At 64.4% G+C, this 54566-nt stretch carries 56 protein-coding genes and 1 pseudogene (1 of these 57 running past the window's edge); 29 read left to right on the top strand and 28 right to left on the bottom strand.

Annotated features, from left to right (window positions below; genetic code table 11):
- The 7 genes from glpD to YU9_RS0126705 all read left to right on the top strand — a co-directional run.
- On the top strand, positions 1-470 hold the 3' portion of the coding sequence (glpD, locus tag YU9_RS0126735) for a glycerol-3-phosphate dehydrogenase (protein WP_027575560.1). The gene continues 1081 nt to the left of window position 1, outside the view; the window shows 470 of its 1551 coding nt (coding positions 1082-1551); its start codon lies beyond the left edge, outside the window; it ends in the stop codon at positions 468-470.
- Positions 467-1543, top strand: coding sequence for an ABC transporter ATP-binding protein (locus YU9_RS0126730; RefSeq protein WP_027575559.1), 1077 nt, complete (start codon positions 467-469; stop codon positions 1541-1543). The genes glpD and YU9_RS0126730 overlap by 4 nt, the downstream gene beginning before the upstream one ends.
- 14 nt (positions 1544-1557) lie before the next feature.
- Positions 1558-2643 (top strand): ABC transporter ATP-binding protein, encoded by a 1086-nt coding sequence (locus YU9_RS0126725; protein WP_027575558.1) that lies wholly within the window; start codon positions 1558-1560, stop codon positions 2641-2643.
- Positions 2643-3617 (top strand): carbohydrate ABC transporter permease, encoded by a 975-nt coding sequence (locus tag YU9_RS0126720; protein ID WP_027575557.1) that lies wholly within the window; start codon positions 2643-2645, stop codon positions 3615-3617. Before YU9_RS0126725 ends, YU9_RS0126720 begins: the two co-directional genes overlap by 1 nt.
- Positions 3617-4423 carry a carbohydrate ABC transporter permease gene (locus YU9_RS0126715; RefSeq protein ID WP_027575556.1) on the top strand — a complete coding sequence of 269 codons (807 nt, stop codon included), beginning with the start codon at positions 3617-3619 and terminating at the stop codon, positions 4421-4423. Before YU9_RS0126720 ends, YU9_RS0126715 begins: the two co-directional genes overlap by 1 nt.
- Positions 4424-4433: 10 nt before the next feature.
- Entirely contained in the window at positions 4434-4763 is a 330-nt protein-coding gene (locus YU9_RS0126710) for a DUF2160 domain-containing protein (protein ID WP_027575555.1), read from the top strand.
- Positions 4764-4895: 132 nt separating this feature from the next.
- Positions 4896-6638 (top strand): ABC transporter substrate-binding protein, encoded by a 1743-nt coding sequence (locus tag YU9_RS0126705; protein WP_036018164.1) that lies wholly within the window; start codon positions 4896-4898, stop codon positions 6636-6638.
- Positions 6639-6788: 150 nt separating this feature from the next.
- Here YU9_RS0126705 and YU9_RS0126700 read toward each other — a convergent pair whose 3' ends face one another.
- Positions 6789-7496, bottom strand: a complete 708-nt coding sequence (locus YU9_RS0126700) for a TetR/AcrR family transcriptional regulator (RefSeq protein WP_084299062.1) — start codon at positions 7494-7496, stop codon at positions 6789-6791.
- A 159-nt stretch (positions 7497-7655) separates the two neighbouring features.
- Between YU9_RS0126700 and YU9_RS0126695 the strand changes: the two genes are divergently transcribed.
- Together YU9_RS0126695 and YU9_RS0126690 are read left to right on the top strand one after the other, a co-directional pair.
- A complete protein-coding gene (locus YU9_RS0126695; protein ID WP_027575552.1) occupies positions 7656-8852 on the top strand; it encodes an ABC transporter substrate-binding protein in 1197 nt (398 codons plus the stop codon).
- Positions 8853-8861: 9 nt separating this feature from the next.
- On the top strand, positions 8862-9905 hold the full coding sequence (locus tag YU9_RS0126690; protein ID WP_027575551.1) for an aromatic ring-hydroxylating dioxygenase subunit alpha: 1044 nt from the start codon (positions 8862-8864) through the stop codon (positions 9903-9905).
- A 194-nt stretch (positions 9906-10099) separates the two neighbouring features.
- Here the strand turns inward: YU9_RS0126690 and YU9_RS0126685 are convergent, their stop codons facing one another.
- From YU9_RS0126685 to YU9_RS0126675, 3 genes are all read right to left on the bottom strand, one after another.
- Positions 10100-11200, bottom strand: coding sequence for an alkene reductase (locus YU9_RS0126685; RefSeq protein WP_027575550.1), 1101 nt, complete (start codon positions 11198-11200; stop codon positions 10100-10102).
- 179 nt (positions 11201-11379) lie between these two features.
- On the bottom strand, positions 11380-11883 hold the full coding sequence (locus YU9_RS0126680) for a DUF1993 family protein (RefSeq protein ID WP_027575549.1): 504 nt from the start codon (positions 11881-11883) through the stop codon (positions 11380-11382).
- 290 nt (positions 11884-12173) lie between these two features.
- On the bottom strand, positions 12174-13475 hold the full coding sequence (locus YU9_RS0126675) for a lytic murein transglycosylase (protein ID WP_027575548.1): 1302 nt from the start codon (positions 13473-13475) through the stop codon (positions 12174-12176).
- Between the two features lie 275 nt (positions 13476-13750).
- Between YU9_RS0126675 and htpX the strand changes: the two genes are divergently transcribed.
- On the top strand, positions 13751-14698 hold the full coding sequence (htpX, locus tag YU9_RS0126670; RefSeq protein WP_027575547.1) for a zinc metalloprotease HtpX: 948 nt from the start codon (positions 13751-13753) through the stop codon (positions 14696-14698).
- Between the two features lie 134 nt (positions 14699-14832).
- Positions 14833-15474, top strand: coding sequence for a tetratricopeptide repeat protein (locus tag YU9_RS0126665; protein WP_027575546.1), 642 nt, complete (start codon positions 14833-14835; stop codon positions 15472-15474).
- A 238-nt stretch (positions 15475-15712) separates the two neighbouring features.
- On the opposite strand, the gene YU9_RS0126660 is transcribed toward YU9_RS0126665, so the two are convergent.
- Both YU9_RS0126660 and YU9_RS0126655 read right to left on the bottom strand, forming a co-directional pair.
- On the bottom strand, positions 15713-16072 hold the full coding sequence (locus YU9_RS0126660; protein ID WP_027575545.1) for a hypothetical protein: 360 nt from the start codon (positions 16070-16072) through the stop codon (positions 15713-15715).
- Between the two features lie 176 nt (positions 16073-16248).
- The gene (locus YU9_RS0126655) at positions 16249-17049 is read right to left on the bottom strand and encodes a hypothetical protein (protein WP_027575544.1); all 801 of its coding nucleotides are present in this window, start codon (positions 17047-17049) and stop codon (positions 16249-16251) included.
- A 346-nt stretch (positions 17050-17395) separates the two neighbouring features.
- Here YU9_RS0126655 and YU9_RS49210 point away from each other — a divergent pair, with 346 nt between their 5' ends.
- A complete protein-coding gene (locus YU9_RS49210; RefSeq protein ID WP_027575542.1) occupies positions 17396-17689 on the top strand; it encodes an antibiotic biosynthesis monooxygenase in 294 nt (97 codons plus the stop codon).
- Positions 17690-17883: 194 nt separating this feature from the next.
- Here YU9_RS49210 and YU9_RS0126640 read toward each other — a convergent pair whose 3' ends face one another.
- Entirely contained in the window at positions 17884-19329 is a 1446-nt protein-coding gene (locus YU9_RS0126640) for a short-chain fatty acyl-CoA regulator family protein (RefSeq protein WP_027575541.1), read from the bottom strand.
- A gap of 223 nt (positions 19330-19552) precedes the next feature.
- Between YU9_RS0126640 and YU9_RS0126635 the strand changes: the two genes are divergently transcribed.
- From YU9_RS0126635 to YU9_RS0126625, 3 genes are all read left to right on the top strand, one after another.
- A complete protein-coding gene (locus YU9_RS0126635) occupies positions 19553-21184 on the top strand; it encodes an isocitrate lyase (protein WP_027575540.1) in 1632 nt (543 codons plus the stop codon).
- Between the two features lie 32 nt (positions 21185-21216).
- The gene (locus YU9_RS0126630; protein WP_027575539.1) at positions 21217-21429 is read left to right on the top strand and encodes a hypothetical protein; all 213 of its coding nucleotides are present in this window, start codon (positions 21217-21219) and stop codon (positions 21427-21429) included.
- A 197-nt stretch (positions 21430-21626) separates the two neighbouring features.
- On the top strand, positions 21627-22181 hold the full coding sequence (locus YU9_RS0126625) for a hypothetical protein (protein WP_027575538.1): 555 nt from the start codon (positions 21627-21629) through the stop codon (positions 22179-22181).
- A 121-nt stretch (positions 22182-22302) separates the two neighbouring features.
- Here the strand turns inward: YU9_RS0126625 and YU9_RS0126620 are convergent, their stop codons facing one another.
- Positions 22303-23187 (bottom strand): metallophosphoesterase, encoded by an 885-nt coding sequence (locus tag YU9_RS0126620; protein WP_027575537.1) that lies wholly within the window; start codon positions 23185-23187, stop codon positions 22303-22305.
- 93 nt (positions 23188-23280) lie between these two features.
- On the opposite strand from YU9_RS0126620, the gene YU9_RS0126615 reads away from it, so the two are divergent.
- The 3 genes and pseudogenes from YU9_RS0126615 to YU9_RS0126605 all read left to right on the top strand — a co-directional run bounded on the left by YU9_RS0126615 (position 23281) and on the right by YU9_RS0126605 (position 24624).
- Positions 23281-23772 (top strand): NUDIX domain-containing protein, encoded by a 492-nt coding sequence (locus tag YU9_RS0126615; RefSeq protein ID WP_027575536.1) that lies wholly within the window; start codon positions 23281-23283, stop codon positions 23770-23772.
- Between the two features lie 134 nt (positions 23773-23906).
- Positions 23907-24053 (top strand): annotated as a pseudogene (locus YU9_RS48140) (glycosyl transferase); the annotation flags it as partial.
- A gap of 55 nt (positions 24054-24108) precedes the next feature.
- Complete coding sequence (locus YU9_RS0126605; RefSeq protein ID WP_027575534.1) at positions 24109-24624, top strand: GNAT family N-acetyltransferase; 516 nt, start codon at positions 24109-24111, stop codon at positions 24622-24624.
- 228 nt (positions 24625-24852) lie between these two features.
- Here YU9_RS0126605 and YU9_RS0126600 read toward each other — a convergent pair whose 3' ends face one another.
- The 6 genes from YU9_RS0126600 to YU9_RS0126575 form a co-directional block, all read right to left on the bottom strand.
- Positions 24853-27222 carry a TonB-dependent receptor gene (locus tag YU9_RS0126600; RefSeq protein ID WP_027575533.1) on the bottom strand — a complete coding sequence of 790 codons (2370 nt, stop codon included), beginning with the start codon at positions 27220-27222 and terminating at the stop codon, positions 24853-24855.
- 145 nt (positions 27223-27367) lie between these two features.
- Complete coding sequence (locus YU9_RS0126595; protein WP_027575532.1) at positions 27368-27784, bottom strand: DUF2946 family protein; 417 nt, start codon at positions 27782-27784, stop codon at positions 27368-27370.
- Between the two features lie 418 nt (positions 27785-28202).
- Positions 28203-30266: a membrane protein gene (locus YU9_RS0126590; protein WP_027575531.1), complete on the bottom strand. Its 2064-nt coding sequence runs from the start codon at positions 30264-30266 to the stop codon at positions 28203-28205.
- 151 nt (positions 30267-30417) lie between these two features.
- On the bottom strand, positions 30418-33228 hold the full coding sequence (locus YU9_RS0126585) for a DUF4159 domain-containing protein (RefSeq protein ID WP_027575530.1): 2811 nt from the start codon (positions 33226-33228) through the stop codon (positions 30418-30420).
- The gene (locus YU9_RS0126580; RefSeq protein ID WP_027575529.1) at positions 33225-34169 is read right to left on the bottom strand and encodes a DUF58 domain-containing protein; all 945 of its coding nucleotides are present in this window, start codon (positions 34167-34169) and stop codon (positions 33225-33227) included. The genes YU9_RS0126585 and YU9_RS0126580 overlap by 4 nt, the downstream gene beginning before the upstream one ends.
- A complete protein-coding gene (locus YU9_RS0126575; RefSeq protein ID WP_027575528.1) occupies positions 34169-35167 on the bottom strand; it encodes a MoxR family ATPase in 999 nt (332 codons plus the stop codon). Before YU9_RS0126575 ends, YU9_RS0126580 begins: the two co-directional genes overlap by 1 nt.
- 271 nt (positions 35168-35438) lie before the next feature.
- Between YU9_RS0126575 and YU9_RS0126570 the strand changes: the two genes are divergently transcribed.
- From YU9_RS0126570 to YU9_RS0126550, 5 genes are read left to right on the top strand one after another with little or no spacing between them, the layout of a single operon-like run.
- Complete coding sequence (locus YU9_RS0126570; protein WP_027575527.1) at positions 35439-36050, top strand: DUF1285 domain-containing protein; 612 nt, start codon at positions 35439-35441, stop codon at positions 36048-36050.
- The gene (locus tag YU9_RS0126565; protein ID WP_027575526.1) at positions 36047-36730 is read left to right on the top strand and encodes a CoA pyrophosphatase; all 684 of its coding nucleotides are present in this window, start codon (positions 36047-36049) and stop codon (positions 36728-36730) included. Before YU9_RS0126570 ends, YU9_RS0126565 begins: the two co-directional genes overlap by 4 nt.
- The gene (locus YU9_RS0126560) at positions 36727-36990 is read left to right on the top strand and encodes a DUF6111 family protein (RefSeq protein WP_027575525.1); all 264 of its coding nucleotides are present in this window, start codon (positions 36727-36729) and stop codon (positions 36988-36990) included. Before YU9_RS0126565 ends, YU9_RS0126560 begins: the two co-directional genes overlap by 4 nt.
- Positions 36991-37000: 10 nt before the next feature.
- Complete coding sequence (locus YU9_RS0126555; RefSeq protein ID WP_027575524.1) at positions 37001-38257, top strand: CCA tRNA nucleotidyltransferase; 1257 nt, start codon at positions 37001-37003, stop codon at positions 38255-38257.
- Positions 38254-39021 (top strand): sulfite exporter TauE/SafE family protein, encoded by a 768-nt coding sequence (locus YU9_RS0126550; RefSeq protein ID WP_027575523.1) that lies wholly within the window; start codon positions 38254-38256, stop codon positions 39019-39021. Before YU9_RS0126555 ends, YU9_RS0126550 begins: the two co-directional genes overlap by 4 nt.
- 448 nt (positions 39022-39469) lie before the next feature.
- Here the strand turns inward: YU9_RS0126550 and YU9_RS0126540 are convergent, their stop codons facing one another.
- The 4 genes from YU9_RS0126540 to YU9_RS0126525 form a co-directional block, all read right to left on the bottom strand.
- Positions 39470-39799 carry a GcrA family cell cycle regulator gene (locus tag YU9_RS0126540; RefSeq protein WP_027575521.1) on the bottom strand — a complete coding sequence of 110 codons (330 nt, stop codon included), beginning with the start codon at positions 39797-39799 and terminating at the stop codon, positions 39470-39472.
- A 39-nt stretch (positions 39800-39838) separates the two neighbouring features.
- On the bottom strand, positions 39839-40018 hold the full coding sequence (locus YU9_RS0126535; protein ID WP_027575520.1) for a hypothetical protein: 180 nt from the start codon (positions 40016-40018) through the stop codon (positions 39839-39841).
- 151 nt (positions 40019-40169) lie between these two features.
- The gene (locus YU9_RS0126530; RefSeq protein ID WP_027575519.1) at positions 40170-40481 is read right to left on the bottom strand and encodes a hypothetical protein; all 312 of its coding nucleotides are present in this window, start codon (positions 40479-40481) and stop codon (positions 40170-40172) included.
- A 165-nt stretch (positions 40482-40646) separates the two neighbouring features.
- Positions 40647-40862: a dodecin family protein gene (locus tag YU9_RS0126525; protein ID WP_027575518.1), complete on the bottom strand. Its 216-nt coding sequence runs from the start codon at positions 40860-40862 to the stop codon at positions 40647-40649.
- Between the two features lie 406 nt (positions 40863-41268).
- On the opposite strand from YU9_RS0126525, the gene YU9_RS0126520 reads away from it, so the two are divergent.
- Entirely contained in the window at positions 41269-42063 is a 795-nt protein-coding gene (locus YU9_RS0126520) for a dienelactone hydrolase family protein (protein WP_027575517.1), read from the top strand.
- Between the two features lie 192 nt (positions 42064-42255).
- Positions 42256-43260 carry an ABC transporter substrate-binding protein gene (locus YU9_RS42540; RefSeq protein ID WP_051380521.1) on the top strand — a complete coding sequence of 335 codons (1005 nt, stop codon included), beginning with the start codon at positions 42256-42258 and terminating at the stop codon, positions 43258-43260.
- Between the two features lie 305 nt (positions 43261-43565).
- Here the strand turns inward: YU9_RS42540 and YU9_RS0126510 are convergent, their stop codons facing one another.
- From YU9_RS0126510 to YU9_RS0126500, 4 genes are all read right to left on the bottom strand, one after another.
- Positions 43566-44210, bottom strand: coding sequence for a cation transporter (locus YU9_RS0126510; protein ID WP_027575516.1), 645 nt, complete (start codon positions 44208-44210; stop codon positions 43566-43568).
- Between the two features lie 204 nt (positions 44211-44414).
- Positions 44415-44681, bottom strand: a complete 267-nt coding sequence (locus YU9_RS51155) for a hypothetical protein (protein WP_371259200.1) — start codon at positions 44679-44681, stop codon at positions 44415-44417.
- The gene (locus YU9_RS51150) at positions 44663-44812 is read right to left on the bottom strand and encodes a hypothetical protein (RefSeq protein WP_371259199.1); all 150 of its coding nucleotides are present in this window, start codon (positions 44810-44812) and stop codon (positions 44663-44665) included. Before YU9_RS51150 ends, YU9_RS51155 begins: the two co-directional genes overlap by 19 nt.
- Before the next feature lie 27 nt (positions 44813-44839).
- Positions 44840-45208 carry an antibiotic biosynthesis monooxygenase gene (locus YU9_RS0126500; RefSeq protein WP_027575515.1) on the bottom strand — a complete coding sequence of 123 codons (369 nt, stop codon included), beginning with the start codon at positions 45206-45208 and terminating at the stop codon, positions 44840-44842.
- A gap of 95 nt (positions 45209-45303) precedes the next feature.
- On the opposite strand from YU9_RS0126500, the gene YU9_RS46190 reads away from it, so the two are divergent.
- Entirely contained in the window at positions 45304-45777 is a 474-nt protein-coding gene (locus YU9_RS46190; protein ID WP_084299061.1) for a MarR family winged helix-turn-helix transcriptional regulator, read from the top strand.
- A gap of 47 nt (positions 45778-45824) precedes the next feature.
- Here the strand turns inward: YU9_RS46190 and YU9_RS0126490 are convergent, their stop codons facing one another.
- The gene (locus YU9_RS0126490; protein ID WP_198028303.1) at positions 45825-46730 is read right to left on the bottom strand and encodes a LysR substrate-binding domain-containing protein; all 906 of its coding nucleotides are present in this window, start codon (positions 46728-46730) and stop codon (positions 45825-45827) included.
- Positions 46731-46924: 194 nt separating this feature from the next.
- On the opposite strand from YU9_RS0126490, the gene YU9_RS42530 reads away from it, so the two are divergent.
- Positions 46925-47803 carry a tripartite tricarboxylate transporter substrate binding protein gene (locus tag YU9_RS42530; RefSeq protein WP_051380518.1) on the top strand — a complete coding sequence of 293 codons (879 nt, stop codon included), beginning with the start codon at positions 46925-46927 and terminating at the stop codon, positions 47801-47803.
- A 107-nt stretch (positions 47804-47910) separates the two neighbouring features.
- Here YU9_RS42530 and YU9_RS0126480 read toward each other — a convergent pair whose 3' ends face one another.
- The 5 genes from YU9_RS0126480 to YU9_RS0126460 all read right to left on the bottom strand — a co-directional run bounded on the left by YU9_RS0126480 (position 47911) and on the right by YU9_RS0126460 (position 51297).
- On the bottom strand, positions 47911-48114 hold the full coding sequence (locus YU9_RS0126480; protein ID WP_027575512.1) for a YodC family protein: 204 nt from the start codon (positions 48112-48114) through the stop codon (positions 47911-47913).
- Positions 48115-48522: 408 nt separating this feature from the next.
- Positions 48523-49266: an HAD family hydrolase gene (locus YU9_RS0126475; protein WP_198028304.1), complete on the bottom strand. Its 744-nt coding sequence runs from the start codon at positions 49264-49266 to the stop codon at positions 48523-48525.
- Between the two features lie 5 nt (positions 49267-49271).
- Entirely contained in the window at positions 49272-50159 is an 888-nt protein-coding gene (gene hemF / locus YU9_RS0126470; protein ID WP_027575510.1) for an oxygen-dependent coproporphyrinogen oxidase, read from the bottom strand.
- 15 nt (positions 50160-50174) lie between these two features.
- Entirely contained in the window at positions 50175-50807 is a 633-nt protein-coding gene (queE, locus tag YU9_RS0126465) for a 7-carboxy-7-deazaguanine synthase (protein ID WP_027575509.1), read from the bottom strand.
- A gap of 22 nt (positions 50808-50829) precedes the next feature.
- Entirely contained in the window at positions 50830-51297 is a 468-nt protein-coding gene (locus YU9_RS0126460; protein ID WP_027575508.1) for a tRNA (cytidine(34)-2'-O)-methyltransferase, read from the bottom strand.
- A gap of 279 nt (positions 51298-51576) precedes the next feature.
- On the opposite strand from YU9_RS0126460, the gene petA reads away from it, so the two are divergent.
- Together petA and fbcH are read left to right on the top strand one after the other, a co-directional pair.
- Positions 51577-52107 carry a ubiquinol-cytochrome c reductase iron-sulfur subunit gene (gene petA / locus YU9_RS0126455; protein ID WP_027575507.1) on the top strand — a complete coding sequence of 177 codons (531 nt, stop codon included), beginning with the start codon at positions 51577-51579 and terminating at the stop codon, positions 52105-52107.
- Positions 52108-52169: 62 nt separating this feature from the next.
- Positions 52170-54242, top strand: coding sequence for a cytochrome b/c1 (fbcH, locus tag YU9_RS0126450; RefSeq protein WP_027575506.1), 2073 nt, complete (start codon positions 52170-52172; stop codon positions 54240-54242).
- Positions 54243-54566 lie beyond the last annotated feature (324 nt).

Below are 54566 nucleotides of genomic sequence, written 5' to 3'. Positions count from 1 at the left end.
AGATCACGACCTATCGGAGGCTCGCCGAGGAGGTGCTGGAACGCCTTGCGCCCTATCTTCGCAGCGCGAAAGCGCGCGAGGGCTGGACCGGCAAATGGCCGCTACCCGGCGGCGACATGGATGTGTCCGACATCGACGGCCTGATCGCCGAGCTCCAGCGCGGCTATCCCTTCCTCGGCCATGAGCATGCAAGGCGGCTCGCGCGCGCCTATGGCACGCGGGCGATCAAGCTGCTCGGCGATGCCAAATCGGCGGCGGATCTCGGCCAGGCCTTCGGTGCGACCCTGACCGAGCGCGAGGTCCGCTATCTCATGGCCAACGAATGGGCCGTCACCGCCGAGGACATCGTCTGGCGCCGTTCCAAGCTTGGCCTGCGACTATCTGCCGACGAGATCGCGGCGCTTGACGACTGGATCAGGACCCACGCCGTGCCGCAAAGTCCTCTGCTGGAAGCGGGAGGACGCTCATGACCGTGACACTCGATCACGTGACCCGGACCGTCGAGGGCGTCGAGCACATCCGCGACGTCTCGCTGACGCTCGAGAGCGGAACGCTCAACGTGCTGCTCGGGCCGACGCTGTCGGGCAAGACCTCGATCATGCGATTGCTCGCCGGCCTCGACAAGCCGACCACGGGCAAGGTGCTGGTCAATGGCAAGGACGTCACCGGCGCCGACGTGCGCCAGCGCTCGGTCGCCATGGTCTATCAGCAGTTCATCAACTACCCCTCGCTGACGGTCTATGAGAACATCGCCTCACCTCTGCGCGTGCAGGGCAAGCCGCGCGACGAGATCGAGGCGCGCGTGGCGGAGGCGGCAAAGCTGCTGCGGCTCGAGCCGTTCCTGAAACGCACGCCGCTCCAGCTCTCCGGCGGCCAGCAGCAGCGCACCGCGATCGCACGCGCGCTGGTCAAGGGCGCCGATCTCGTGCTGCTCGACGAGCCGCTCGCCAATCTCGACTACAAGCTGCGCGAGGAGCTGCGCGCCGAGCTGCCGCGCATCTTCGAGGCCTCCGGCGCAATCTTCGTCTATGCCACCACTGAGCCGACCGAGGCGCTGCTGCTCGGCGGCAACACGGTGTGCATGTGGGAGGGGGAGGCGCTGCAAATGGGCGAGACGTCAAACGTCTATCGCCGCCCGCAGACCCTGCGTGTCGCCCAGGTCTTCTCCGATCCGCCGCTCAACTTGGTGGGCCTCGAGAAGGGGGATGGCATGGTTCAATATGCTGGCGGCAGCGCTGCACCGGCATCCGGACTTTATGCGGGACTTCCCGACGGATTCTATCGCGTCGGCTTCCGTGCCCACCAGCTTGGCCTTGCCAACGGCCAGGCAGACCGCCACGCCTTCCATGCCACTGTCACGGTGACCGAGATCACCGGTTCGGAGAGTTTCGTGCATCTGACTCGCGACGGATCGAACTGGGTGGCGGTGCTGCACGGCGTGCACGAGTTCGAGCCCGGCCAGACCATCGATGCCGTGCTCGATCCGAATGATGTCTTCGTCTTCGACGCGGCCGACCGCCTGGTCGCCGCTCCGGGCTCGTAAGGGGGAGATGCGACATGGCCCGCATTGATCTCGTCGATCTCGCCCACTCCTACGCCGGCAACAATGCGCCGCAGGAAAGCTTTGCACTGAAGCCCGTCACCATGACCTGGCGGCAGGGCGGTGCCTATGCGCTGCTCGGCCCAAGCGGCTGTGGCAAGACAACGCTGCTCAACGTCATCTCCGGCATCATCACGCCGTCGCGCGGAAAGATCCTGTTCGACGACAAGGACATCACACCGCTGTCAACCCAGAAGCGGAACATCGCCCAGGTGTTCCAGTTTCCGGTGATCTACGACACCATGACGGTGGGGCAGAACCTGGCGTTTCCGCTGAAGAACCGCGGCGTGCCGAAGGCCGATATCGACAGGCGCGTCGCCGAGATCGGCCGCCTGCTCGACCTCGAGCCTTATCTGAATCGCAAGGCGACGCGGCTCACGGCCGATGCCAAGCAAAAGATCTCGCTCGGCCGCGGCCTCGTGCGCAACGACGTCGCTGCCGTGCTGTTCGACGAGCCGCTCACGGTGATCGATCCCGAGCTGAAATGGCAGCTTCGCTCCAAGCTGAAGGCGCTGCATCGCGAGCTCGACCTCACGATGATCTATGTCACCCACGACCAGACCGAGGCGCTGACCTTCGCCGACACCGTGGTCGTCATGCACGACGGCCGCGTGGTGCAGAGCGGTACGCCGGCCGAGCTGTTCGACAAGCCGGCACACACTTTCGTCGGCTATTTCATCGGCTCGCCCGGCATGAACATCCTGCCGGCGGAGGTGCGGGGACGCGAGGCCAAGGTCGGCGGCCACGTCATCGCGCTCAACCGCGCTTACGACAATCTGCCTTCCGGCGCCAAGATCGAGATCGGCGTCCGTCCCGAGTTCGTGGAAGTCGTTGCGCCCGCGCCCGGCCTGCTCACGGCCAGGATCGAGCGCATCGACGATCTCGGCCGCATCCGCTTCGCGCGTGTGCGCGTCGGCGACGCCAAGCTCGCGGCGCGCGCGCCTGGCGGCTTCACCAGTCCGGACGGCAGCGCCGGGCTGAAATTCGATCCGTCGCACGTGCACGTCTATGCCGACAGCCTTCTGGTGGAGGGAGCCGCCTGATGGACAAGACCGTCAACCAAAAAGCCTGGTTCCTGGTGCTGCCGGTGTTCCTGGTCGTCGCCTTCTCGGCGGTGCTGCCGCTGATGACGGTGGTGAACTATTCGATGCAGGATACGTTCGGCAACAACCAGTTCTTCTGGAACGGCGTCGGCTGGTTCAAGGAGCTGCTCGATCCCTCGACCGATCTCGGCGGCCGCTTCCTCGCCTCGCTCGGGCGCAATCTGTTCTTCTCGCTGGTGATCCTTGCGATCGAGGTGCCGCTCGGCATCGTCGTCGCGTTGTCGATGCCGCGCGAGGGCTGGACGGTCGCGGCCTGCCTCGTGATCCTCGCGCTGCCGCTGCTGATTCCTTGGAACGTGGTCGGCACGATCTGGCAGATCTTTGGCCGTCCGGACATCGGCCTGCTCGGCTATGTGCTCAACGCTGCCGGCTTCGACTATAATTACGTCTCCAACGACATCGATGCCTGGGTCACCGTCATCGTGATGGACGTCTGGCACTGGACCAGCCTCGTCGCGCTGCTCTGCTATGCCGGCCTGAAGTCGATTCCTGAAGCCTATTACCAGGCCGCCCAGATCGACGGCGCCTCGCGCTGGGCCGTGTTCAAGGCGATCCAGCTGCCGAAGATGAACCGCGTGCTGCTGATCGCCGTGCTGCTGCGCTTCATGGACAGCTTCATGATCTACACCGAGCCGTTCGTCGTCACGGGCGGCGGTCCCGGCAACTCCACCACCTTCGTGTCGATCGAGCTGGTCAAGATCGCGCTCGGCCAGTTCGACCTCGGCAAGGCCGCCGCGCTGTCGCTGGTCTACAACTTGATCATCCTGATCGTCTGCTGGATCTTCTACACCGTCATGACCAATGCCGGCGTCGAACGCAAAGTCCAGGCGGCGAGCGAGCCGGCGGTGGAGCCCAAGCCTTCGGTCGGGCTCAAGCCCGTGCCCGCGTTCAAGCCAAAGGAAGGAGTGGCCTGATGCATTCGATTCCCGGCCGCCGCCTCATCATGGGGCTGTTCCTGGTCTTCCTGCTGCTGCCGATCTATTGGCTCGTCAACATGAGCTTCAAGACCAACAGCGAGATCGTCTCGACGATGACGCTGTGGCCGCATACCCCGACGCTGCAGCACTACAAGCGGATCTTCACCGACGAGAGCTGGTATTCCGGCTACATCAACTCGCTCGAATACGTCGTCCTCAACACCATCATCTCGATCTCGGTGGCGCTGCCCGCGGCCTACGCGTTCTCGCGCTACCGCTTCCTCGGCGACAAGCACCTGTTCTTCTGGCTGTTGTCGAACCGCATGGCGCCGGCCGCGGTCTACGCGCTGCCGTTCTTCAATCTCTATTCGGCAATCGGGCTGTTCGATACGCCCTGGGCCGTCGCGCTCGCGCATTGCATCTTCAACGTGCCGCTGGCGGTCTGGATCCTCGAAGGCTTCGTCTCCGGCGTGCCGCGCGAGATCGACGAGACCGCCTTCCTCGATGGCTATTCCTTCCCGCGCTTCTTCATCAAGATCCTGGTGCCGCTGATCGCGAGCGGCATCGGCGTCGCCGCCTTCTTCTGCTTCATGTTCTCCTGGGTCGAGCTCTTGCTCGCGCGCACGCTGACCTCGGTGTCGGCCAAGCCGATCGCCGCGATCATGACGCGCACGGTGTCGGCCGCCGGCATGGACTGGGGCCTGCTGGCCGCCGCTGGCGTGCTCACCATCATTCCGGGCGCGCTCGTGATCTGGTTCGTCCGCAACTACATCGCGCGCGGCTTTGCGCTCGGTCGGGTCTAGGGAGGCTCACATGGAATCCATCGCATGGATGGCCTGGACGCTGCCGACGGCGATCTTCTTCGCCGCGCTGGCCTGCACGCTCGCCGTGATGACCTGGCTCGCGGCGGTCTATCCCGAGGCCGAGCGCGTCGGCGTGCTCAGTATTCCGACCACGCGCGGCGACCGCCTGTTCGTCTCGTTGATCGTGGCTGCCGTCATCCACCTCGTGTGGATCGGCCTCGTCGGCACCGATCCGATCGCCACGCTGCCGGTCGGAGAGGAGGGGTTTGAGATTTCGAGCCTGTGGCTCGCAAGTGGGATTTCGCTGGCCACGGCCGTGCTCATTTTTCGCACGGTCTGAAGCTCGCGAAGGGACGGGCCAGATCCGGGGGGCAACCCGGGCCTGTATAAAAGTTTGTCGCTGCAACGGAGGAACAACATGCGACAGTTTAGGAGAAGGAAAGGTCCATTGATCAAGAATAGTTTTCTGACCATGTCCAGCGCCGCTGCGATCGTAGCAGTGTCGTTCGCCGTCTCGGCGCCGGTTCGCGCCGCCGACGACGCCGTGATCCAGAAGTGGATCGCGGAATTCCAGCCCTCGACGCTGTCGAAGGAAGATCAGAAGAAGGAGCTGGAGTGGTTCGCCAAGGCCGCCGAGCCCTTCAAGGGCATGGAGATCAACGTCGTCTCCGAGACCATCACCACCCACGAATATGAATCGCAGACGCTGGCCAAGGCGTTCTCCGAGATCACCGGCATCAAGCTCAAGCACGACCTCATCCAGGAAGGTGACGTCGTCGAGAAGCTGCAGACGCAGATGCAATCGGGAAAGAACGTCTATGACGGCTGGATCAACGACAGCGACCTGATCGGAACGCACTTCCGTTACGGCCAGACCGTCGTGCTCTCGGACTACATGACCGGCGAGGGCAAGGACGTCACCGATCCCATGCTCGACGTCAACGACTTCATCGGCAAGTCTTTCACGACGGCTCCGGACGGCAAGCTCTACCAGCTGCCCGACCAGCAGTTCGCCAACCTTTATTGGTTCCGCTACGACTGGTTCACCAACCCCGACTACAAGGCCAAGTTCAAGGCCAAGTATGGCTACGAGCTCGGCGTGCCCGTGAACTGGTCTGCCTATGAGGACATCGCCGAGTTCTTCACCAACGACATCAAGGAGATCAACGGCGTCAAGGTCTACGGCCATATGGACTATGGCAAGAAGGACCCCTCGCTCGGATGGCGTTTCACCGACGCCTGGCTGTCGATGGCCGGCAACGGTGACAAGGGCATTCCGAACGGACTGCCGGTCGACGAGTGGGGCATCCGCATGGAAGGCTGCCGCCCGGTCGGCTCCTCGGTGGAACGTGGTGGCGACACCAATGGTCCGGCCGCGGTCTACTCGATCACCAAGTACCTCGACTGGCTGAAGAAGTACGCGCCGCCGCAGGCCCAGGGCATGACCTTCTCCGAGGCAGGCCCGGTGCCGGCGCAAGGCAACATCGCCCAGCAGATGTTCTGGTACACCGCCTTCACCGCCGACATGGTGAAGCCGGGCATCGCCGTAATGAACGCTGACGGTACGCCGAAATGGCGTATGGCGCCCTCGCCCCACGGCGCGTACTGGAAGGAAGGCATGAAGCTCGGCTACCAGGACGCCGGTTCAGCGACCCTGCTGAAGTCGACGCCGCCGGATCGCCGCAAGGCGGCCTGGCTCTATCTCCAGTTCATCGTCTCCAAGTCGGTGAGCTTAAAGAAGAGCCATGTCGGTCTCACCTTCATCCGTGAATCCGACATTTGGGACAAGTCGTTCACCGAGCGTGCGCCGAAGCTCGGCGGCCTGATCGAGTTCTACCGCTCGCCCGCGCGCGTGCAGTGGACCCCGACCGGCAACAACGTGCCCGACTATCCCAAGCTCGCGCAGCTCTGGTGGCAGAACATCGGCGATGCGTCGTCCGGTGCGAAGACGCCGCAAGCCGCGATGGATGCATTGGCCGCTGCTCAGGACTCCGTCATGGAGCGTCTCGAGAAGTCCGGCGTGCAGGGCGCCTGCGGTCCGAAGCTCCACAAGAAGGAGAAGCCGGAGTACTGGTTCGCGAAGGCCGAGAAGGACGGCACCATCGCGCCCCAGCGCAAGCTCGCCAACGAGAAGCCGAAGGGCGAGACGGTCGACTACGACACCCTGATCAAGTCGTGGCCCGCCACTCCCCCGAAGCGCGCGGAAGCGAAGTAAGCTACGCGTAGAGCGTCACAAAACGAAAGGCCGGGAGCGATCCCGGCCTTTTTCTATTCTTCGCCGTGTTGCGCGCTGCCTCCCCACGTCATTGCGGGCGCAGCGAAGCAATCCAGACTGTCGCTGCGGAAGGAGCTGTGGCGCGCGCCTTCACTCCTTCCGCTTCACCAGATCCTGAATCATGGTCTGCACATGTGCAAGCCACGCGCTCCGCATCTCCTGATCGACGAGGTCGGTCTGCATGTAGCTCGACAGCGTATAGAGGTTGGCACGGTAGAAATAGGTCAGCGACAGGATCGAGAGATAAAGGTGGAGGCGGTCGCAGTCCGGCCTGAACTCGCGCCGCTCGATGCCGCTCTGGAGCACGCGCTCCAGCATGCCCAATTGGGTATTGGAGAAGCTGCGGCGGATGTTGTTCTTGACGTGACGACCCTTAAAGAGATTCTCCGTGGCGAGAATGCTCAATAGCTCCGGATGGGCCCAATAGTAGTTCCAATTGAAGGCGACCAGTGCCGCGAGCGCCTCGCGCGGGCTGGAGAAATCGAGATCGAGCGCCTCTTCCGACGCGACCAGGTCGGCATAGCAATGCTCGATGACCTGATGAAACAGCTTCTCCTTGCTCTTGAAATAGTAATAGAGCATCCGGTCGTTGCTCTTGGCGGCCTTGCTGATGCGATCGACCCGTGCGCCGCCGTAGCCTTCGCGGGCAAACTCGGCGACGGCCGCGCGCAGAATGGCTTCACGGGTCCGATCGGGCGCTCGCGTCCGTCGAACCGTTGAGGCCCTTTTCCGCTTGGCCGCCCGCTTGAGGCGCGGGCCGGCCAGTGTGCGGGCTGGCAGCTCTGTATCGTTGGCCATTGCGTATCCCAGGGAATCACAGCCAGCAGGATGGGGTCTGCCGTTTTTTTGGCAAGCCCGCCGATTCTTCGCCATTGACAACCGTCAGTCCGTGGTATTGCCTATGTAGTAAGTACTACATACATAAGCTGGTCCCAATGGCGGGAGGCTGATATGCGCATTTCGGCTGCTGCGAAGTTCGTCGGACTTGTCCTCGGAGTGGCCTGCGGCGCGGGGCGGGCCGCAGAGCCGCCGCCGATCAAGATCGGCGAGATCTCAAGCTATTCGGCCCTTCCGCTGGGGACCCGCGGCTATCGCCAGGGCTGGGAGCTCGCGCGCGACGAGATCAACGGGAAAGGCGGCGTGCTCGGCCGCAAGCTCGAGATCATCGCCCGTGACGATGCCGGCAAGCCGGACGTGGCCATCACCGCGGCCGGTCAGCTCGTCGACGGTGAGCAGGTCGAGCTCCTGACGGGCACGATCCTCTCCCATATTGGCCTCGCCGTGGCCGATTTCGCCAAGCAGAAGCGGACATTCTTCCTTGCCTCGCAGCCCCTGACTGACGCCCTCATCTGGGAGAAGGGCAATCGCTATACGTTCAGGCTGCGGCCGAGTACGTATACCCAGGCCTCCATCCTTGCAAAGGAGGCGGCCAAGTTCCCCGCGCGGCGCTGGGCGACGATTGCACCGAACTACGAGTTCGGTCAGGCGGCGGTAGCGAGCTTCAAGCGCGAACTGAAGCGATTGAAGCCCGACGTCGAATTCGTCTCCGAACAATGGCCGCCGCTCGGCAAGATCGATGCCGGTGCCGTCGTGCAGGCAATGACGGGGGAGAACCCGGATGCCATCTTCAATGCGACGTTCGGATCGGACCTTGTCAAGCTCGTGCGCGAGGGATCGACCCGCAATGCGTTCACGAACCGCGCCGTGGTCAGCATTCTCTCCGGCGAGCCGGAATATCTGGCACCGCTAAAAGATGAGGCTCCGCCCGGCTGGATCGTGACCGGATACCCCTGGAGCGAGATCAAGACGCCTCAGCATGACTCGTTCTCGAAGGCCTATGTCGCACGGTACAAGGAGCCGCCCAACATCGGCGCGCTCATCGGCTATACCAACACGCTGGTCCTCGCGAAGGCGATCGAGACCGCCGGCTCGACCAGGTCCGATGATCTGATCAAGGCGATGGAGCATCTGAAGGTCGATACGCCGGTGGGGCCGATCGCCTTCCGCGCGATCGACCATCAATCCACCATGGGCGTCTATGTCGGCAAGCTCGCGGTACGGGACGGCCAGGGCGTGATGACCGACTGGCGCTATCTCGATGGCGCCGACTACCAGCCCGCCGACGCCGAGGTCATGGCCAAGCTCAAGAACTAGAGGTGCCGCATGAACCTGCTCGCTCCCCGCAACACCTGGTACCCGCTGACATGGTCGCGCAATGTCACGCGCACGCTGTCGCGCCATCGCATTCTCGGCATGGACCTTGTCGTCTATCGCAGCGAGGCGGGTGGCGTCGTTGCGCTCGATGACGCGTGTCCACATCGGTTGGCGCCGTTGTCCTTGGGCAAGCTCAAGGGCGATGCGATCGAGTGCGGCTATCACGGCATGACGTTCGGGGCCGACGGACGCTGTGTCCGGATTCCGGGGCAGCCAATGATTCCGCCGAATGCACGTGTGTCGTCCTATCCGCTCAGCGAGAAGATGGGACTGGTCTGGATCTGGCCCGGCGATCCCGCACTCGCCGACCCCTCGCTGATCTATGATCTGCCGCAGTACGGTCAGAACGACTGGCATGCGGCGGAAGGAGACGCTCTTCGTATCGAAACCAACTATCTCAATCTCGCCGACAATCTCTGCGATCCCGCGCATGTCAGCTTCGTCCACCTGTCGACGCTCGGCAATTCGGCCAGCGAAGACATTCCGGTGGAGCACACCTTTTCCGAGGATGGAGTGCTGGTGTGGCGGTGGATCAGGAACGCGCCGCCGATCCCGCTGTTCGCCAAGTACGGCAATTTCGCCGGCAACGTCGATCGCTGGCACTACTACGACTATGTGGCGCCCTGTATCGCAGTGATCGACTTCGGCAGCGCGGACGCCGGCAAGATCGCCGACCCCATTGACCGGGGCAGGGGATTGCGCATCTTCGCATGCCACTTCATCACGCCGGTCGACGATCACATCTGCATCGATCATTGGCTCCACGTGCGCAATTTTGCGCTTGACGATGCCGATGTTGATCAGCGCCTGCACGCAGATTTCCGTATCGCTTTTAACGAGGACAAGGAGATTCTGGAGCGAATAGAGGAGGTGGCGCAGGCCCGCCCCAATGCCAAGACCATCCGTCTCGCCATCGATGCCGCCCCGCAGCGCATGCGTCGTATCGTGGAACGCATGGTGGCTGCAGAGAGTGAGACGCGCGCATTGGCGTGAGTCTGCCGGCAGGTAGAACGGTCCCGGCCTTCTCTAGTGGTGAGCGCACCCTGTCGCCACACCGTCATTGCGAGCGCAGCGAAGCAATCCAGAGTCTTTCGGCGGAGGTAGTCTGGATTGCTTCGTCGCCAGTGCAAAATTGCTTCGCAATTTTTGTCGCCGCTCGTCGCAATAACGGCGGAGAGGGCGAAACCCTACTCCGCCGGCTCGGCCGCCAGCGTCGGGTAATCCGTGTAGCCCTTGGCGCCGCCGCCGTAGAAGGTGGTCTTGTCCCAGTCGTTCAGGCCTGCGCCCTGCTTCAGCCGCTCGACCAAGTCGGGGTTGGAGATGAACGGCTTGCCGAAGGCGATGAGATCGGCCGCGTTCGCGTCCAGCACCTTGGTTGCGAGGTCGACATCATAGCCGTTGTTGGCGACGTAGGCGCCGGAGAAGCGCTTGCGCAAGGAGGCATAGTCGAACGGCGCGATGTCGCGCGGGCCGCCGGTGGCGCCTTCGACGACGTGGAGATAGACCAGCTTCAGCGCGCTGAGGCCGTCGACGATGTGGTCGAAAAGCGGTTGCGGGTTGCTGTCGGAGAGATCGTTGGCCGGCGTCACCGGCGAGATGCGGATGCCGGTGCGGTCGCTGCCGGCCTCAGTGGCAACAGCCTTGGCGACTTCCAGCATCAGCCGCGCGCGGTTCTCGATCGAGCCGCCATAGGCGTCGGTGCGCTTGTTGGCGCCATCCCGTGCGAACTGGTCGAGCAGATAGCCGTTGGCGCCGTGGATCTCGACGCCGTCGAAGCCGGCTTCCAGCGCGTTCCTGGTGGCGCGCTTGAAGTCGTCGATAATGCCCGGAATTTCGGAGAGCTCGAGCGCGCGCGGCTCGGAGACATCGGCGAAGCCGCCGTTGACGAAAGTCTTGCCCTTGGCGCGGATTGCGCTTGGCGCCACCGGAGCTGCGCCATTCGCCTGGAGATCGACATGCGAGATGCGGCCGACATGCCAGAGCTGGATGAAGATTTTGCCGCCGCGCTCATGGACCTTGTCGGTGACCTTGCGCCAGCCGGCGACCTGGTCCTTCGAGTAGATGCCGGGCGTGTCCTGGTAGCCCTGACCTTGCTGTGAAATCTGGCTCGCTTCGGTGACCAGGAGGCCTGCGGAGGCGCGCTGGCCGTAGTAATCGGCGGCGAGTGCGCCGGGCACGAACGTGCCGGGAACGGCGCGGTTGCGCGTCAGCGGCGCCATGACCAATCGGTTGGCCAGCGTGATCGGGCCGAGCTTGTAGGTCTCAAACAATTTGGTCGAACGGCTCATGGGAAATGCTTCCAGGCGGTGAGAGATCTGGAACACTTGTGCATCGCGACATCAGACGCAAGGGATGAGCCATACGGAAAGTGCAGGCGAGCTGCGCGGTAAGGACCGCGCAGCATAATTCGTGTGCAATTTCGGCCGGGACAGCAGAATTTCGCTACGCGGCCGTGAAATTGCGCAAATCAGTTCAGGCCCATGAAATCGCGCTTGCCGATCTCGACGCCGTTGTGACGCAGGATGCCGTGGGCGGTCGCGCAGTGGAAATAGAAATTCGGCAGCGAGAACGCAGTCACGAATTGCTGGCCCTTCAGGGTCGTGGTCTTATCAGGCCCGGTCGGGAAGGTGACGTCCTTGCTCTCGGCGCCCTCGAACTGCTCGGGCTTGAACGATTTCACGTAGTCGATCGTCTTCGCCAGCCGCTGCTTCAATTCCGCAAAGCTGGTCTCGGTGTCCGGCGTCGAGGGCACGTCGCTGTGGGTCAGGCGCGCGCAGCCCTTGGTGGCGAAATCGCTGACGAGCTGGATCTGCCTCGACAGCGGCAGCATGTCCGGGAAGAGGCGGGAGCCGAGCAACACGCTCGGGTCGATCTTTTTCGCCGCGCAATGCGCCTCGGCTTTGGTGAGCAGGCCGGTCAAACTGTTCAGCATTTGCAAATAGGCGGGAACGACGGCGTCGTAGAAGGACATGTGATGCTCGCTTCAATGGTGGGAAATCTCAGGAGAAAACCTGAGTTACTCACATGGGAGCCTCATGGAAAAATACAATCGCGGAAGCGGCTTGTGCGATGCGAAAATTCTATCGGCCGACCCGGGCCGCTGTCATCGGAACTACATGCTCTCTGTCATACCGCCACACTCTCGCTGTCCAACGCCCGGCCTGACCGGGCGATCCAGTATTCCGCGGCAGTTTGATTGAGCCGAGGGGCCGCGGCGTACTGGATGCCCGCTCGAGCCGGGGCATGACAACGGATGGGCCACTACCGCACCGTCGCCTGTGGCTGCACTTGCGCCGTGCTGCCGCGCATGCGGACGAGCAACTCGGCGGTCGGCCACGAATCCGCCGGCAGGCCGTACTTGATCTGCATCGCCTTCACCGCAGTGCGGCTCTGCTGGCCGAGCACGCCGTCGATCTTGCCGACATTGAAGCCGGCCTGGACCAGAAGCTGCTGTAATTGCTTGAGCTCGTTGAACGGCAGCTGCGCGACCGGCGCGGCAGGTTTGCGCATCGGCGGCGCGCCTGCGATACGGGTGGCGAGATAGCCGGCCGTGGTCGAATAGATCAGCGAATTATTCCACTCCGTGTAGGCCGCGAAATTCGCATATGCCATGAAGGCCGGCCCAAAGCGTCCCATCGGCAGCAGCACGGAGGCCGGCAGATTGTCGTTCGGCAGCGGCCGTCCGTCGGGATAAGTCACGCCCAACTGCGCCCATGTCGAGCGCGGCTCGCGCACCGTGAGATCGGTCTTCTCCCACGGCAGGTTTGGCGGCACCTTGATCTCCTCGAGCCACGGCTCGCCGCGCCGCCACTTCAATCCGGTGGCGATGTAGTTCGCGGTCGAGCCGATCACATCGGCTCCCGAGTGCAGGAGGTCGCGCCGTCCGTCGCCGTCATAATCGACGGCGTAGTTGACGTAATGCACGGGCAGGAATTGCGTCTGTCCGAGCTCGCCGGCCCAGGAGCCGATCATCTCGTCGGGATGCAGATCGCCGCGATCGATGATCTTCAGCGCGGCGATGGTCTCGTTCACGAACATCTCGGAGCGGCGGCAGTCATAGGCCAGCGACACCAGCGATTTCAGCGTCGGCAGGTTGCCCATGTTGGCGCCGAAGTCGCTCTCGAGGCCCCAGAAGGCGGCGATCACGGCCGGCGGTACGCCATATTCCTTCTCGGCGCGCGCGAACGCGGCCGCATATTGCTTGATGTGCTGCTGTCCGCTCTGCATGCGATAGGGCGCGGCCATGCGGCCGGCAAACTCGGTGAAGAGCTGGCCGAACACGCGCTGGCCGCGGTCGCGGTTGACGATGCCCTGGTCGTAGACGAGATAGGGCGAGGCCTCCGCGATCGCGCGCTGCGAGACGCCGGCGGCCAACGCCTGTTGCTTCACGTCAGCCAGGAAGCGATCGAAGCTCGCGCCGTTATGGCACGAGGCCGCGCGCGGCGAGGGCGCGGTGGCCTTGGGAGCGGCGGGCCTTGCGGGCGGCGGTGCGAACTGGGCGGAGGCAGCATAGGAGCACGCGACGAGAGCAATGGTCGCGATCGCACATCGGGTCAGGAGCATGAGGTTTCCGGAGGGGAGGAGGAATCTGCCGCAGTGTAAAGGAATGAAAGCGGCCGAGCCATTCCCTTCGTCATTCCGGGGCGGTGCGTAGCACCGAACCCGGAATCTCGAGATTCCGGGTTCGCCCTTCGGGCGCCCCGGAATGACGGCCTTCCACAATAGCCGCGGCTCCGCGACGCACCCGGAAACCTTGCACCCGGGCCGGGGTCATCCCTACCTCAGGCTTGCCGGCCTGCAGGCGTTCCAGCGGCCGCGGCCGGCCAGGAGAGACGGCCATGAATTATCTTCGTACCGCAATGCTGCTCGCAGGACTGACCGCTCTGTTCATGGGCGTCGGCTATCTGATCGGTGGCGCCTCCGGCGCCATGATCGCGCTCGTCATTGCCGCCGCGACCAATCTCTTCACCTATTGGAACTCCGACCGCATGGTGCTCTCGATGTACGGCGCCCACGAAGTCGATCGTTCGACCGCGCCGGAACTGGTCGGGCTCGTCGCCGAGCTTGCAGGCCGCGCTGGCTTGCCGATGCCGCGCGTGTTCCTGATGGATGAGATGCAGCCCAATGCATTCGCGACCGGCCGCAATCCTGAAAACGCTGCGGTCGCCGTCACCACCGGTCTTGTACGCCAGCTCAGCCGCGAGGAGCTCGCCGGCGTGATCGCGCACGAGCTTGCGCACATCAAGCATCACGACACGCTCTTGATGACCATCACCGCGACCATCGCGGGCGCCATTTCCATGCTCGCGCAGTTCGGCATGTTCTTCGGCGGCAATCGCGACAACAACAATGGTCTCGGCATCGTCGGCTCGATCCTGATGATGATCCTCGCCCCGCTCGGCGCCATGCTGGTGCAGATGGCGATCAGCCGCACCCGTGAATATGCTGCGGACAATCTCGGTGCGCGCATCGTCGGACAGCCGATGTGGCTGGCCTCCGCGCTGGTGAAGATCGAGGGCGCCGCGCTCCAGGTGCCGAACTACGAGGCCGAGCGGAATCCCGCGACCGCGCACATGTTCATCATCAACCCGCTGTCGGGCCACGGCGTGGACAATCTGTTCGCCACCCATCCCTCGACGCAGAACCGCATCGCCGCCCTCCAGCAACTCGCGGCCGAGCTCGGCACGCGGTCGGCGCCGTCCGTCGGCGCCAACGAGAACTACCCGCCGCGCGGTCCCTGGGGCCGCTCGTCCTCGCGTGGCCCCTCACGTGGACCTTGGGGCTAACGGAACCGGTGATGATTTGGTCCGGCTTTGTGACCTGGCGCACATAGGGTCGTCCCTGCCGGTGTTAACACCTCGACGTGACCATTCCTTCGAAAGGGGATGCGTGGCCGGCCCTCTGCCGGCCACCGTCGAAGATGACCAGAGCTGCCGTACCATTGCTGATCGTCCTTTGCGTGCTCGTCGGCCTGTCCACGCACATGGTGGTCAATTGCGGCGACGAGGACGATCCCGACATCTGCTCGGCCGTGATCGGCTTCTCGCCGCTGCGGGGCTCGCTGATCGCCTTCGCCTATGAGGGGCGCGGGCGGATCGCGCTGCGTCACGGCGACTTCAGGCGGGCGATCGCCGATTTCGACGAGGCCATCCATCTCAATCCCAACCGCGCCTCGCTCTATCGCGACCGGGCGCTGGCGCGCCGGCAGAACGGCGACCTCGAGCTTGCCATTGCGGATTACGACGAGGCGATCGCGCATGATCCCAAGCTCGCCGCACCCTATCACCAGCGCGGTCTCGCACTTGCCGCCACCGGGGATCTCGACCGCGCCATCCTGAGCTACAACACGGCGGTCCGCCTCGACCCCTCCGATGCGCAGGCCCGTCTCGATCGCGGTCTCGCGTTCCTCGCCCGCGGCCAGTTCGACGACGCCCGCGCCGATTTCGAGGCCGCGCTGGCTCTGCCCGCCGGCAAGGACGGCCGTGCGCGCGAGGCCGCGCGCGCCAAGCTCGCCGAACTTGCAAGTGCGGAGCCGACCCAGGCGGCGGCTCCAAGGCGGTGACGTACCTAGAGCGGCATTCGCCGCTGTACCCTCTCCCCTTGTGGGAGAGGGTGGCATAGGCGGCCTTCGGCCGCCGTTCTCAAGAATGCCGATGCTTCGCATCGGCTATGGCGGAGCAGCGAGACGGGTGAGGGGTATCTCTCCGCGAGTGAAAATTTCGCAGTCTAGTTTGCTGAAGCAACCCCTCATCCGGCGCTTCGCGCCACCTTCTCGCACAAGGGGAGAAGGAAGAAAGCGCTTACTTCGTCTTCTTGGCTTTCGCTTTCTTCGCCTTGGTCTTCTTCGCCGGCTTCTCTTCCTTGGCCTTCTTCTCCACCTTCACCGCAACCGGCGTGCTGGCGGCGAGCCGCATCGCGCGGGCGTAGCTGTCGGCGACATTGTCGGCGGACATCTGCAGGCGCTTGGCGGCGGCGGCGGCCTGCTCCATGGTGGCCTTGGCCATCATCTTGAAGCGCTCGCCGGTCTCCTTGCCCTTGCCCTTGCCCTTGGCCGCAAGGCTGTTGAAGCGATCCCGCCGCTCCTTGGCGCGGGTCATCAGGCCCGTATGCAGCTGTCTGGCCAGTTGCCGGATCACGACATCCAGGTCGGCGTCCGCCATGTTCTCTTATCCTCTCCGAAAAAGCTATCGATGCGGGCGGGACTATGCAGATCGGGCCCCGCCTTGGCAATTCCCACCGGCGCGTCATCCGCAGCTTCCGGCCGACAAAACAAGAAAGCCGCGCATTTCGCGCGGCCCTTTTGGCTGGCTTGGCTTGAGAAGACGCTAGGTCCGCCTCACTTCAGCGAGGCCACCGGGCCGTTCGACACCGCCGGCTCGGGATCGAAGCCGAACACGCCGACCAGGTATTTGTAATAGTCCGGCATCTTCTCCTTGAGCGCCTCGCGCGACTTGGGGTCGTGGAATTCGCTCTTTCCGGCCAGGAAGATGCTGGCGGTCACCGCAAAGAATTCCATGGGATTCTTCATCGCATAGGCTTCCTTGGGCAACAGGTCCTTGGACTTGGCAAGGGCGTAATAGGCGATCACGCCCTTGTTGGCGTAGCCGTCCGGCAGCAGCCGCGCGTGATAGGCGTGCAGGAGCTCGTGCAGCAGCACGGCCTCCTTCTCGTAGCGCATCATGTCCGGCCGCAGCATGATCACGCCGAGCCCCGAATCGACCGCGAGGTCGACGGCGTTCGGATTGGTCCAGCGCTGCTTGTCGTGGTCCCACACCGTCAGCGACCGCGGCACGCGGCGCTCGACGTTGGGAGCGACGCGGCCGTAGCAGGCGGTTGCGGCGCCTTCGTCGAGGCAGGCGAGCTCGCTCGCGATGATCGGCACGGTGCGGAAGAAGCGCAGCACGCGCGGCGACAGGCCGGCCGCTTCGACGGTGTCGATCTGCTGCTTCAGATTGTCGGTGAGCTTGTCGACGTCCTTGCGGTCGGAGTTCTCCGACAGGTCGAACATGTAGCCGCGGTAGCTCTGGAAGCCCGGCGGCAGCGACGGCGCCGCCTCAGCATCGAGCGATCCGGCATGGGATGGATTGGCGAAGAGCGCGCCGACGATGGTTGCGGTCAGCAGCAACGCAATGCGCATGATGAACCCCCTGATGTCACTTCGCCCGGCACAATAGGCCGCCGTTGTTTGCGAAAAGTGAGTGCGGCGAGACTAAGGCACCGATGTTGAGGCGTGCTTAATCCCTGGTTGCAGATCGTGGAGGCGGATTAGGATCGGGTTAACCAAGGCCGAGCGCGGGCGCCAGTCCGTCCCCGTCATCCTGAGGTGGCCGCTTCTTACGGCCCGGCTGCATCGGGGCCGTGCATCCTTCGAGGCTCTCCCTGCGGTGCTCCGCACCGCAGGCCTCGCGCCTCAGGATGACGGGATCGGCTATCGGGTGTAGGTTGAGCACCACCAAGCTTCAGACAGCCGGAAGGAGGATGCCATGTATGCCGCCATCCGTCAGGCCAAGGCGAAAAGCGGGAGTGCGGAAGAGCTGGCGCGCCGCATCAAGGACGGTGCCGTTCCGATCATCAGCGACGTCGATGGTTTCCGCGCCTATTACGTCGTCTATGCCGGCGACGACACGGTCACCGCGATCTCGATCTTCGACAAGTTCGAGCAGGCGGAGGAAGCGAACAAGCGCGCGATCGCCTGGATCGAGAAGGATCTCGGCCCGTTGCTCGCCGGGCATGCGAGTGCCGCCGCTGGGCCGGTGATCGTGCATACGCTGGCGTAGGAGTTGTGCGGATCAGTCGGGCCGCATCCTCCGCTGTCATCGCCCGGCTTGACCGGGCGATCCAGTACTCCGTGACGGCAGCGATAGAGCCGATGGGCCGCGGCGTACTGGATGCCCCGCTTTCGCGGAGCATGACAGCGGTGATGTGGCGGGCTCCTCACGCCAAACGCGAAGCAGTGCCGGACGGCTCCCCCTCACAACTCCCTCGCATTCGAGAACGCAAAGCTCGACACCCTTCTCGTCGTCTCATCCAAAATCAACGTGCGCGTGATCGGCGGTTCGGCGCGCTGGGCGCAGTTCTCGCGCTCGCAGAGGCGGCAGTTGACGCCGATCGGCGTGCCCTCGGTCTTTTCCAGGTCCATGCCCGCGGCGTAGGTCAGGCGGGCGGCGTGACGGATCTCGCAGCCGAGGCCGATGGCAAAGCGCGGCTGCGGCAGCGGATGCGGCGCCACGGGGCGACGCACCATCTGCGCGATCGAGAAATAGCGCGTGCCGTCGGGCAGCTCGATCACCTGCTTGAGCAGGCGGTCCGGCGTATCGAAGGTCGAGTGCACGTTCCACAGCGGACAGGTGCCGCCGAATTTCGAGAACGGGAATGTGCCGGACGAGAAGCGCTTGGAGACATTGCCGGCATTGTCGACGCGGAGCAGGAAGAACGGAATGCCGCGCGCGTTCGGCCGCTGCAGGGTTGTGAGGCGGTGGCAGACCTGCTCGAAGCCGGAATTGAAGCGCTGCGCCAGCACGTGGATGTCGTAGTTGAGTGCTTCGGCGGCGGCGAGGAATGCGGGGTAGGGCATCATCACGGCTGCTGCGAAGTAATTGCCGAGCGTGATGCGGAACAGCCGCCGCGGCGCGTCGTCGAGCGGTCCGGCGCGGCCGATGATGGTCTCCAGGGCTTGCGCGCATTCGCCTAGGCCCAGCTGGAAGGCGAGTTGAAATGCGCGGCCGGGCGGGTCGACCAGCTCGGAGATCAAGAGCTGGCGGCGGTGGCGGTCGAAACGCCTGAGCGTCTCGCGCATCACGTCGACAGGCATGATGCGGGTCTGGATCGAGTGCTTTTCGCGCAATCGCGCAACGAGCGCCGCATAGAGCCCTTCGGCCGGCACGTTCAGTTCGTCGCGCAGGTTTTCCGCGGCCTGCTCAAGCTCCGGGAAATAGTTGCGGTTCGCCTCGATCAGCTCGCGCACGCGCTCGACCGGATTGGCCTCGTAGCGCGTGCCGACGTCGCGGTCGGCCATCTGCGCAGCGGCCAGCGTCTCGCCCTGCCGGGCCTCGGCATAGGCCGCATAGAGCCGCTGCAGCGCATGGGTGACGCCGGGGCAGAGCTCGGCGAGGTCGCGCAGCTCCTGCTTGGGCACGTCGATCTGGCGGAACAGGGGATCGGAGAAGATCTCGTTCAGCTCGGCGAAGAAGCGGTCCTCGTCGGCGGTCGCGAGGTCGCGCAGGTCGAGGTCGTAGGTCTCGGCCAGCCGCAGCAGGATCTGCGCCGTGACCGGGCGCTGGTTGCGCTCGATCAGGTTGACATAGCTCGGCGAGATCCCGAGCCCCTCGGCGATCTGGGTCTGCGACAGCCCCAATTGCTGCCGGATCCGCCGGAAGCGGGGACCGACGAAGAGTTTCTTGCCGGAATCGGCGGGCATTTCTCAGATCTCCACAACCTTCAAGGGGTAGCCCTGCTGACCTAAATTTACAAAATTTACAAAATAACATCTGTTACATGTTCCGATGTTACATGACATCACCAATAAAAAACAAGGCCTCTGTACGAAGTTTCTGTTTTCGCGTTTAGCTCCTGGCACGCATATCGCAATGCACTGTCAATAATGTCGATGGCAAGCCATCGCCAGTGAAAGGATCAGGCAAATGAATTATCAGCCCCGTGGCATCAACGCGCTCCAGCGCCCGGCCTCGTATCAGAGCGAGATCGAGGCGGCCCAGGCGCTCCTCGAGACCAAGCCGACCTGGAACGGGGTGACGGCCGAGGCCGTCGCACGCATGCGCCTGCAGAACCGCTTCAAGACCGGCCTCGACGTCGCCCGCTACACCGCGGCATTGATGCGGGCCGACATGGCCGCCTATGACAACGACCCCACCAAGTACACGCAGTCGCTGGGCTGCTGGCACGGCTTCATCGCCCAGCAGAAGCTGATCTCGGTCAAGAAGCACTTCGGCAAGACCGATCGCACCTACCTCTATCTCTCGGGCTGGATGATCGCGGCGCTGCGCTCCGAGTTCGGTCCGCTGCCCGACCAGTCGATGCACGAGAAGACCTCGGTGCCGGCCCTGATCGAGGAACTCTACACCTTCCTGCGTCAGGCGGACTCGCGCGAGCTCAATGACATCTTCCGCGCACTCGACAAGGCGCGCAAGGAAGGCGACAAGATCCGTGAGAAGGAGCTGATCGAGAAGATCGACAACTTCCAGACCCATGTCGTGCCCGTCATCGCCGACATCGATGCCGGCTTCGGCAACGCGGAGGCGACCTATCTGCTCGCCAAGAAGATGATCGAAGCGGGCGCCTGCGCGCTGCAGATCGAGAACCAGGTCTCGGACGAGAAGCAGTGCGGTCACCAGGACGGCAAGGTCACCGTCCCGCATGAGGTCTTCCTGGCGAAGATCCGCGCCTGCCGCCACGCCTTCCTCGAGCTTGGCGTCGAAGACGGCATCGTCGTGACCCGCACCGACTCGCTCGGCGCCGGCCTCACGCAGCAGATCGCCGTCAGCCACAAGCCCGGCGACATCGGCGACCAGTACAACAGCTTCCTCGATTGCGAGGAAGTCACGCCGGAGAACGCCCGCAACGGCGACGTCATCATCAACCGCAACGGCAAGATGATGCGTCCGAAGCGGCTGCCCTCCAACCTCTACCAGTTCCGTCCCGGCACCGGTGCGGACCGCTGCGTGCTCGATTGCATCACCTCGCTGCAGAACGGCGCCGACCTGCTCTGGATCGAGACCGAGAAGCCGCATATCGAGCAGATCGCCAGCATGGTCGACCGCATCCGCAAGGTGGTGCCGAACGCCAAGCTCGCCTACAACAACTCGCCGTCGTTCAACTGGACCCTCAACTTCCGTTGGCAGGTCTACGACGCGATGAAGGAAGCGGGCCAGGACGTCAGCAAGTACAACCGTGCCGAGCTGATGAAGGCGGAGTACGACGATACGCCGCTGGCGAAGGAAGCCGACGAGCGCATCCGCACCTTCCAGGCGGATTCGGCCAAGCGCGCCGGCATCTTCCACCACCTGATCACGCTGCCGACCTATCACACGGCCGCGCTGTCCACCGACAATCTCGCCCGCGAGTATTTCGGCGAGCAGGGCATGCTGGGCTACGTCAAGAACGTCCAGCGCGCCGAGATCCGTCAGGGCATCGCCTGCGTGAAGCACCAGAACATGGCCGGCTCCGACATCGGCGACGACCACAAGGAGTACTTCGCGGGTGAAGCTGCCCTGAAGGCGGGCGGCGTCCACAACACCATGAACCAGTTCGGCTAACGAACCACGCTACTCTCATCAGGAGACTGACAATGACCAAAGGCAGCAATTTCTGGGTGATCGGCGGCGAGTTCGGTTCGATGAACTTCCACAAGCTCGTGGAAGGCTCGGCCCAGGTCAAAGGTCCGTTCAAGTCCCGCAAGGAAGCCGAGGACTGCTGGCGCGAGGTGTCGGAAGAGAGCCGCCACAAGGCCGGCGTCCGCTTCTCGATCGTGGAAGAGCCGCAGCGCGCCCCGGCAGCCTGATCAGGCGGCTGCCGAGCTGAATTAAGAAGACGTCCAAGGACGGATGGTCCCATCCAGGCTTCTCGCCTGGGTGGGATCGTCTGTTTTTGGTACAGGTGAAACGGCTGTGGGCGCCGTAAGTATCTGGAATTGTGGGCCTTTGCGGAGGGTGTGGTTGCTGATAGGTTAATTACGGAAAGTCGAGGACGAGGCCGACGATGTCAGAGCCCGAGACCAGCGGGACCCCTCCCGGCCAGCCGCGCCCGGTGCGGCTGCGCGATGCGCTGCTGCGCGCGCGGATCGAGGCCGCCGACCGAACCGGCGTCGTCGTCGATTTGCGCGACGCCGAGGTGGCGCGGCTCGAGATCCTCAACGACGCACTCGACCCGCTGTTCGCCCAGGTGCCTGATAAGATCGACCTGTTCGATCGCGGCATCAGCCAGGGCGATACGCCGCGACTGTGGATCGACGTCGTCGCCCACATCGTGATGGGGCGCGACAAGCGGATGTACCGCTTCGTCCAGGACACCCGCTTCGGCCGCATCGTGCTCGCCGAATCGCACGACACCGCTGTGATCGTCGATGCCGTCACCGACTATGTCGCGCGCCGCATGATCGAGCGCGAGCGTGCGATGGTGGTCCCGTCCGAACCGAAGACCGAGGCGGCGCCGCCGCCGCGCCGCTCGCGCCTCTGGCCGTTCGTGTTCGGCTTCGTGCTCGGCGCTGCCGCGTTGTTCGGGGTGGCCGTCCTGGCGGCGCTGCGGAGCTGGTGAATTTCTTTCCGTCGTCATTCCGGGGCGCGCGAAGCGCGAACCCGGAATCTCGAGATTCTCAGGTGCGCAAGGGCGCACCGGAGTTCGGCTCTTCGAGCCGCCCCGGAATGACGGCGTGACCTCAGATCAACCTTGCATGCTTGATCTGCCCGATCTGAAATCCAGCCCCGAGGCTCCGCACCGTCTGCTCGCAGCGCCAGCCGGCATTGTCCTTCTCGATTCTGAACAGATTATACGCCGCCGCGGGATAGCGTCCGTGCGCGAGCGCGGAGGCCGAGGGCACGCCGAGCGCGGGAATATTGCCGTTGGGGCCCTCGAACCACATCGTCGAATGAATGTGGTCGTGCCCGTGCAGGACCAGCTCGACGCCGTGATGCTTCAAGAGCGCCAGCAATTCCGGCGCGTCCGTCATCCGCTTCTGGCGTGCGCTGGACTTCAGCGGATGATGCACCAGCAGCACGCGGAAGACGTCCTCCGCGGCGAGCCGTTCGAGGACCTCTGCGAGCGCGGCGAGCTGATCGCGTCCGAGCGTGCCCGTCGCCATCAGCGGCAGGGTCGGCACCGCCGTGGACAGGCTGATCAGCGCCAGCGGCCCGCGCCGGCGCACGGCGGGAAAGGCCGCGGCGCCAGGCGTGTCCGCGGCGATGTAGTGCAGGAACGTCTCGCCGAAGCGATGACGCGTCGCGCTGACATAGGCGTCGTGATTGCCGGGAATCGCGGTCACGCGGTCGGGCCGACCGACGCTTTCGAGCCAGGCCAGGGCCGGCGCGAATTCCGCCTCCAGCGCGAGGTTGACGAGATCGCCGGTCACCGCGATGTGGTCGGGCGCCTGCGCCTTCATGTCGGCGACCAGCGCGTCGAGAACCTCGCGGCGCTGGTACTTGTGGCGGTTGCGCGTCCAGTTGACATAGCCGAGCGCGCGCTTGCCGGCGAGCTCGATCAGCCGCGGCTTCGGCAAGGGCGCTAGATGCGGGTCGGACAGATGGGCGAGCGTGAAGGGGGCCATGGCGCGCGATTGCCTCGCTATTGCTCCGCTGTAATGGCAAGGTCGCGACGAACGCGCAAGCAGGGTCTGAAACGGAGCGGCAAAGGAAGCTTGATGGGAGAACGTCTGAACCGGGTCCGACGGAAATTCGAGCCGTTGCTGCGGCGAATCTTCCACGTCTATTTCCTGCTCGTCCGCGGCATGACGCTCGGCGTCCGCGCCGTGGTGCTGGATGCCGACAATCGCGTGTTCCTGGTCAGGCACAGTTACGTCAGCGGCTGGTATTTGCCGGGCGGCGGCGTCGATCTCGGCGAGGCCATGGAAGAGGCGCTGCGGCGCGAGCTCAAGGAGGAGGGCGATATCGATCTCACCGGTGAGGCGGTCTTGCACGGCATCTTCCTCAACAGTCACGTCTCCCGCCGCGACCACGTCGCGGTCTACGTAGTCAGGCAATTCACGCAGGACCGCCCGCCCGAGCCCAACCGCGAGATCGTCGAATGCGGCTTCTTCGCCATCACCGCGCTGCCCAGGGGCACCACGCCCGGCACGCGGCTGCGGATCGCGGAAGTGCTTGACGGCAAGCCCCTGATTGCGACGTGGCGCTGAGGGCGGCCTGTAAAGCGCTCGGTGGGCTCAACACCAATTCTGCATTGGACTACGACGGCTATTTCGAAGGCAAGATGAAGCAGATCGCGTTCGCTGAATGGCAGGACCCGATCCGCTTGCCGTGCCATAACCCGATGCCGACCGCCGTGCTGTCGATGGGCTTGGTGATCTTGGCCCCGCTGTTGGTGTCGTCGGGGCTCGTGCTCGACACGGTCACGCGAGGGCGGCGGGAGATGAAGATGCTGGCCTACCTGTCCCAGCCGGCGTTGAAAAGGAACTGAGCGCCCCGCTGCCCGATGGACCGCGGTCCATTCAGGTGCTATCCCGCAAATCGACATGAACGATCTCTCACTGACCATCCTTCCCGAGGCCGCCGGCGACGCCCAGGCGATCGAGCGGCTGCACGAACGTACCTTCGGTCCCGGCCGCTTCGTGCTGAGCGCCTACCGGATTCGCGAGCACGTCGATCATCTGCTCGAATTGTCCTTCACCGCCCGCATCGGCACGCTTCTGGTCGGCTCGGTCAGGCAGTTGCCGATCCTGATTGGCGAGACGCCCGCGCTGCTGCTTGGGCCGCTCACGGTTGAGCCGCCGTTCCGCGACCGCGGCATCGGCCGTCTGTTGATGGAGCGCGCGCTGAAGGACGCCAGGGAAAAAGGTCATCGCCTCGTGCTCCTGGTCGGCGACGAGCCCTATTACAGCCGCGCCGGCTTCAAGCCGGTCCCCAAGGGCCGCGTCACCATGCCGGGCCCCGTCGACGCCGCCCGCATCCTCGTGTTCGAGCTCGTCGACGGCGCCTTCGAGGGCGTCTCGGGACAGGTCATGCCCGACTGGAGCAAGGCGCGGGGCTAGGGCAGAAGCATCCGGGCTACTACGCCGTGAATTGGAAGAGCGGCAGCCGCTCTTCATACTCCGTCATTGCGAGCGCAGCGAAGCAATCCAGAATCTTTCCGCAGTGACGGTCTGGATTGCTTCGCTGCGCTCGCAATGACGGTGTGGAGACAGCGGTGCAGGCCCGGATTACGCTGAAGCGCCCAGGGCGAGGTGCGTCGGGGCCCGCAGGCCCCGACTGGCTCGAAACTAGAACTTGAAGTTCGCGAATGCCCTGACGCCGATGCCGGGCATCAGCACCTCGTCCTTGGTGTAGGACACCGAGTTGCGGATGTTCTCGTTGAGCAGGTTGTTGCCGACGAGGCCGACCAGCATTTCGCGCGCGCCGAACGGATTTGGATTGAGCTTGGTCTTGTAGCTCACCTCCGCCTTCAGCAAATTGTAGCCCGCCGTCGGCGTCTCCGCGATCACCGCGACGTTGTTCTGCGCGAAGGCATGCAACAGGTTGATCCGCATCAGCCAGTTGTCGTCGCGCCAGAACACGCCGCCGCCCATGCGCACCGGCGGAATGCGCGGCACGTTGGTGCCGTCGCTGAAGGTGGCGCGGACCACGTCGAGCTGGTTCTCGATGCCCCAGATGCCGCCCTGGAACGCGCCGATATCGATCTGCGACTGGAACTCGCCGCCGCGGAAGTTCGCGTTGCGCTGCGAATAGACCGCCTGGTTCAACTCGGCGTCGGGCGCACCGCATGAGGCGAAATCGCCATCGCACATCACGCCGGTGAGGCGGCGATAGATGAAATTGTCGAAATGCGTGTAGTAGACGGTCGCTTCGAAGCGGAGCGGTCCCGTCGCCTTGCGCACGCCGAGCTCGACGGACTTGGCGGTCTCGATGGTGAGGTTCGGATTGCCGATATCGAAGGTCGCGGTCGCATCGTGGCCGCCGCGTGAGAACAGCTCGGCCGGTTTCGGTGCGCGCTCGACATATTGCGCGGTGATGCTGCCGACCATGCCGCCAGGCAGGTCCTGGAGCAGGCCGATGCTGCCGCTCTTGGGCGTGAAGGACGGATTGCGGACGATGCTCGTTTGAGGACTGCCGTCGGGCAGGAAATCCGCCGGGAAATCCGGCGTCGAGCCGTGCAACTCGACATGCTCGATGCGGCCGGCGACCTGCGCTCTCGTCTGTTCACTGAACTTGAACTCGTTGAAGACGTAGCCGGCCACGCGGTAGTTGCGGTTCGGGTCCCACAATCCATTGAACAGCGAGCCGGGATCGTCCGGACTCGGCGCAGTCAACTCCTGATGGCCTGCCTGAAAGCCGAACGCAGTCGTCACCTCGGCAAAGCGGGCGTTGAACGGCATCAGCTGCGTTTCGATGCGGATCTCCTCTTCCCGATTGGCGAAGGTCTGGCGGACACCATCGGTCGTCGGATCGGCGGTATCGGCGAGACCCAGCTCGTTGTGACGGTAGTTGGTGGCGCCAGCCCAGAAACGGATCGCATCGATCGCAGCGCCATCCGGGCGATATTCGCCCTTTACGTTGATCTTGGTCTGATGCGCATCGATGCGGGTCCGGTGGTCGGCGCCATCGATGCCGGGGATATGATAGAGCGAATCGTTTTGCGTGATCGACGCGCCGATGAAGCCGCCCGTGAAAAAGTAGGACCCGCCGATCGACGCGCCATCCGACCGCGTTGCCGAGTTCGGCTGGCGATTGCCGATTGGCCGTGTCTGGTCGAACAGGTATGGATAGCTCGGAATGTAATAGTCGGACGTCGTGCGGCCGTAGGCGTCGGCGTGGAAGGCAAAATTGCCGCCGCCGGTGTCGAGCAGCACGCCGCTTTCGACGCCGCGGTCGACCGAGCTGAAGGCGGTGCGTGTCTCGGCGGTGACGCAAGGCGCCGTCGCGGCGCTCGCGAGCGGGGCCTTGGTCGGCAGGCCGTAGGTTTGGAACGACGGCGCGCAGGAGGGCAGCGCATCCGGAATCCGGTTGTTGGTGGCGCTGACGACGCCGCCGATCGAGGTCGAGCCGTAGCGCAGCGCCGCCGGTCCGCGCACCACCTCGATCTGATTGGTTGCGAGCGGATCGATCGGGACGAAATGATCCTCGCCGAGGTCGGAGGCACCGCCGGCATTGGTGCCGTTCTCCACGATGCCGACGCGGTTGACGTCGAGACCCCTGATGATCGGCCGGCTGGATGCGCCGGGCGCGAAGCTCGACCCGGTGATGCCGGGCTTGGAGAACAGGAGATCGCCGAGCTGTCCGCCGCCCTCGCGGCGGATCTCCTCGTTCGGCACCACGGTGACGGTGGCGAACTGGTTGGTCACAACAGGCAGCACGCCCTGCTGAGGCGCGGCGGGCACTGGGGGTGCCGGCGCGGCTTCCGCCGTCTGTTGGCGGCTGCGCACCCGCGCGGTCCGCGTGCCGCGGCCCGCGCTGCGCGACGGCACCACCGCTCTGCGCACGATGGGGCTCGGAGCGGTCACGGTGACGGCGGGGATCTCGGTCGACGATTTGTCCTGCGCCGAGTCTTGGGCGAGCGCAGATGTGGCGGCGGCGCCGAGCAGGAGCAGGCTTGCTCCGCCAAGGCGCTGCGCGCGTCGCAATTGAAATGACATGGTCCTGATTCCACTCAGGCGCGGTCCGAATGATGGTCGGCTGATCGGAGGCGGCCTGCCGTCGCAGCGCGACGGAATTCGACTTCAACTTCTCCCATTCATTCGCCGGCGTCCGGCGAGGCTGGGCGTGATCAAACGTTGGAACTCAGGACGCGGGAGGCGCGCGGGGCTGGAACGCGGTGCCGGCCGATTTCAGATGGAGAAATTCCGCATCGGTGGTGCGGTGGAGCAGCTCGATCGCCTGCGGCAGCAGCAGCACGGGCGGTGTCGCGAACACGACGGCACCCGCCATCGCGACGACGGCGCAGATCGCGCAATTGTCCTCGCCCGGCTGCTCCCGGTCCGGGCCGGCGGGCGATTGCTTCTGGACCGCGGCGCGGTCGATCGCAGCCACGCCCTTGGCGCTATCCTTGGCGCCGTCGGTCTGCTGGGCTGAGGATTGGGCAAGGGGCGCGGCCTGCGCGAACCAGTGGCTGTGGCCGAACGTCAGCGCGAACTGCACCAGCATCGCGAACAACGCGAGCCGGGCACCGTGCCTGCTATTCGACCGGAACCACTTCATCTGGAAACGCTACCCCCACATCGGGGCGTCAATCCCAGGACGCCGCGATGTTATAGTGTAACATCGCCCGACCAGTCTGCCGATGTCAACCGCGAGCCGATCGGCGCATGCAGGCCGCCGACCCGATGTGTCGTTCGGGCAACTAGACTAGCTAGTCTGATGCGTGATGAGATGAGACTTGATCGTTTGCAACCAAGGAGGTGCGCTCCCTCCCCCGCTTGCGGGGGAGGGTTGGGGAGAGGGTGTCTCCGCGGGCGAGAACCCCCAAGAGGTGAGAAACCTCACCCGGCGCTTCGCCATAGCCGAGGCCTTGCCTCGGCGTCTCTTGAGATGACGGCCGCCGAAGGCGGCCTGCGCCTCTCCCGCAAGCAAGCGGGAGAGGTTGAACGAGCCCGCGAAGCCATCACGCTTTGGAAGTTTACCGCCCCTCGCGGACCCAGGTCGCGGCGAAGGCGCCGAGCAGCAGCAACAGGCCGATCAGGCCGGCGAAGATCGGCAGCACGCCGACGCCCTTGACGACGCTGGCGTCGCGCATCCGCACGCCCATCCAGCCGTCGCCGTGGAAGACGCTCGTCGAACGCACCGGCAGGATGCGCGGCAGCTCGATGCTTGAGCCGCTGGCCACGCGCACGGCGTCGCCGCCCGTTGCCTGGGTCAGCGGCCTCAAGGTATCGACCGTGGAGGTGACTTCCGAAAACTCCTTCGGATTGGTCGGGCCGACATTGATCAGCGCCTTCAGCGTGCCGTCGGTGGCCTGCCACAGGCCGAGCTCGTTGGCCGGCAGGCTGGCGCGCCACTCGCCGGGATCGCCGGGACTCAGCGTCAGATCCTGCGACACGCCCGACGGCGAGGTCACGCTCACCGGCTGGACGCTGTCCGCCATGGTCTGACGCACCACGATGAGGTCCTTGCCCTGCACCTGGAGACGTAGCGCCTCTTCGTCGAGATCAGGCTGCTTCATCAGCCAGTGCGACATCCGCCGGAGCAGGTCGAGATGCGGTCCGCCGCCCTCATAGCCGCGCGCCCACAGCCAGATGTGATCGGACAGCAAGAGCGCGACGCGGCCTTCGCCGAAGCGCGACAGGAACAGCAGCGGCTTGCCATCGACGCCGGTCATCACGGGCGGGTTGACCGCATTGCGGGTATCGACGGTGCGGAAAAAGCGGCTCCAGCGCGGCGGCTCGCTGCCGGAGCCTTCCAGCCCGCGCGTGACCGGATGGCGTTTGCCGATGTCGGACAGATGCGCATAGAACGGCTTCTCGGTGACGCCGACGGGTTCGGCCGGCAGTACCGAATCGAGCGGCGTGCGCCAGATGCTGCTGTTCGAGGCATAGTCGGGGCCGGCCGAGACCAGCACAGCGCCGCCTGCGCGCACATAACGCGCCATGTTCTCGAAATAAGGGATCGGCAGCACGCCCTGGCGGGCGTAGCGATCGAAGATGATCAGCTGGAATTCGTTGATGTGCTGCTGGAACAGCTCGCGGGTCGGAAACGCGATCAGCGAGAGTTCGTTGATCGGCGTGCCGTCCTGCTTCTCCGGCGGACGCAGAATGGTGAAATGCACGAGGTCGACGCTGGCGTCGGATTTGAGCAGATTGCGCCAGGTGCGCTCGCCCGAATGCGGCTCGCCCGAGACCAGCAGCACGCGCAGCTTGTCGCGCACGCCGTCGATGGCGACCACGGCGCGGTTGTTCACCGGCGTCAATTCGCGTTCGAGCGGCGAGGCCTCGATCTCGACGATGTTCGGGCCGGCGTGCTTGATGTCGACGTCGACGCTGGCGGCCTGGCCGCTCGACAACGTGCGCTCGTTGATGACCTCGCCGTCCCTGCGGACCGTGACCTTGGCGCGCTCGCCCGTGACGCCCTGGTCGTCGAGGCGGTAGCTGATGGTCTGGGTCTGCCCGACGATGCCGAAGCGCGGCGCCGCCGTGATCGCGATGCGGCGGTCGCGCTCGTCCTTCTGGCCCGTGACCAGCGCGTGCACCGGCGCCTGGAAACCGAGCGCGGCGGCGTTCGCGGGAATGTCATGGACGCGGCCGTCGGTGATCAGGAAAGCGCCGGCGACGCGGTCGACGGGGACGTCCGACAAGGCCGAGGCGAGGGCGCCGAACAGTTTTGTGCCGTCGGTCTCGCCGTCGGCCTGTCCGGCCTCGACGACGCGCACCTCAAGGCCCTTGATCTTCTTCAGGCTGTCGACCAGCGCTTCCTGCGCCGCTGCGGCCTCGCGATTGCGGCTGCCGAAGTTCTGGCTCGGGCTCTTGTCGACGACGATTGCGACGACCGAGGTGAGGGGATCGCGGTCCTCGCGTGTGAAGGAGGGATTGGCGAGCGCAAGCAGGAACAGCGCCAGCGCGGCCACGCGCACCGCGGCGCCGCGTGCACGCACCACCAGCAGCAGAAGCGCGATGACGACGATCGCGGCCAGCGCGAGCCACAGGACGATCGCGGGGACAAGCGGTGTGAATGCGATGCCGTAATTCATCAGACAGACCTATCAACGTCATTCCGGATCGGTCCGCTGGACCGAATCCGGAACCTCGAGATTCCCCGGTGCGCAATGCGCACCTGTGGTCTGGTCCTTCGGACCATCCCGGAATGACGGAGCGTGTGGATGAAGCTCGACATGAGCGTCTCTATTGCCCCAGCCGTTCGATCAGCGCCGGTGCGTGCACCTGGTCGGCCTTGTAGTTGCCGGTCAGCGTGTACATCACGATGTTGGCGCCGGCGCGGTAGGCGAATTCGCGCTGGCGGCTGTCGCCGCCGGTCACCGGCAGCATGGCCTGTCCGTCGGGCCGCACGGCCCAGGCGCCGGCAAGATCGTTCGAGGTGATGATGATCGGCGAGACGCCGTCGCCGCCGCGGGCCGGCCGCTGCGCGCTGTCCTCGTCGTCTTCGCGCGGCAACGTCTCGACCCAGGTCTGGCCGGCGGTGAAGCGGCCGGGGAAGTCGCGCAGCAGATAGAAGGTCTTGGTCAGCACGTGCTCGCGCGGCACCGGCTCGAGCTCGGGCACGTCGAGCGACGACAGGATCTCGCGCAGCGTCTGCATGCCCGGGGTCTGCGACGCCCCGTTTGCGCCGGGCGGTGCCTCGATCGCGTCCCGGGTGTCGAACAGCACGGTACCGCCCTGCTTCATGTAGGCGTCGATCTTGTTGATGGCGTCCTGCGGCGGCTTCGGCGCGCCCGGCACGATTGGCCAGTAGATCAGCGGGAAGAAGGCGAGCTCGTCGCGTGCGGGATCGACGCCGACGGGATCGCCGGCCTCCAGCGCCGTGCGCTGGGCCAGGAACAGCGTCAGCCCGTTCATCCCCGCTTTGACGATGGAATCGACGTCGGCATTGCCTGTCACGACATAGGCGAGGCGGGTCTGCGATACCGCCTTCATCGCGAACTCGTCGGGTACGCCATCGGCGCGCGACGGCGTGGGCGAGAGCGAGGCGAATCCTGCGAGCAGGGCGAGCACGATCATGGCGGGTGCGGCGCGGCGGCGCAGCAGCGCGGCAATTCCGCCGCCGAGCACCGCGACGATGATGGCGTCGATCAGGAACAGCGCGAGCGCCGTCGACAGCAGCCAGCCGCGCAAGTCGCGCGGCTCGGCATTGGTGTAGGTGGCGTGCCGGGCGCGCAGGGCCGCGGTGTTCAGGGCCGCGATGCGGTCGGCGGCGGCAAGCGTGTTCACGGCAAGCGGTCCTTCTGCCGGACCATAGAAGCCGGGCGGATGGTCAGGTGTGGCGCGGTCGCGGTAATCCGCAGGCAGCGGCTTTGCGGTCGCCGGCGGCGGGCCGAAGGCGCCAAATCCGTCGAGAATGTGCAGCGGTGCCACCGTTTCAGTGGTCGCTTCGCTGGCAACACCCGCGCCCGGCTTGGACGTGTAACCGGACATGTCGACCACCCGCCGCAGCATTTCGACGAAGGTGCCCGACATCGGCAGATCCGACCAGCGCATGTCGGCGCTGACGTGGAACAGGCTGACGATGCCCTTGCCGCGATGCTCGCCGGTCACGAGCGGCGTGCCGTCCTCCAGCGAGGCCCAGCTCTTGGTGGCGAGCACGGCATCCGGCTCGGCCAGCACCTGCCGGCTCACGGTGACGTCCTTGGGCACTGCGACGCCGGCAAACGGGCCATCGGCCGCGAAGGCGGCGAGATGCTGCGGCTTCTCCCAGGTCAGGCTGCCGCCGAGCGTGCGACCGCCCTTGCGCAGCTTCACCGGCACGAGATCGTCCTCGGCCTGCGCCAGCCTTGGCCCTGCGAACCGCACCAGCACGCCGCCCTGGTCGATCCAGGCATTGAGGCGCTCGCGGAGCTCAGGCGCGATGGTACCGACATCGGCGAGGATGATCATCGGCAGCTTCTGGTCCAAAAATTGCGTGATACCCTGCTGCGGCGAGCCCTTGTCGGCGAGCCGCACGTCGGCGAACGGAGCCAGCGCGCGGGTGAGATAGAAGGTCGGCGCCAGCAGCGGCTGCGCGGTCTCGCTGGTCGAGCCCGAGACGATGCCGATGGCGCGGCGGCGCCAGCGCTTGTCGAGCAGCTGCACCGCGCCGGCGGAGCGCTCGCCCGAGATCTCGAGCCGCGTGATGTCGTTGCGCAGCTCGACCGGCAGATCGAACGCCGCTTCGGTTTCCTTGTCCTGCGGACCGAACGAATAGCGGGCTTCGCCGATCGGCGATGCCTTCTGGTCCAGCGCGCGCACGGTGCCGACCGCGATGCCGCTATCGGTGCGCAGCACCTTCACCGTCATCTTCGCCGCGGCGTTCTCGGCGGCGACCAGGGCCAGCGGCGAGGAGGTGCCGCCTTCGAACACGGTCAGGCTGCGATCGCCGATGGTCTTGCCGAGGCCAGCCACGAAGTCCTCGCCACGGCCGGTGTCGACGCCGTCAGACAGCCAAGCGATCTCGCAGTCGCCGGTGACTTTGAGAAAACGCTCGACTGCAGCCAGCGTCTCGACGCGGTCGATCGAATAGGGTTTTGGCGCCAGTTGCCGCAGCGCGACGCGCGCCGCCCCTGCCGGCATCAGGGTGATGTCGCGGTTCGGCTCGGACAGCGGCACCAGCGCGATGCCGCGGCCGTCGTTGTCGGCGTTGGCGATCAGCTCGTCGGCGGCCCTGATCCTGACGTCCCAGTGCGATGCGGCGCTCCAGCCGTCGTCGAACATGATCATCAGCGGCGCCTTGCTGCCGGCGAGGCCGGTTTGCGGATTCCAGATCGGGCCGGCGGCGGCGAAGATCACCAGCGCGGCGGCGAGCAGGCGGAGCGCGGTCAGCCACCACGGCGTCCGTGACGGCGTCTCTTCGCGCGGCGTGATGTCGAACAACAGCCGCGTCGGCGGAAACTCGATCCGGCGCGGCCGCGGCGGCATCACGCGGAGCAGCCACCACAGCACGGGCAGGCTGACGAGGCCGATCAGGAGCAGCGGTTGCGTGAAGGCGAGCGGCAATCCCATCATGCGGCCGGCCCCGCCTTGATGGTGGTGGTGCGGGCGCCCGACTTGCTCACCTGCATGCCTGCATGCAGGAACAGCAGCAGCTCGGCGGCCGAGCGGTCGGTCGCGTGCGTCGTGAACAGCCAGTCCAGGTTGTTGGTCTCGGCGCGGATCTGGTCGCGATGCAGCGCGAGCCGCACAGCGTAATCCTGTGCCCAGCTCTCGGCGCGGCCGGCGGTGATCACGCCGAAGCCTTCGGGCTCGACGAACTCGATGCGGCCGGAATAGGGGAACGACTCCTCGGCGGGATCGACGACCTGCACCATCGTGCCATGTGCGCCGGAGCCGGAGAGCCCCGCGAGCGTCGTCCTGATCTCGGAGATCGGCGACCAGAAATCCGACAGCACGATGATCTCGGCCAGTGCCGCGGGCACGAAGGACGGCGGCAGGCTCAGCCGGTCGCCATCGTCATGCAGCATCGCCTGCGCCATCTTGTCGATCACGCTGCGGCTTGCGGTCGGCGCCATCAGTCCGGGAATGCCGACGCGCTCACCGCCGGCGACGAGCAGCTCGGCCAGCGCGAAGGCGACGATCAGCGTCCGCTCGAGCTTGGACTCGCGCGCAGTCTTCGAGGCGAACGCCATCGAGGGCGAGCGGTCCGGCCAGATCCAGACCGTGTGCGAAGCTTCCCATTCGAGCTCGCGGACATAGAGATGGTCGTCGCGCGCCGAGCGGCGCCAGTCGACATTCTGCGACGGCTCGCCCGAGACGAAGCGGCGGTACTGCCAGAAATTTTCGCCGGAGCCGGCGCGGCGCCTTCCATGCAGGCCGTGGATGACGTTGGCGGCGACGCGGCGGGCCTCAAGCACCAGGCGCGGCAGCGAAGCGGCGAGCGTGCGGCTTTCGCCATCGGCACGTCGGATCGCCAGTGTCTCCTTCGCTGCGGACCCGTTCTCTGCTGCCATCAACCGATCCGTGTCTTCAATTGCCGGATCACGTCCGGAATCGTGCGGCCTTCGGCGCGCGCCTGGAACGTCAGCGCCATGCGGTGCTTCAGCACGGGTTCGGCAAGGTCGAGCACGTCGTCGACCGAAGGCGCGAGGCGTCCGTCGATCAGCGCACGCGCGCGCACCGCCAGCATCAAGGATTGGCTGGCGCGCGGGCCGGGTCCCCAGGCGATGAACTTGCCGGCTTCGCCGGCATCCGGACCCGGGCGGGCCGAGCGCACCAGCGACAGGATCGCCTCCACCACGGAATCGCCGACCGGCAGGCGCCGGATCAGCCGCTGCGCGGCGATCAGCGCATCGGGCGTCATCGCGCCCCTGGCCAGCGTCTCCTCCGCGCCGGTGGTCTCGAACAGGATGCGGCGTTCGGCATCGCGATCGGGATAGTCGACGTCGATCTCCATCAGGAAGCGGTCGAGCTGCGCTTCCGGCAGCGGATAGGTGCCTTCCTGCTCCAGCGGGTTTTGCGTCGCGAGCACGTGGAAAGGCTTCGGCAGATCGTGGCGCGCACCGGCAACGGTGATGTGCTGCTCCTGCATGGCCTGCAGGAGCGCCGACTGCGTGCGGGGGCTGGCGCGGTTGATCTCGTCGGCCATCAGGAGCTGCGCGAACACGGGCCCGGCAATGAAGCGGAACGCGCGCCTGCCCGCGGTGCTCTCGTCCAGCACCTCGGCGCCGAGGATGTCCGAGGGCATCAGGTCGGGCGTGAACTGGATGCGCTTGGCATCGAGACCGAGCGTGACGCCGAGCGTCTCGACCAGCTTGGTCTTGGCGAGACCGGGCACTCCGATCAAGAGCGCATGGCCGCCGGAGAGGATGGTGACCAGCGTGTTCTCGATCACGCGATCCTGGCCGAAGATGACGGAGGCGATCGCGTCCTTGGCCGCGCGAATCTGGCTCGACACCTGTTCGGCCGAACGGACGATCCCGTCCTCGAGTTTCTCGACACTCTCCGCCATTCGCTCGCTCCTTCAGCCTGCCACGCGGCTTGCTTGCACCGTCAGGTCAGCACGTCACGTCAGGTCATCACGTCAGATCATGGGCCCTATGCTAGACTTGCAGGAAGGCCATGTATTCGTTGAATTAACCTATCCCCACCTTATCGGCTTCGGGGTATGTACGGCATCACGAAGTGGCGACCTCCACACCGGACTATTCCGTATGGAACCGCGCACCCGAGTACAACGTAGACCTGCACCAATCGTGCCAATGACAAAGTCAGGGCAAACCATGGCGAACCAAGGGCAGAGCGCCGATCGCGGTCTTGAAGGGCTGACTGCCGCTGCCAAAAGCGCTGCCAATGCCGAAGGCGCCAAAAAGGGCCTGCCTCCGGTGCATTTGTGGAATCCGCCGTTTTGCGGCGATCTCGACATCCGAATCGCGTCCGATGGTACTTGGTTCTACATGGGGACGCCAATCGGGCGTCACGCCCTCGTCCGGCTGTTCTCGACCATCCTCAAGCGCGAGGGCGACAAGCATTTCCTGGTCACTCCGGTGGAGAAGGTCGGCATCCGCGTCGATGATGCGCCGTTCATGGCGGTCGAGATGTTGAAAAGCGGCGAGGACAACCATCGCGTGCTGAGCTTCCGCACCAATGTCGACGACTGGGTGATTTGCGATGCCGCGCACCGGCTGCGTTTCGAGCAGGCGCAAGACGGCGGGCTGACGCCTTACTTGCACGTCCGCGCCGACCTCTGGGCCAAGGTCACAAGGGCGCTCTATTACGATCTGGTTGACATGGGCGAGGAGCGGATGGTCGATGGCCAGCCGATGTTCGGTGTCGAGTCGGCCGGCGAATTCTTCGCCATGGCCGATGCGGAGCAGGTGAGGGCCGCGCTTTGAACAAGCCTATTCCCAGGAGCGAGGCTGAAGGTGATCCCGCCATCTTAGGCGCGGCGGATTTCTTCGCCCGCTCCAGGGCGAGGCTCGGCTTCGACGTGCCGCCCGGCCTCTATGACCCCAACATCATCCCCGCCTCGGGCGATCCGGGGACCGACAAGATGCTCGAGATCATCGCGCGCGAGCAGCCTGTGCGCCCCGCAGCGGTCCTGATCGCGGTGGTCGATCATCCCGAGCCGACCATCCTCCTGACGCAGCGCTCGGCGCATCTCAACGACCATGCCGGCCAGATCGCGTTTCCCGGCGGCAAGATCGACGCGACCGATGCCTCGCCGCTCGATGCGGCGCTGCGCGAGGCCGAGGAGGAGGTCGGGCTCTCCAGGGACTTCATCGAACCGCTCGGCTATCTCGATCTCTACGGCACCGCCTTCGGCTTCCGCATCCTGCCGACGGTGGCGAAGGTCAGGCCCGGCTTTTCGCTCACCATCAACCATTCCGAGGTTGATGATGCGTTCGAGGTGCCGCTATCCTTCCTGATGAATCCGGTGAACCACCAGGTGCACAGCAAGGAATTCCGCGGCATGCCGCGGTCCTACTACGCGATGCCGTTCGCGGAACGCTACATCTGGGGGGCGACGGCGGGAATGTTGCGTGTGCTGTATGAGCGGATCTATTCATCATGATCCGGACGGTTCTGACCGAGATCGGAATCTTCCTCATCCCCTTTGCCGTCTATGCGCTGTTCCTGGCCGCCACGCGCTCCGGCCTGTTCGCACGATCCTCCTGGCCGGTCGCGATCGTCGCGCGCCTCGTCCTGGTCGCGCTCGCGCTCGTCATCGCGGGCCTGATCGGCCTCGCGCATTTCTCCGGCGCGCCGCCGGATTCGACCTACGTTCCCGCCCATATCGAGAACGGCAAGCTCGTGCCGGGCGTGGAAAAATAGGGGCCGATCGATGAGCGCGGAGCCTTTACTTGCCCATGCGCCCTGGCTGACTGCAGGCGGGACCGCGCGTGTCCTGGAGCTGCTCAGCGCTGATGGCGAGGAGGCGCGGGTGGTCGGCGGCGCCGTGCGCAATGCACTGCTCGGCCTTAAGCCTGGTGACATCGACATCGCGACCACGGCGCTGCCGGAGGAGGTGATGCGGCGCGCCAAGGCCGCCGGCATCAAGGGCGTGCCGACCGGCATCGACCACGGCACCGTCACGCTCGTCATCGACGGGCATCCCTATGAAATCACGACGCTGCGCGAGGACACCGAAACCTTCGGCCGCAAGGCCACGGTCGCGTTCGGCCGCGACTGGGTGAAGGATGCCGAGCGGCGCGACTTCACCATGAACGGCTTGTCCGTCGATGCTGATGGTGTCGTCTACGACTATGTCGGCGGCATCGCGGATGCCAAAGCCCGCCGCGTGCGCTTCATCGGCGATCCCGACCAGCGCATCGCCGAGGATTATTTGCGCATCCTGCGCTTCTTCCGCATCCACGCCGCCTTCGGCGCCGGCGAGCCCGACCGCGACGGCTATCTCGCCTGCATCCGCGGACGCGCAGGGCTAGCCAGCCTCTCGGCCGAGCGGGTGCGCATGGAGATGCTGAAGCTGCTGGTGCCCGGCGGTGCAGCCGCGGCCGTGCTGGCCATGGCCGAGGGCGGATTGCTGCAAGCGCTGATCGGCGGCGTGGTCTATACGGGCCCCCTGGCGACGATGATCGCGATCGAGCGCGAGCTCGGCCTCGCCGCGAGCAGCACGCGACGCCTGGCCGCGCTGACGGTCGCCGTGACCGAAGATGCCAAGCGCGTCGCCGTGCGCTTGCGGCTCTCCAATGCCGAGGCCAAGGCGCTGGATTCGATGGGGCACCGCTGGTGGCGCTTCGCCACCAAGGACGAAGCCAATGCACGGCGGTTGCTCTACCGGCTCGGAGCCGAGCGCTATCACGATCGCGTGTTGCTGGGCTGGGCGAGGAACGGCGGCGATGTCGCCTCGCCGCGCTGGCGTGCGCTCGCCGAGCTGCCGCAGCGCTGGACCGCGCCGAAATTTCCGCTGAAGGCCGCCGACTTCATCGCACGCGGCCTGGCGGAAGGACCTGCGCTCGGACATGTGTTGACACTTGCCGAGGACGCTTGGCTTGCGGCGGATTTTCCACTAGAGGAAGCCGCGCTCGCTGCCATCGCCGATCAAGCTGCGGCTCGCATCAGCCGCGACGAGAGAAGGTGACCATCGTTTCAGGCTTCGCCGACATCTCGATTTTCCAGCTCCTGCTGGTCGCGTTGATGGCGTTGTTTGCTTCGATCGTCGGTGGTCTCGCCGGCTACGGCACCGGCGCCCTGATGCCCTTGGTGCTGGTGCCGCTGGTCGGCGCCGAGCCGGTGGTGCCGATCATCGCGATCTCCGCGATGCTGACCAATGCGAGCCGGGCTCTTGCCTATGTCCGCTATGCCGACCGCCGCCGCGCGCTGATCGTGCTCGCCTGCGCCGCGCTGACGACGGCGCTCGGCGCCTACGGCTACACGCGCCTCACCAATGCCGGCGCGGCGCTCGTGATCGGCACCATGCTGATCCTGAGCGTGCCGCTGCGCCGCGTGCTCCGCCGCCGAGATGTCAGGATTGGCGACAGCAGCCTCGCCGCCGGCTCGGTCGGCTACGGCGTCCTGGTCGGCGGTACCTCGGGCTCCGGCGTGATCCTGCTCTCGCTCCTGATGGCCGCAGGCCTCGAAGGCGCCGCGGTGATCGCGACCGACGCGATGATCTCGCTCGGCACCGGCCTGATCAAGATCTCGGTGTTTGGGCTGGCCGGTGCCGTCACCGCGCAGGTGCTCGCCTTCGCGCTGCTGATCGGCGCCATCGCCATCCCCGGCGCGTTCCTCGCAAAAGCGTTCGTCGAGCGGATGCCGGTGCACATCCACACGGCCATTCTCGACGTCGCCGTCATCACCGGCGGGCTGGTGATGATCTCGGCGGCAGCGAGGCAGCTGATCTGATACACGGTCGAGGCACCGGTTCGCCCGGCGCGTCCGCACTGGTCACCAATTTCGTGTCTGCCCCCGCCGGAAAAGGGATAGAGTGCCCCAGCGTCACATCCGAGGAGCAACAGGAGGTGAGCATGACTCTCATATGGCTTGGTGTTCTCCTTGTTTTCGGCGGCGTGCTCCAAATGGCGTTTCAGCCCATCTGGCGAGGCCGATTCAGCGGTGGAAAGTGGCTTCGCTCCGGGCGTGACACGCTGGAGCCTGAAAGGCCAGGGAGCGGCTTCGGCATCAGATCGAACTGGCCTGGACTTGCGATGGTCGTGCTAGGCGGCGTCTTCTTGCTGGCCGGAACCGCCATCTGAGTTGAAAGCAGACAAGCCTTTGCAAGATACGCGACAGCCGAACCCCGTCGAGCTTGGCCAGGCAGTGACGGAAGCGCAGCGACGTTGGTGGTGAACTCTTAGCCAGTGTTTCTGACCGCCTCAGCCAGAATGGCGTAAAGCTGCTGCTTGCTGAATTCCTTGGGCTGCTGCCTCTCCGCTGTGTTCCGCGACACCTTCTGTGCAGCTGGACGTGCGCAGTCTGCCGACGACGTCGGCCTCAGCTTCGGGGCCGACCTTATCTTGGGTCTCGCCGTGGGCGGCTTGTGGCCACGCTTCAGGCCCTGACGGGTCAGCATGCCGCAGACCGCGTTACGACTGCACCCGAGACGGCGCGCGATCTGCGCCGCGCTCTGTCCTTCGGACCAGAGCCTATTGAGGAGCGCTATGTCTTTCGCATCCCAGCCCATGGGAGACAATATATCGCGGACTGCCGAGCGCGCGCCAGCCTAGTCTTCGTCCGGCTCGCGCACGACCGCCGGTTCGTCAGCGTCATCTTCTTCCTCCTCGTCCTCCTCGTCCTCTTCGTCTTCATCGGGATCTCTTGGCGGCATCGCGGTGCCCGTAAGCACAAGCGGTGTCCAGCCGACCGCCGTGGTGGAAAATGTTTCGGTGGTGTGTTGCTTCATGTTGTTGCTACTCCTCGAAAACTACGCGCAGTCGCATTTCCCCGGCCAACGACCTGCAGATGCCCAGGGCGCGATCGCTGCAAAGCCGATGCGGATCACGTTGATTGCATCAGCAGCAGGCGGCACCCCATGCAGCTGGCAGCGCTTTCGGCTACTCTATGCCCAAGGACCCGTTAGGCTCTATGTTCACCAAAACCTCCCCGGTGGTGATTTCGGGAACTCCAAGATCGAGGTCATGAAGACTCGCCTGAACAAACGCCAGTATCTTGGCGTTCGCTGCATTGGCGCTTTCGCGGTCGTCAAATATCATCACGGCGATACCAACACCGTCGCCCGCATCCAGCACATAATAAGATCTGAATCCGTGCGATTGCCTCAGGATCTCGCCGACGCCGCTCTTGGCGCGGCGAGCGGCGTCCGCTACCGAGCGAACCTTGGTGTACTTGCGAATGACCATGTACATCGGGGCACCACGCGCCATACGCCCCCCTGCATCAAAGCATATCGGTCCCAATCGGACCAGAGCCTACTTCCGGGCTGGGTCACAGCGTCCGGTTGGACGGAGCGCGCAACGCGCCTTTTCCATTGAGTCATCCTCGCCCCACAAGCGGGGGCGAGGTGCCGAGGCTCAGGAGCCCTCGAACTTGAACGATACGTTGAGCTTGGCGCGATAGGCCTCGACTTTTCCCTTGTCATCCAGCTGCATATCGAGCTTGACGACCTCTGCAACGCGAAGATCTCGAAGAGATTTTGCAGCTTGCTCGACCGCATTGGCGGCCGCCTTCTCCCAGGAGTCGGCGCTGGTACCGACCAGTTCAATGACCTTGTAGACGCTGTCAGGCATGTCGTTCCTCCTGTTCGGTAGGAGCAGGGAAATCTAGCACCTGGATATTGACGGCGATACGGTCCCGGGGATGTCGCCCGGATCCGGGGAGGACAAACTGCCCTTGGCGGAGGGCGGCCTTGGCCCGAGCTAACTTGCTGGACAAGCGCCATCGTGTCCGCTCATAGCGGGTAGATGGGAAAGGGTCCGATTGGCTGTCACTTTCCTGTTTGGCCCAAGGGCGACGTCAGTAGCATCGCTCACACGACAACGACCAACCGCAATGTCTGCACGCTCCGCCTTAAGCTGGAGGTCCGGAAACTTGAAGTAGGTGCAGCCACCGAGGGCACCTGCATCGCTTTCAAAGCCTAGCGCAGTAGTCGCCGGTATGCCAATTTGTGTTGAGCCAAACCCGCGGGAGGTCAGCATGCGAACGATCATAGTGGGAGCACTTTGCGCGATCGCAATGGTCGCGAGCGCACATGCAGCGATCAGGGAAGAGCCGGTCACCTACACGGATGGCGAGACCACGATGAAGGGCTTCGTTGTCTACGATGACGCGACCCAGGCCAAGCGGCCCGGCGTCGTCATGGTGCACGAATGGTGGGGCATCACCAAGCATATCCATAACGAGGCACGGAAATTCGCGGAGCAGGGCTACACGGCGTTCATTGCGGATATGTACGGCGATGGCAGGACCGCCGACAACCCGAAGGACGCCGGCGCGCTCTCGGGGGCGGTGATGAAGGACCCGAAGGCGATGGAGGCGCGGTTCAACGCAGCGCGGGAGCAACTCGCCAAGCAGGCTTCGGTCAATCCCCAGCGGATCGGCGCAGTTGGTTACTGCTTCGGCGGCGCGGTGGTGCTGAACATGGGACGCGCCGGCGCTGATCTCGCCGTCGTTGCGGGCTTTCACGCGACACTTGGTCTCAATACTCCTGCACCGGCGCCGGGAACCGTCAAAGCTAAAATCCTCATTCTGAACGGCGCGGACGACCCGTTCGTGAAGCGCGAGCAGTACGATGCGCTTAAGAAGGATTTCGACGCAGCGAAGACCGATTATCGGATCATCGAGTATTCCGGTGCTGTGCACGCGTTCACGAACCCCGAAGCGACCGAACTCGGCAAGAAGTTCAATTTGCCGCTCAGATATGACGCAAAAGCTGATCAGGAAGCAAAGGCCGAAGCAGCCAAGTTCTTTGCCGCAAACCTTCAAAAATAATCAAAAGGGCCACCGCGGCGTGGCCCTTTCTTCTTTAGCGTCGGAATAGATCGGGCTGCAGTTTCGCACTTTGCGGCGGGCCAAACCGGATCAGGGCAGGCATCAGGCGCCAAGATGGTGCGGTTAAGCTGGCTGCAGCCTGGACAAGGAACGTCCTAGAATGGACGCACGCTTCGACCACGGGGATTGGCGATGCAGCGACGGGAGTTCATCAAGCTTCTGAGCGGTGCGACAGCGGCTTGGCCGCTCGCTGGTTGGGCGCAGCGGGCCCCGCGGCAGCACCGGATTGCATTTGTTCATTCGGGCATTCCCGCGGGTCAGCTGACCGAGACTGCTGGCCCCTTCTGGGTGCGGCGGTTTCATGAAACGCTGCGCGGGTTGGGCTATGCGGAAGGAGCCAATATCGTGGTCGAGCGTTATTCCGCAGAAGGTCGCTCCGAACATTTTGCTTCTCTTGCTGCCACCGTCGTTGGCCGCGGCCCGCAGGTGATCGTTGTAAATCTTAACGATCTCATCGAAGCGTTCGCGGCGGCCACCACAACGATACCGATTGTTGCGATCATGGGAGACCCGGTTGCGACAGGATTGGTTGCAAACCTCGCGCATCCCGGAGGCAACCTTACGGGCGTCAGCATCGATGCAGGCTACGAAATCGTCGCCAAGCGCTTGCAAATCCTGAAGGAGGCGGTGCCCTTGGCCGCCAAGGTCGCTTACCTGACGTCGTCCCGTGTCTTGATCGACACCTCACTAGGATTGTCGCTTCAGAAAGCGGGGCGCGGCCTAGGGATCGTGCTGACCTGGAATTTCCTCCCGGAGGTAAATGATGCGCAACTCCGTCGCGCCTTCGAGATGACCTCACAGCAATTCGACGCTGCCATGGTTGACGCGAGCGGCACCCTTTTGGCACGACGCGCCTCCATTGCCGAACTCGCCGGGAAACATCATCTTCCGATCATCTATCCCTTTCGCGACTATGTGGATTCTGGCGGGCTGATGAGCTATGCGCCGGATCTGGGCGAGCTTGCCCAACGTCTTGCCATCGACGTGCATCAGATCCTAAACGGGACCAAGCCGGGCGACATCCCGATCTATCGGCCCAACAAATTCCAGTTGGTCATCAATCTGAAGGCTGCCAAAGCGCTCAGCCTCGAGATGACGCCGACACTCCTCGCTGGCGCCGACGAGGTGATTGAATGATGTCCGCTTGCGTGGGGCGTGGTGCAATATCGAGGTGATGCGGCTGATCGGCCGCCTGGCTCCCGATGGACGTCTCGGCTGCGAACAACCTGCTGATCTACGGCACCGGTGGCTTCCCTGGGGGCACGTCAAGAACAGCATCTTCACATCCAACGCCCGCCCGGACGTAGCCTTTAGACCGTCGGTTCATTGAGCCAGAGCGGAAGAGAATAGCCGCGGCTCCGTCGAGTGCTTATGCCCCTACACCGAAATCGTGCTGGGTTCTTCGCATCTTGCCCCCGAGACGGAAATCAGTCTGCTGCAGGCTATTCCGCCATCGCGAGCGATCCCGAGCGCAATTCGGCAACTGCTTGCCTGATTACCAGGAATGCGCCTTGCATCGCGAGTACGGCCATGATCGCGGCCACCGTAACGTCCGGCCAGCCCGTCCCCGTTCCGAAGACGCCTGCCGCGGCCAGCAGCACCGCGACGTTCCCGAGCACGTCATTGCGCGTGCAAATCCATGCCGACCGCATGTTCGCTTCGCCTTCTCGGTAAGTCCAAAGCAATCCGAACGATGCAGCGTTGGCGGCCAATGCCGCCAGGCCGACGGTACCCATCGTGAATGCACTGGGAAGGGTCCCGTGCAGGGAGTGCCAAATAACGGTTCCGATAACCCACAGGCCGAACACGCCCATCGTCGCGCCCTTTGCCAGCGCGGCGGAAGCGCGATACCGAAGCGCCATTCCGACGACCAGCAGGCTTATGGCGTAGTTCGCCGCGTCCCCAAGGAAGTCGAGGGAATCGGCCTGGAGGGATGCCGAACCAGCAGCCAATCCAGCTGCGATCTCCACAGCGAACATAGCGGCGTTGATCAGCAGCACCGCCCAGAGGACGCACCGGAAGGCTTCGTTCCGCTTTTGCTTGCCGCCTAGATCGAGTGGCGGCGGGGCACAACAGCAATCCTTCATACCGTCAGAATAGTCCCGTTTGGCTGGAGCCGCCAGACTACCTTCTGCTCGTGCGAAGTCATAATTCATGTATTTCGGAAATTGTATAATCTTCCAGTTCTGCTCGTGAGCGCGGCGCTTCGCGGTGGCCTCACACCACAGGATGGGCGTTGAAGCGATCGCGTCGGCTGGCGCGGAATCGCCCCTTCATCTTGAAGCCATCCCTCATATTGAGACCGAGTAGAAAGATGTTTGTCGCGCCGGCAAGCAGTCGAGCGTCTGCACCGCGTAGAACGTCGTGTCGAACTCGGCAGCCTTCGCCTTGGAAGCGAGAAACAGGGCGGCAGGAATGAGAACGAGGATGCCGTTGCCGGCGACGAAAGGCATGCGTTTGATCTTCGCACCGATGAGTCCGGCGCGCCCTTCCTTGGCGAGGAAGAACCCCGAGCCTCCTGTCACCGCCAGCGCCGGGACTAATAGCAGGAAGCCCACGGTATCGCCGACTTGATCACCGTGACGCTCGCGTGTGACGCAAGCACTTCCGTGAGAACCGTGGAGATCCAGAAGGTTGCAATCATCACCAGTGCCGTCGCGCCGGCCATGGGATGAAGAATCTTGGCCATTGTCCAACTCCACCGTGTGCCGAGCGATCACGCGACGCAGATGTCGGGCACCGCGACCTTCTGGAACAGGTGGGGGGAAGCGACGGCGGAAGAGGGATAGGCCGAGATCTTCGATCTGAACTCTGGGCGTGTGAACGCGGCGCGGAAATGGGCGGTCGATTCCCAGACGGCATAGTTCAGGTAGGTCGGGCTATCGCCGATCGCGCGGTGCAGCTGGGTGGAGATGAAGCCAGGCTGCCGCTTCATGAAGGCAGCGTCGTCCTGCCAGACCTGAAGGAAGCTTTGCTCGTCGGCATTGTCGAGTGTGAAGACATTCACCAGCACAACGGGACCGGCATCGATGCCGAGTTGGCGATCGATCGGAAAGGTGGGGTCGAGAGGGCGCAGCAACGACATGAAGCCTCCGGGATTTGGTTGCATGATGTCAATATGGTACGATGCTCTAGATATTAGATTGACATAATGATGTCAATATCATTCTATGGTGCCAGATGCTAAAATCCCAACGAACGCCGGCCGGCGATGCTTTGACCGACCTCATGCTCGATCTGTTCCGGCTGAACAGTCTGCTCTTGACCGCAGGCGACCGCTTGGTGGCCCGGCTTGGGCTGACGAGCGCGCGCTGGCAAATTCTCGGCGCAATTGTTCACGCCGAGCGGTCCCAGCCAGTCGCATGGCTTGCCCGCGATCTCGGTGCCAATCGTCAGAACGTGCAGCGGATCGTCAACGATCTGCACGCGGAAGGGCTTGTGGCGTTCGAGGCCAACCCACATCATCGGCGAGCCCAGCTTGTCGTCTTGACCGAGAAAGGACGGCGCGCTTTCGATGCCGCCATGGCTTTGCAGGCGCCGTGGATCAACGGCCTTTCGCAGGGGCTCGCGATCAAGGACCTGCAAGCCGTTCACCGTGTAGTCACGGCTCTTCGGAAGAAACTGGAGAGCAACGATCCGGATGATCTGAAATGATCACTCCGCGGCCCCGGGAGTTCCGGGACGCGTCGTGACAGGCGACGTCAGATCGAAGGCCTTTTCTTTGCCATAGCCCGAACCAGGCTCAAGAATTTCTTGAGGACGGGCGACGGATCGTCTCGCCGCCAAGCCAAGCCAAGGAAAGCCTTTGCTGAGGCATCTGCAAGCGGAAGATAAGTAACCCCTTTCATCCGTACACTCTGCATCGTTGAAGGCACCAGCGCGATGCCCAGTCCAGCCGCTACCAAGCCGAGCGCCGATGTAATTCTGGGGGCCGGCTGGCCAAGACGAGGTGTAAATGCAGCCCTATGGCAAGCTGCGATTGTCCCGTCGTGCAAGCCGGTTCCGGCCGGGCCGATCATGATGAACTTTTCGTTGGCAAAGCTCTTCAGGGAAACTGCCCTGGATTTGGTTCTTGCCGCGCGATGACGGCTTGGCAAGGCGGCGACCAAAGGCTCCTCTTGAAGAGGGGCGACGATGACTCCCTCTGCATGGATCTGGGACGCGCGCACGAAGGCAACGTCCATCTGGTCGTTGTTGAATTGCGCAACGATGTCATTGCTGAGCCCCTCGTGCAACACGAGCGAAACCAGCGGATTGGCTTCCCTGAAGCATCGAATCGAGTCCGGAACGAACGGGTTAAAGGGCGCTGTTGGCGCAATTCCGATACACAGAGTGCCCTGTTCTCCGCGTGCCGCACGCCGGGTCGCATCAATCGCGCGATCGAACTGCGCAAGGACCGCTTTGGCTTCCCTCAACAGGGCTTGACCCGCGGCGGTCATTTCGACGCCGCGAGGCGTGCGACGGAAAAGCTGAACGCCCAGATCTCGTTCCATCAGGCTGATCTGTCGGCTGAGAGGCGGCTGCTGCATATCAAGGCGCTCGGCTGCGCGGGTGATGTGTCCTTCCTCGGCAACCGCAACGAAATATCTAGGGCGACGTAGGTCCACGCCATACCCTGAAAGTATCGAGATCGGTCCAAGCATATCATAGCGGAATGAAGGTCCAAACGTTAGCTGTACGGTCGGTAGCAAGGAGGGCGACATGCAACTGCGCAGGCGCGATTTCGTGAACGCCGCGTTGGCGACGATAGGGACATCAGTTCTGCCAGGGATCGCCGTGGCCGAGGGATATCCGGCGCGAAGTGTACGGCTTGTTGTCGGATTTCCCGCCGGGGGGGCCGGTCGACATTGCCGGTCGCCTTATCGCCCCATGGCTTTCCGAGAGACTCGGTCAGGAGTTCATCATCGAAAATCGGCCGGGGCAGAGCGGGAATGTGGCGACGAGATCGGTGGTCAAGTCGGACCCTGACGGTCACACGCTCCTCATTTGTGGACCCGTGAACACCATCAACACGACCCTTTTTAAAGGGCTCGACTTCGATTTCGCCCGTGATATCGCGCCCGTTGCGTTCTTGTATCGGGTCCCGCTGGTGATCGAGGTGCATCCCTCCGTTCCAGTTCGGACGACCGCGGAATTCATCGCCTACGCCAGGGCCAACCCGGGAAAGCTCAAGATCGGATTCGCAGGCCACGGTACGCCTCAGCACATCGGCATCGAACTGTTCAGGATGATGACCGGCATCGATGTTGCGCTGGTGCCATATCTCGGTTCAACGCCCGCGCTCGCCGCTCTCTTGGCCGGAAGCATTGACGCAATGTTCGATCCCATGCCCTCGTCGATTGCGCACATCAGGCGAGGTGAGCTCATCCCGATTGCGGTGACAAGTTCGAACAGGTCTGCGAGTCTGCCCGATGTGCCGAGTGCCGCCGAGACTGTCCCTGGCTACGAGGCCGGTTCGTGGTTCGGCATAGGTGCTCCCAGAATGACGCCGACAGACATTGTCGAAAGGCTCAACCGGGAAGTTAACGTCGCGCTCGAGAACCCCCGCATGAAGACCAGGATTGCAGAACTCGGGGGAACGAGCATCCTCGGTTCATCAACACAATTCTCCGAGTTCTTCGCCCAAGAGACTGAGAAGTATGCGCGCGTGATCCGCTCTGCAGGAATTGGAGTCAATTGAGGAGCTGCCCCTCTTGGCCGCTGTACGACATCCAGCGATGTCCGCTATTGGCAGAAGCGGACATCGGGAGCATCGGAGCGGAAAGCTCCGGCTTGACGACGATACGCCTACTCCTCGTCGTCGTCCTCATCCTCGTCTTCGTCGTCCTCTTCCTCGACCTGCATCAGCGCGGCGAGCGGCAGCGTCTCGCGGAACAGGTCGCCTTCCATGCCCATCCACAGGCAGAGCGCCTCGTTTTCCTTCACCTCCGCGACGGTCAGCGGCTGGCCGCCGGATTTCAGCATTACGACATCGCCGGCTTTCAGATCCATGGATTGTCCTTTCGGTTTGATCGACGCGTCTGTGAGGCTAGCAGGCGGTCATGACACGCGGAAAACGGATGGGGGCACCGCGGCCTCGCATGGTTCTCTAGGCGATGCGAAGCATCGTCCGGAGATGCCCGCTTTGGCGGGCTCCCCACCATGAGGGTCAGACGATCTCGCTGCAAAACGCGACCTCATCCTGAGGGCCTGCCGCAGGCGGGCGTCTCGAGGGATGGGCTGCGAGCGAGCTGTTTGCCAGGTTCTGCGCCTCCAACGCACGCATCCCGACGATGGCATTATGCCCCTGTTTTGCCCGACGGGTCAAACGCGATTCGTAAAATCCGTAAGCCCTTGATTCTGCAGCGGCGCCCTACTGTGCATGGGGTTGTTTTCGCAGTTTTTGTTCGCGCGCCCCAATTACGCCTGGTCAGGCAGCAGCTCGCCGAGCGAGCGGATGATGCGGTCGGGCCTGACCGTCGAGCCTTCAGGCAGGCCGTCGCCATGCACGTCCATCCAGATCGAATAGATGCCGAGGCGCTGCGGCGTCACAACCTCCCATTCCAGATTGTCGCCGATCATCCAGGTATCCTCGGCGGTGACGCCGAGCGCCTCCATCGCGTGCAGATAGGCGCGCTCCTCGGGCTTGCCGAAGCCGTGCTCGCCTTCGATCTGGATGTGGTGGAAGCGGTGCGCCAGCTCGAAACGTTCGACCTTGGCGCGCTGCATATCGGCGGCGCCGTTGGTCACCAGCGCGAGCTTGATGCCGAGCGCCTTGAACTGGTCGATCGCCTCATGCGCGCCGGGGAAGACGAACATCTCCTCCTCGCGATAGGCGGTGAAGCGGTCGGCGAGGCGGATGGCGAGGTCGTCGGGCAGGGCGCGGTGGCCGGCGGCCGCGAGCGCGGCGAAACCGCCCTTCACCGTCAGGTGCCGCGCTTCGGCGAGCTTCATCCGCCACGCGGCTTCCGCGTTCGCCCAGAAGTTTCGCGCGAACGCCAGCACCGCGGCTGCGACCATCGGCGGCGGCAGCGGCGCCAGTTCCTCGGCGAACTCGGCCGTGATGGTGTTCCAGGCGATCTCGGGCCGGCCATAGGCCGACAGGATGGTGTCGTCCATGTCGATCAGCATGGCGCGGGGCAGCGGCTCTGCGGCGGGCTTCATCGAGGTCACGGCCACTTCACCTCCGGCGGCAGCGACGACAGGATCGAGTCCACATTGCCGCCGGTCTTGAGTCCGAAGATGGTGCCGCGGTCGTAGAGCAGGTTGAACTCGACATAGCGGCCGCGCCGGATCAGTTGCTCCTCGCGGTCCGCAGCGGTCCAGGCGCTCGCGAAATTGCGCCGCACGATCTCAGGATAGATCTTCAGGAAGGCGCGGCCGACGTCCTGGGTGAAGGCGAGGTCGGCATCCCAGTCGCCGCTGTCGTGCCAGTCGTAGAAGATGCCGCCGATGCCGCGCGCCTCTTTCCGGTGCGGCAGATAGAAATACTCGTCGCACCATTTCTTGTACTTGTCGTAGTTGGCAACGCTGCTGTGCTGGCTGCAGGCCTGTTTCATCGCCGCGTGGAAGGCGACGCTGTCGGCATCGTCCTGCGTCCGCCGTCGCTCCAGCACCGGCGTGAGGTCGGCGCCGCCGCCGAACCAGGCTTTGGTGGTGACGACGAAGCGCGTGTTCATGTGCACGGCGGGCACGTTCGGATTGCGCAGGTGCGCGATCAGCGAGATGCCGGAGGCCCAGAATTTTGGATCCTCCGCGGCGCCGGGGATCTGAGCCCGAAATTCCGGGGCGAATTCGCCGTGCACGGTCGAGCAGTGCACGCCGACCTTCTCGAACAGGCGGCCATGCATCATCGACATCACCCCGCCGCCGCCGGGCGCGCCGGTGTGGTCGGTGCGCTGCCAGGGCGTGCGCTTGAAGCGGCCGGCTTCGCCCGGATAGAGGCTTTGCGGCGCGTCATTCTCGAGCCGCTCGAAACTCGCGCAGATGTCGTCGCGCAAGCGCTCGAACCAGGCGCGGGCGCGGGCCTTGCGGTCTTCGATTGTCGTAGCGTCCATCTGCATTCCCGTGTCCTACCTGATGCCGAGCGATTTGTGCGTCTGCACGCTCAGCCGCCATTGCGGATGGCGCAGGCAATAGTCGATCGCACGCGCGGTGTTCTCGGCGACCTCGGGCCCGTCCATCGGCTGCAGCGAGAAGCGTTCGAAGGCGAGATCCTCAAAGGCTTCGGGCATCGCCAACGCCTGGGGATAGACCAGCTTCAGCTCGTGGCCGCGCCGCAGGACCAGCTCGCTGCCGCCCTTGGGACTGACGCAGATCCAGTCGAGCCCCTCGGGAGCCGGGATCGTGCCGTTGGTCTCGACGCCGATCTCGAAACCTCTCGCGTGCAGCGCGTCGATCAGCGCGGCGTCGACCTGGAGCAGCGGCTCACCGCCGGTCAGAACCACGTAGCGGTTGGCGGCGCTCGCGGTCCATTGCGCGGCGATGGTGTCGGCGAGTTCCGCGGCCGAGCCGTAGCGGCCGCCGAGGGTGCCATCGGTTCCGACGAAATCCGTGTCGCAGAACTTGCAGGTCGCGTCCACGCGGTCGGCCTCGCGGCCGCTCCAGAGGTTGCAGCCGGCAAAACGGCAGAACACGGACGCGCGCCCGGCATGGGCGCCTTCGCCTTGCAGGGTCAGGAAGATTTCCTTGACCGCGTAACTCAAGTCTCTCTCCTCAATCCTTTGGTCAATCCTTGCGGCCTTCGAGGTTCCGGATCTGCCGCAGCGCCTCGCCTGCGGCCATGGCCGCGCTCATCGCCACATTGAGCGAGCGCAGCCCCGCCTTGATCGGGATCACCAGGTGCGCATCGGCGGCCTCGACCACCGCGTCGGTGACGCCGGCGCTCTCGCGCCCGAATAGCAGGATGTCCGAGCTCTGGTAATGAAAATCGCGGTAGTCGGTGGCGGCCTTGGTGGTGAACAGCAGCAGCCGGCAGCCCTGGCCTGCGCGCCAGTCCTCGAATTTCACCCAGGAGTCATGGCGGGTAAGCCTGACATGGTCGAGGTAATCCATTCCCGCCCGGCGGAACAAGCGGTCGGAGACGGGGAAGCCCGCGGGTTCGATGATGTGGGCGGCCATGTCCAGGCAGGCGCAAAGCCTGAGAATCGTGCCGGTGTTCTGAGCGATGTCGGGTTGGAAAAGTGCTATCTGCATGGGCGGTGTCGCGGGGCAAGCCGGGCCGGAAATGTCTCAATAAAACATCGCCCGCCCGGGAATTCGTGCATGGCACGCTCCCACGCCGTTAGCGGGCTTGCGCTCGCCCGGCAAGGGTGCCAATAGAACGATTCTGGACTGCTGTTTCACCCGTTTAGAGGTGAACAAGCCAAGTTCTGCCGCCGCGGGGGGCCGCGGGCGCCGGCAGCCTTTCCGGGGACCTCTTGGGCGCCCCCCGGAGCGGTTCGACCGGTCGCATAAGAAGAAAGGGTTGGAATCGTGACGACAGCGTCTTCGGCGGACCATCCGACACGCCGTGATTTCTTATTCGTTGCAACGGGGGCAGCTGCAGCAGTAGGGGGCGCGGCTGCGCTCTGGCCCTTCATCTCCCAAATGAATCCTGATGCCTCGACCATCGCCGCCGGCGCGCCGATCGAGGTCGATCTCAGCCCGATCGCCGAGGGCCAGGACGTCAAGGTGTTCTGGCGCGGCAAGCCGATCTACATCAGCCACCGCACCAAGAAGCAGATCGACGAGGCGCGCGCCGTCAACGTGGCGAGCCTGCCCGATCCGCAGTCCGACGAGGCCCGGGTCAAGTCCGGCCACGAGCAGTGGCTGGTCGTGATCGGCATCTGCACCCATCTCGGTTGCATCCCGATCGCTCATGAAGGCAGCTACGACGGGTTCTTCTGCCCCTGCCATGGTTCGCAGTACGATTCGTCCGGCCGCATCCGCCAGGGGCCCGCGCCCGCGAACCTGCCGGTGCCGCCGTACCAGTTCGTTTCCGACACCAAAATCCAGATCGGCTGAGCCTCGGACTTGCGTCCGAAGCTTCGCGCCGTCTCGTCGTACTATTTCCTCAGGATCGCATCATGAGCGGACCATCCGACTACCAGCCGAGCAATCCGGCCCTGCAATGGATCGAGCGGCGTCTGCCGATCTTTGGTCTCATCCACTCCTCCTTCGTCGCCTATCCCACCCCGCGCAACCTGAACTATTGGTGGACCTTCGGCGCCATCCTCTCCTTCATGCTTGGGATGCAGATCCTGACCGGCGTGATCCTGGCGATGCACTACACGCCGAATGCCGATCTCGCCTTCAAGTCGGTCGAGCTGATCGTCCGTGACGTGAACTACGGCTGGCTGCTCCGCAACATGCACGCGGTCGGCGCCTCGATGTTCTTCGTCGCCGTCTACGTCCATATGTTCCGCGGCCTTTACTACGGGTCGTACAAGGAGCCGCGCGAGGTATTGTGGATCCTCGGCGTCATCATCTACCTGCTGATGATGGCGACCGGCTTCATGGGCTATGTGCTGCCGTGGGGCCAGATGAGCTTCTGGGGCGCCACCGTCATCACCAATTTGTTCTCCGCCATTCCCTATATCGGCGAGAGCATCGTGACGCTGCTGTGGGGCGGTTATGCGGTCGGCAACCCGACGCTGAACCGCTTCTTCTCGCTGCACTATCTCTTGCCGTTCGTGATCGCGGGCGTCGTCGTGCTGCACGTCTGGGCGCTGCACGTCGCCGGACAGAACAATCCTGACGGCGTCGAGCCGAAGACGGAAAAGGACACGGTGCCGTTCACGCCGCATGCCACCATCAAGGACATGTTCGGCGTCGCCTGCTTCATGCTGCTGTACGCCTGGTTCATCTTCTACATGCCGAATTATCTCGGCGACGCCGACAACTACATTCCGGCGAACCCGGGCGTGACGCCGCCGCACATCGTGCCGGAATGGTATTACCTGCCGTTCTACGCGATCCTGCGCTCGATCCCGAACAAGCTCGCGGGCGTCATCGCGATGTTCGGGGCGATCATCATCCTTGCCTTCCTGCCCTGGCTCGACAGCGCCAGGACCAGGTCGTCGAAGTACCGTCCGCTCGCCAAGCAGTTCTTCTGGATCTTCGTCGTGGTCTGCATCCTGCTCGGCTATCTCGGCGCGCAGCCGCCGGAAGGCATCTACGTCGTTGCCGGCCGGGTCCTGACGGTCTGCTACTTCGCCTACTTCCTGATCGTGCTGCCGCTGCTCGCGCGCATCGAGAAGCCGCGGCCGGTGCCGAACTCGATCTCGGATGCCGTCCTGGCCAAGACCGGCAGCAGGTCGACGCCGATGGTCTCGACCGCGATCGCGCTGGCACTCGCCGGATCATTGTTCGCAGGCTCGATCGACAGCGCGAAAGCATCTGAAGGCAGCGACACGCCGCCGGCGAACAAATGGTCGTTCTCGGGCCCTTTTGGTAAGTTCGATCGCGGCGCGCTGCAGCGCGGCCTGAAAGTCTACAAGGAGGTCTGCGCCAGCTGCCACGGCCTGTCCTATGTCGCCTTCCGCAACCTCGCTGAGCCCGGCGGGCCCGGCTATTCGGTGGCGCAGGCGGCGGCTTTCGCATCGGACTACAAGGTCAAGGACGGTCCGAACGATGCGGGTGACATGTTCGAGCGTCCGGGCCGGCCGGCGGATTATTTCCCCTCGCCCTTCCCGAACGAGCAGGCTGCGCGTGCCGCGAACGGCGGTGCGGCGCCGCCCGACCTGTCCCTGATCACCAAGGCGCGCTCCTATAAGCGCGGCTTCCCCTGGTTCATCTTCGACTTCTTCACGCAGTACCAGGAGCAGGGTCCGGACTATGTCGCGGCCGTGCTCCAGGGCTTCGAGGACAAGGCGCCGGAGGGCGTCACCATCCCGGCGGGCTCGTACTACAACAAGTACTTCCCGGGCCATGCCATCAAGATGCCGAAGCCGCTCAGCGACGGCCAGGTGACCTATGACGACGGCTCACCGACCACCGTCGCGCAGTATTCGAAGGACGTCACCACGTTCCTGATGTGGACCGCCGAGCCGCACATGGAAGCGCGCAAGCGCCTCGGTTTCCAGGTGTTCGTGTTCCTGATCATCTTCGCGGGCCTGATGTACTTCACGAAGAAGAAGGTCTGGGCCGCCTCGCACTGAGCGGCGCGAGACGAGAAATGAAGAAGCCCCCGCGAGGGGGCTTTTTTGTGTGTGCCGAGTATGAACGACAGCTTGGAGGTGGAAGTCCTCTATCCAGCCTGATGACGGCGAAGGATTAGCGAAGCGCAAGGGCGTCATCGCGAGATGGGGTCTGAAGACAGCGCGGGGCAAAGCCGCGACCCGATGGACAAGAACCGGATAACGAGGCCTACCCGGCCGGACGAGCAAGCACATGATTGCGAAGTCCATGGTCATCAAGGGTCGGGGTGGTAAATCCGGCGGGCGTGCGGTGAAGGCGGTCGGTCTTACCTCGGGAGGTCTGCG

Origin of the sequence: Bradyrhizobium sp. WSM1743, assembly GCF_000473065.1 — a bacterium.
Lineage (GTDB): Bacteria > Pseudomonadota > Alphaproteobacteria > Rhizobiales > Xanthobacteraceae > Bradyrhizobium.
The sequence above is the reverse complement of the archived record's forward strand: the minus strand, read 5'-3'. Positions and strand labels throughout refer to the sequence as shown.

What these genes read in the sequence shown, in the direction of transcription:
- YU9_RS0126730 (WP_027575559.1), top strand. Translation starts at nt 467, where the DNA reads ATGACCGTGACACTCGATCACGTGACCCGGACCGTCGAGGGCGTCGAG.
- YU9_RS0126725 (WP_027575558.1), top strand. Translation starts at nt 1,558, where the DNA reads ATGGCCCGCATTGATCTCGTCGATCTCGCCCACTCCTACGCCGGCAAC.
- YU9_RS0126720 (WP_027575557.1), top strand. Translation starts at nt 2,643, where the DNA reads ATGGACAAGACCGTCAACCAAAAAGCCTGGTTCCTGGTGCTGCCGGTG.
- YU9_RS0126715 (WP_027575556.1), top strand. Translation starts at nt 3,617, where the DNA reads ATGCATTCGATTCCCGGCCGCCGCCTCATCATGGGGCTGTTCCTGGTC.
- YU9_RS0126710 (WP_027575555.1), top strand. Translation starts at nt 4,434, where the DNA reads ATGGAATCCATCGCATGGATGGCCTGGACGCTGCCGACGGCGATCTTC.
- YU9_RS0126705 (WP_036018164.1), top strand. Translation starts at nt 4,896, where the DNA reads ATGTCCAGCGCCGCTGCGATCGTAGCAGTGTCGTTCGCCGTCTCGGCG.
- YU9_RS0126700 (WP_084299062.1), bottom strand. Translation starts at nt 7,496, where the DNA reads ATGGCCAACGATACAGAGCTGCCAGCCCGCACACTGGCCGGCCCGCGC.
- YU9_RS0126690 (WP_027575551.1), top strand. Translation starts at nt 8,862, where the DNA reads ATGAACCTGCTCGCTCCCCGCAACACCTGGTACCCGCTGACATGGTCG.
- YU9_RS0126685 (WP_027575550.1), bottom strand. Translation starts at nt 11,200, where the DNA reads ATGAGCCGTTCGACCAAATTGTTTGAGACCTACAAGCTCGGCCCGATC.
- YU9_RS0126680 (WP_027575549.1), bottom strand. Translation starts at nt 11,883, where the DNA reads ATGTCCTTCTACGACGCCGTCGTTCCCGCCTATTTGCAAATGCTGAAC.
- YU9_RS0126675 (WP_027575548.1), bottom strand. Translation starts at nt 13,475, where the DNA reads ATGCTCCTGACCCGATGTGCGATCGCGACCATTGCTCTCGTCGCGTGC.
- htpX (WP_027575547.1), top strand. Translation starts at nt 13,751, where the DNA reads ATGAATTATCTTCGTACCGCAATGCTGCTCGCAGGACTGACCGCTCTG.
- YU9_RS0126665 (WP_027575546.1), top strand. Translation starts at nt 14,833, where the DNA reads ATGACCAGAGCTGCCGTACCATTGCTGATCGTCCTTTGCGTGCTCGTC.
- YU9_RS0126660 (WP_027575545.1), bottom strand. Translation starts at nt 16,072, where the DNA reads ATGGCGGACGCCGACCTGGATGTCGTGATCCGGCAACTGGCCAGACAG.
- YU9_RS0126655 (WP_027575544.1), bottom strand. Translation starts at nt 17,049, where the DNA reads ATGCGCATTGCGTTGCTGCTGACCGCAACCATCGTCGGCGCGCTCTTC.
- YU9_RS49210 (WP_027575542.1), top strand. Translation starts at nt 17,396, where the DNA reads ATGTATGCCGCCATCCGTCAGGCCAAGGCGAAAAGCGGGAGTGCGGAA.
- YU9_RS0126640 (WP_027575541.1), bottom strand. Translation starts at nt 19,329, where the DNA reads ATGCCCGCCGATTCCGGCAAGAAACTCTTCGTCGGTCCCCGCTTCCGG.
- YU9_RS0126635 (WP_027575540.1), top strand. Translation starts at nt 19,553, where the DNA reads ATGAATTATCAGCCCCGTGGCATCAACGCGCTCCAGCGCCCGGCCTCG.
- YU9_RS0126630 (WP_027575539.1), top strand. Translation starts at nt 21,217, where the DNA reads ATGACCAAAGGCAGCAATTTCTGGGTGATCGGCGGCGAGTTCGGTTCG.
- YU9_RS0126625 (WP_027575538.1), top strand. Translation starts at nt 21,627, where the DNA reads ATGTCAGAGCCCGAGACCAGCGGGACCCCTCCCGGCCAGCCGCGCCCG.
- YU9_RS0126620 (WP_027575537.1), bottom strand. Translation starts at nt 23,187, where the DNA reads ATGGCCCCCTTCACGCTCGCCCATCTGTCCGACCCGCATCTAGCGCCC.
- YU9_RS0126615 (WP_027575536.1), top strand. Translation starts at nt 23,281, where the DNA reads ATGGGAGAACGTCTGAACCGGGTCCGACGGAAATTCGAGCCGTTGCTG.
- YU9_RS0126605 (WP_027575534.1), top strand. Translation starts at nt 24,109, where the DNA reads ATGAACGATCTCTCACTGACCATCCTTCCCGAGGCCGCCGGCGACGCC.
- YU9_RS0126600 (WP_027575533.1), bottom strand. Translation starts at nt 27,222, where the DNA reads ATGTCATTTCAATTGCGACGCGCGCAGCGCCTTGGCGGAGCAAGCCTG.
- YU9_RS0126595 (WP_027575532.1), bottom strand. Translation starts at nt 27,784, where the DNA reads ATGAAGTGGTTCCGGTCGAATAGCAGGCACGGTGCCCGGCTCGCGTTG.
- YU9_RS0126590 (WP_027575531.1), bottom strand. Translation starts at nt 30,266, where the DNA reads ATGAATTACGGCATCGCATTCACACCGCTTGTCCCCGCGATCGTCCTG.
- YU9_RS0126585 (WP_027575530.1), bottom strand. Translation starts at nt 33,228, where the DNA reads ATGATGGGATTGCCGCTCGCCTTCACGCAACCGCTGCTCCTGATCGGC.
- YU9_RS0126580 (WP_027575529.1), bottom strand. Translation starts at nt 34,169, where the DNA reads ATGGCAGCAGAGAACGGGTCCGCAGCGAAGGAGACACTGGCGATCCGA.
- YU9_RS0126575 (WP_027575528.1), bottom strand. Translation starts at nt 35,167, where the DNA reads ATGGCGGAGAGTGTCGAGAAACTCGAGGACGGGATCGTCCGTTCGGCC.
- YU9_RS0126570 (WP_027575527.1), top strand. Translation starts at nt 35,439, where the DNA reads ATGGCGAACCAAGGGCAGAGCGCCGATCGCGGTCTTGAAGGGCTGACT.
- YU9_RS0126560 (WP_027575525.1), top strand. Translation starts at nt 36,727, where the DNA reads ATGATCCGGACGGTTCTGACCGAGATCGGAATCTTCCTCATCCCCTTT.
- YU9_RS0126555 (WP_027575524.1), top strand. Translation starts at nt 37,001, where the DNA reads ATGAGCGCGGAGCCTTTACTTGCCCATGCGCCCTGGCTGACTGCAGGC.
- YU9_RS0126540 (WP_027575521.1), bottom strand. Translation starts at nt 39,799, where the DNA reads ATGGGCTGGGATGCGAAAGACATAGCGCTCCTCAATAGGCTCTGGTCC.
- YU9_RS0126535 (WP_027575520.1), bottom strand. Translation starts at nt 40,018, where the DNA reads ATGAAGCAACACACCACCGAAACATTTTCCACCACGGCGGTCGGCTGG.
- YU9_RS0126530 (WP_027575519.1), bottom strand. Translation starts at nt 40,481, where the DNA reads ATGTACATGGTCATTCGCAAGTACACCAAGGTTCGCTCGGTAGCGGAC.
- YU9_RS0126525 (WP_027575518.1), bottom strand. Translation starts at nt 40,862, where the DNA reads ATGCCTGACAGCGTCTACAAGGTCATTGAACTGGTCGGTACCAGCGCC.
- YU9_RS0126520 (WP_027575517.1), top strand. Translation starts at nt 41,269, where the DNA reads ATGCGAACGATCATAGTGGGAGCACTTTGCGCGATCGCAATGGTCGCG.
- YU9_RS42540 (WP_051380521.1), top strand. Translation starts at nt 42,256, where the DNA reads ATGCAGCGACGGGAGTTCATCAAGCTTCTGAGCGGTGCGACAGCGGCT.
- YU9_RS0126510 (WP_027575516.1), bottom strand. Translation starts at nt 44,210, where the DNA reads ATGAAGGATTGCTGTTGTGCCCCGCCGCCACTCGATCTAGGCGGCAAG.
- YU9_RS51150 (WP_371259199.1), bottom strand. Translation starts at nt 44,812, where the DNA reads ATGGCCAAGATTCTTCATCCCATGGCCGGCGCGACGGCACTGGTGATG.
- YU9_RS0126500 (WP_027575515.1), bottom strand. Translation starts at nt 45,208, where the DNA reads ATGTCGTTGCTGCGCCCTCTCGACCCCACCTTTCCGATCGATCGCCAA.
- YU9_RS46190 (WP_084299061.1), top strand. Translation starts at nt 45,304, where the DNA reads ATGCTAAAATCCCAACGAACGCCGGCCGGCGATGCTTTGACCGACCTC.
- YU9_RS0126480 (WP_027575512.1), bottom strand. Translation starts at nt 48,114, where the DNA reads ATGGATCTGAAAGCCGGCGATGTCGTAATGCTGAAATCCGGCGGCCAG.
- YU9_RS0126475 (WP_198028304.1), bottom strand. Translation starts at nt 49,266, where the DNA reads ATGAAGCCCGCCGCAGAGCCGCTGCCCCGCGCCATGCTGATCGACATG.
- hemF (WP_027575510.1), bottom strand. Translation starts at nt 50,159, where the DNA reads ATGGACGCTACGACAATCGAAGACCGCAAGGCCCGCGCCCGCGCCTGG.
- YU9_RS0126460 (WP_027575508.1), bottom strand. Translation starts at nt 51,297, where the DNA reads ATGCAGATAGCACTTTTCCAACCCGACATCGCTCAGAACACCGGCACG.
- fbcH (WP_027575506.1), top strand. Translation starts at nt 52,170, where the DNA reads ATGAGCGGACCATCCGACTACCAGCCGAGCAATCCGGCCCTGCAATGG.